The 57,671-nt window shown below is 70.9% G+C and carries 45 protein-coding genes (1 of these 45 only partly in view); 16 read left to right on the top strand and 29 right to left on the bottom strand.

Features of this window, described 5'->3' with window-relative positions; translation table 11 throughout:
• From ABZ532_RS14680 to ABZ532_RS14625, 12 genes are all read right to left on the bottom strand, one after another.
• A protein-coding gene (locus tag ABZ532_RS14680; protein ID WP_361282525.1) for an FAD-dependent oxidoreductase crosses the window boundary here: on the bottom strand, window positions 1-189 show its start. The gene continues 915 nt to the left of window position 1, outside the view; the window shows 189 of its 1,104 coding nt (coding positions 1-189); the start codon lies at window positions 187-189; the stop codon falls past the left edge of the window.
• Window positions 161-1,246: a hypothetical protein gene (locus tag ABZ532_RS14675; RefSeq protein WP_361282523.1), complete on the bottom strand. Its 1,086-nt coding sequence runs from the start codon at window positions 1,244-1,246 to the stop codon at window positions 161-163. The genes ABZ532_RS14680 and ABZ532_RS14675 overlap by 29 nt, the downstream gene beginning before the upstream one ends.
• Window positions 1,239-2,504, bottom strand: a complete 1,266-nt coding sequence (locus tag ABZ532_RS14670; RefSeq protein WP_361282521.1) for a metallopeptidase TldD-related protein — start codon at window positions 2,502-2,504, stop codon at window positions 1,239-1,241. Before ABZ532_RS14670 ends, ABZ532_RS14675 begins: the two co-directional genes overlap by 8 nt.
• The gene (locus ABZ532_RS14665) at window positions 2,501-4,768 is read right to left on the bottom strand and encodes a lantibiotic dehydratase (RefSeq protein WP_361282519.1); all 2,268 of its coding nucleotides are present in this window, start codon (window positions 4,766-4,768) and stop codon (window positions 2,501-2,503) included. The genes ABZ532_RS14670 and ABZ532_RS14665 overlap by 4 nt, the downstream gene beginning before the upstream one ends.
• Window positions 4,765-6,258, bottom strand: coding sequence for a hypothetical protein (locus tag ABZ532_RS14660; RefSeq protein WP_361282517.1), 1,494 nt, complete (start codon window positions 6,256-6,258; stop codon window positions 4,765-4,767). The genes ABZ532_RS14665 and ABZ532_RS14660 overlap by 4 nt, the downstream gene beginning before the upstream one ends.
• A complete protein-coding gene (locus tag ABZ532_RS14655) occupies window positions 6,258-8,582 on the bottom strand; it encodes a lantibiotic dehydratase (RefSeq protein WP_361282515.1) in 2,325 nt (774 codons plus the stop codon). Before ABZ532_RS14655 ends, ABZ532_RS14660 begins: the two co-directional genes overlap by 1 nt.
• Window positions 8,579-11,044 (bottom strand): lantibiotic dehydratase, encoded by a 2,466-nt coding sequence (locus ABZ532_RS14650; protein ID WP_361282513.1) that lies wholly within the window; start codon window positions 11,042-11,044, stop codon window positions 8,579-8,581. The genes ABZ532_RS14655 and ABZ532_RS14650 overlap by 4 nt, the downstream gene beginning before the upstream one ends.
• Before the next feature lie 4 nt (window positions 11,045-11,048).
• Window positions 11,049-12,857, bottom strand: coding sequence for a hypothetical protein (locus ABZ532_RS14645; RefSeq protein ID WP_361282511.1), 1,809 nt, complete (start codon window positions 12,855-12,857; stop codon window positions 11,049-11,051).
• Window positions 12,851-13,048 (bottom strand): ammosamide/lymphostin RiPP family protein, encoded by a 198-nt coding sequence (locus ABZ532_RS14640; protein WP_361282509.1) that lies wholly within the window; start codon window positions 13,046-13,048, stop codon window positions 12,851-12,853. The genes ABZ532_RS14645 and ABZ532_RS14640 overlap by 7 nt, the downstream gene beginning before the upstream one ends.
• Before the next feature lie 166 nt (window positions 13,049-13,214).
• Entirely contained in the window at window positions 13,215-13,850 is a 636-nt protein-coding gene (locus ABZ532_RS14635; RefSeq protein ID WP_361282507.1) for an NAD(P)H-dependent oxidoreductase, read from the bottom strand.
• A 49-nt stretch (window positions 13,851-13,899) separates the two neighbouring features.
• Window positions 13,900-14,742: a BTAD domain-containing putative transcriptional regulator gene (locus ABZ532_RS14630; RefSeq protein WP_361282505.1), complete on the bottom strand. Its 843-nt coding sequence runs from the start codon at window positions 14,740-14,742 to the stop codon at window positions 13,900-13,902.
• 1,107 nt (window positions 14,743-15,849) lie between these two features.
• The gene (locus ABZ532_RS14625; protein WP_361282503.1) at window positions 15,850-16,254 is read right to left on the bottom strand and encodes a nuclear transport factor 2 family protein; all 405 of its coding nucleotides are present in this window, start codon (window positions 16,252-16,254) and stop codon (window positions 15,850-15,852) included.
• 107 nt (window positions 16,255-16,361) lie between these two features.
• Between ABZ532_RS14625 and ABZ532_RS14620 the strand changes: the two genes are divergently transcribed.
• Entirely contained in the window at window positions 16,362-18,725 is a 2,364-nt protein-coding gene (locus ABZ532_RS14620; RefSeq protein WP_361282501.1) for a hypothetical protein, read from the top strand.
• Window positions 18,726-18,770: 45 nt separating this feature from the next.
• A complete protein-coding gene (locus tag ABZ532_RS14615) occupies window positions 18,771-19,202 on the top strand; it encodes a hypothetical protein (RefSeq protein ID WP_361282499.1) in 432 nt (143 codons plus the stop codon).
• Window positions 19,203-19,234: 32 nt separating this feature from the next.
• Here ABZ532_RS14615 and ABZ532_RS14610 read toward each other — a convergent pair whose 3' ends face one another.
• Entirely contained in the window at window positions 19,235-19,627 is a 393-nt protein-coding gene (locus tag ABZ532_RS14610) for a DUF5997 family protein (RefSeq protein WP_361282497.1), read from the bottom strand.
• A gap of 58 nt (window positions 19,628-19,685) precedes the next feature.
• Between ABZ532_RS14610 and ABZ532_RS14605 the strand changes: the two genes are divergently transcribed.
• From ABZ532_RS14605 to ABZ532_RS14590, 4 genes are all read left to right on the top strand, one after another.
• Window positions 19,686-20,459: a LysR substrate-binding domain-containing protein gene (locus tag ABZ532_RS14605; protein WP_361282495.1), complete on the top strand. Its 774-nt coding sequence runs from the start codon at window positions 19,686-19,688 to the stop codon at window positions 20,457-20,459.
• Window positions 20,460-20,652: 193 nt separating this feature from the next.
• A complete protein-coding gene (locus ABZ532_RS14600; RefSeq protein WP_361282493.1) occupies window positions 20,653-21,015 on the top strand; it encodes a hypothetical protein in 363 nt (120 codons plus the stop codon).
• A 140-nt stretch (window positions 21,016-21,155) separates the two neighbouring features.
• Entirely contained in the window at window positions 21,156-25,127 is a 3,972-nt protein-coding gene (locus ABZ532_RS14595; protein WP_361282491.1) for a helix-turn-helix domain-containing protein, read from the top strand.
• Window positions 25,128-25,438: 311 nt separating this feature from the next.
• Window positions 25,439-26,323, top strand: a complete 885-nt coding sequence (locus ABZ532_RS14590) for an NlpC/P60 family protein (RefSeq protein ID WP_361282489.1) — start codon at window positions 25,439-25,441, stop codon at window positions 26,321-26,323.
• A 43-nt stretch (window positions 26,324-26,366) separates the two neighbouring features.
• Here the strand turns inward: ABZ532_RS14590 and ABZ532_RS14585 are convergent, their stop codons facing one another.
• The 3 genes from ABZ532_RS14585 to ABZ532_RS14575 all read right to left on the bottom strand — a co-directional run bounded on the left by ABZ532_RS14585 (window position 26,367) and on the right by ABZ532_RS14575 (window position 29,564).
• The gene (locus ABZ532_RS14585; protein ID WP_361282563.1) at window positions 26,367-27,512 is read right to left on the bottom strand and encodes a sugar ABC transporter permease; all 1,146 of its coding nucleotides are present in this window, start codon (window positions 27,510-27,512) and stop codon (window positions 26,367-26,369) included.
• A gap of 119 nt (window positions 27,513-27,631) precedes the next feature.
• Window positions 27,632-28,417, bottom strand: coding sequence for an ATP-binding cassette domain-containing protein (locus ABZ532_RS14580; RefSeq protein WP_361282487.1), 786 nt, complete (start codon window positions 28,415-28,417; stop codon window positions 27,632-27,634).
• Between the two features lie 37 nt (window positions 28,418-28,454).
• A complete protein-coding gene (locus tag ABZ532_RS14575; RefSeq protein ID WP_361282485.1) occupies window positions 28,455-29,564 on the bottom strand; it encodes a substrate-binding domain-containing protein in 1,110 nt (369 codons plus the stop codon).
• 185 nt (window positions 29,565-29,749) lie between these two features.
• On the opposite strand from ABZ532_RS14575, the gene ABZ532_RS14570 reads away from it, so the two are divergent.
• Window positions 29,750-29,920, top strand: a complete 171-nt coding sequence (locus ABZ532_RS14570) for a hydrophobic protein (protein WP_361282561.1) — start codon at window positions 29,750-29,752, stop codon at window positions 29,918-29,920.
• A gap of 88 nt (window positions 29,921-30,008) precedes the next feature.
• Here the strand turns inward: ABZ532_RS14570 and ABZ532_RS14565 are convergent, their stop codons facing one another.
• Window positions 30,009-30,446 (bottom strand): hypothetical protein, encoded by a 438-nt coding sequence (locus ABZ532_RS14565; RefSeq protein WP_361282483.1) that lies wholly within the window; start codon window positions 30,444-30,446, stop codon window positions 30,009-30,011.
• A gap of 441 nt (window positions 30,447-30,887) precedes the next feature.
• Here ABZ532_RS14565 and ABZ532_RS14560 point away from each other — a divergent pair, with 441 nt between their 5' ends.
• From ABZ532_RS14560 to ABZ532_RS14550, 3 genes are all read left to right on the top strand, one after another.
• Window positions 30,888-33,683, top strand: coding sequence for a hypothetical protein (locus tag ABZ532_RS14560; RefSeq protein WP_361282481.1), 2,796 nt, complete (start codon window positions 30,888-30,890; stop codon window positions 33,681-33,683).
• Between the two features lie 347 nt (window positions 33,684-34,030).
• Window positions 34,031-35,302, top strand: a complete 1,272-nt coding sequence (locus tag ABZ532_RS14555) for a hypothetical protein (RefSeq protein ID WP_361282479.1) — start codon at window positions 34,031-34,033, stop codon at window positions 35,300-35,302.
• Between the two features lie 38 nt (window positions 35,303-35,340).
• Window positions 35,341-37,467, top strand: a complete 2,127-nt coding sequence (locus tag ABZ532_RS14550; RefSeq protein ID WP_361282477.1) for a tetratricopeptide repeat protein — start codon at window positions 35,341-35,343, stop codon at window positions 37,465-37,467.
• 50 nt (window positions 37,468-37,517) lie between these two features.
• Here the strand turns inward: ABZ532_RS14550 and ABZ532_RS14545 are convergent, their stop codons facing one another.
• Together ABZ532_RS14545 and ABZ532_RS14540 are read right to left on the bottom strand one after the other, a co-directional pair.
• The gene (locus ABZ532_RS14545) at window positions 37,518-38,396 is read right to left on the bottom strand and encodes a BTAD domain-containing putative transcriptional regulator (protein ID WP_361282475.1); all 879 of its coding nucleotides are present in this window, start codon (window positions 38,394-38,396) and stop codon (window positions 37,518-37,520) included.
• Window positions 38,397-38,679: 283 nt separating this feature from the next.
• Window positions 38,680-40,734, bottom strand: a complete 2,055-nt coding sequence (locus ABZ532_RS14540) for a phosphocholine-specific phospholipase C (RefSeq protein ID WP_361282473.1) — start codon at window positions 40,732-40,734, stop codon at window positions 38,680-38,682.
• Between the two features lie 198 nt (window positions 40,735-40,932).
• Between ABZ532_RS14540 and ABZ532_RS14535 the strand changes: the two genes are divergently transcribed.
• Window positions 40,933-42,072, top strand: a complete 1,140-nt coding sequence (locus ABZ532_RS14535; protein ID WP_361282471.1) for a PP2C family protein-serine/threonine phosphatase — start codon at window positions 40,933-40,935, stop codon at window positions 42,070-42,072.
• Between the two features lie 41 nt (window positions 42,073-42,113).
• Here the strand turns inward: ABZ532_RS14535 and ABZ532_RS14530 are convergent, their stop codons facing one another.
• The 4 genes from ABZ532_RS14530 to ABZ532_RS14515 form a co-directional block, all read right to left on the bottom strand.
• A complete protein-coding gene (locus tag ABZ532_RS14530; RefSeq protein WP_361282469.1) occupies window positions 42,114-42,842 on the bottom strand; it encodes a class I SAM-dependent methyltransferase in 729 nt (242 codons plus the stop codon).
• Window positions 42,843-42,976: 134 nt separating this feature from the next.
• On the bottom strand, window positions 42,977-43,435 hold the full coding sequence (locus ABZ532_RS14525; RefSeq protein ID WP_361282467.1) for an STAS domain-containing protein: 459 nt from the start codon (window positions 43,433-43,435) through the stop codon (window positions 42,977-42,979).
• Between the two features lie 157 nt (window positions 43,436-43,592).
• Window positions 43,593-44,030: an ATP-binding protein gene (locus ABZ532_RS14520; protein ID WP_361282465.1), complete on the bottom strand. Its 438-nt coding sequence runs from the start codon at window positions 44,028-44,030 to the stop codon at window positions 43,593-43,595.
• Window positions 44,031-44,239: 209 nt separating this feature from the next.
• Window positions 44,240-44,779, bottom strand: a complete 540-nt coding sequence (locus tag ABZ532_RS14515; protein ID WP_361282463.1) for a hypothetical protein — start codon at window positions 44,777-44,779, stop codon at window positions 44,240-44,242.
• A gap of 315 nt (window positions 44,780-45,094) precedes the next feature.
• Here ABZ532_RS14515 and ABZ532_RS14510 point away from each other — a divergent pair, with 315 nt between their 5' ends.
• From ABZ532_RS14510 to ABZ532_RS14500, 3 genes are read left to right on the top strand one after another with little or no spacing between them, the layout of a single operon-like run.
• Window positions 45,095-46,372, top strand: coding sequence for a fused response regulator/phosphatase (locus ABZ532_RS14510; RefSeq protein WP_361282461.1), 1,278 nt, complete (start codon window positions 45,095-45,097; stop codon window positions 46,370-46,372).
• Window positions 46,369-48,072: an ATP-binding protein gene (locus tag ABZ532_RS14505; protein ID WP_361282459.1), complete on the top strand. Its 1,704-nt coding sequence runs from the start codon at window positions 46,369-46,371 to the stop codon at window positions 48,070-48,072. The genes ABZ532_RS14510 and ABZ532_RS14505 overlap by 4 nt, the downstream gene beginning before the upstream one ends.
• Window positions 48,069-48,509, top strand: a complete 441-nt coding sequence (locus ABZ532_RS14500; RefSeq protein WP_361282457.1) for a response regulator — start codon at window positions 48,069-48,071, stop codon at window positions 48,507-48,509. The genes ABZ532_RS14505 and ABZ532_RS14500 overlap by 4 nt, the downstream gene beginning before the upstream one ends.
• On the opposite strand, the gene ABZ532_RS14495 is transcribed toward ABZ532_RS14500, so the two are convergent.
• The 4 genes from ABZ532_RS14495 to ABZ532_RS14480 form a co-directional block, all read right to left on the bottom strand.
• The gene (locus ABZ532_RS14495) at window positions 48,481-49,005 is read right to left on the bottom strand and encodes a MarR family transcriptional regulator (protein ID WP_361282455.1); all 525 of its coding nucleotides are present in this window, start codon (window positions 49,003-49,005) and stop codon (window positions 48,481-48,483) included. The genes ABZ532_RS14500 and ABZ532_RS14495 overlap by 29 nt on opposite strands.
• Before the next feature lie 117 nt (window positions 49,006-49,122).
• Window positions 49,123-50,013 (bottom strand): RNA polymerase sigma factor SigF, encoded by an 891-nt coding sequence (locus ABZ532_RS14490; RefSeq protein WP_361282453.1) that lies wholly within the window; start codon window positions 50,011-50,013, stop codon window positions 49,123-49,125.
• A gap of 43 nt (window positions 50,014-50,056) precedes the next feature.
• Window positions 50,057-50,740 (bottom strand): TetR/AcrR family transcriptional regulator, encoded by a 684-nt coding sequence (locus ABZ532_RS14485; protein WP_361282452.1) that lies wholly within the window; start codon window positions 50,738-50,740, stop codon window positions 50,057-50,059.
• A gap of 57 nt (window positions 50,741-50,797) precedes the next feature.
• Window positions 50,798-52,855 (bottom strand): discoidin domain-containing protein, encoded by a 2,058-nt coding sequence (locus ABZ532_RS14480; RefSeq protein ID WP_361282451.1) that lies wholly within the window; start codon window positions 52,853-52,855, stop codon window positions 50,798-50,800.
• A 366-nt stretch (window positions 52,856-53,221) separates the two neighbouring features.
• Here ABZ532_RS14480 and ABZ532_RS14475 point away from each other — a divergent pair, with 366 nt between their 5' ends.
• A complete protein-coding gene (locus ABZ532_RS14475; protein ID WP_361282450.1) occupies window positions 53,222-55,294 on the top strand; it encodes a SpoIIE family protein phosphatase in 2,073 nt (690 codons plus the stop codon).
• 39 nt (window positions 55,295-55,333) lie between these two features.
• On the opposite strand, the gene ABZ532_RS14470 is transcribed toward ABZ532_RS14475, so the two are convergent.
• Together ABZ532_RS14470 and ABZ532_RS14465 are read right to left on the bottom strand one after the other, a co-directional pair.
• On the bottom strand, window positions 55,334-56,551 hold the full coding sequence (locus ABZ532_RS14470) for a globin domain-containing protein (protein ID WP_361282449.1): 1,218 nt from the start codon (window positions 56,549-56,551) through the stop codon (window positions 55,334-55,336).
• Between the two features lie 79 nt (window positions 56,552-56,630).
• Complete coding sequence (locus tag ABZ532_RS14465; RefSeq protein WP_361282447.1) at window positions 56,631-57,074, bottom strand: Rrf2 family transcriptional regulator; 444 nt, start codon at window positions 57,072-57,074, stop codon at window positions 56,631-56,633.
• 134 nt (window positions 57,075-57,208) lie between these two features.
• On the opposite strand from ABZ532_RS14465, the gene ABZ532_RS14460 reads away from it, so the two are divergent.
• Entirely contained in the window at window positions 57,209-57,451 is a 243-nt protein-coding gene (locus ABZ532_RS14460; RefSeq protein WP_361282445.1) for a DUF6158 family protein, read from the top strand.
• Window positions 57,452-57,671 lie beyond the last annotated feature (220 nt).

Genomic DNA, 57,671 nt, shown 5'->3' with positions numbered 1-57,671 from the left:
GTCCACGAGATAGCGCAGCGAGGGAACGGCCACTCCCGCCGCGCGGTTGGTCGCGTGCCCGGGTTCGTCGCCGGAGTCGAGTACGACGACGGAGGCCCCGCTGCGGCTCAACTCCTCGGCGAGGCAGGCGCCGACGATTCCGCCGCCGATGAGCGTGAAGTCAGGGGGTGATGACGGTGACGACGGCATGTCCTGCACCTTCCATGTCGGCCGCGCCGGCGAGTACCAGCGAGCGGGTGGTCACTTCGCTGTCGCTGTGGACAGCCGTGGGCGGGCCGGCCAGGCCGCGAGCCTGGCGCAGCAGATGTACGGGTTTGCCCCGCAGGACGAGGCGGAACCAGGCGCCCGGCCGGTCCGCGGTCCTCGCCAGGCACTGGAGGCGGACGGTGCCGTCACCGTGGTAGCGCTGGAGGCCCTCGACACACCACACGAGTTCCACCGCGTCCGGGGGCGTTCCGGCCTCCGGCCCGGTGAGTTCGAGCCGGGCGAGAGACGGCGGTCCGAAGGTGCCGGTGTCGTGGTCCCATACGGCACGCCCGAGCGGGATGCCCTCGGTCAGCGGGGACGGCGGGCAGATCCGGCCGGCGTCCACGAGGGCGGTGCGGAGCGCCGGATCACCCCGGTCGTCCCATCCTGATTCGGCCGGCGCCGACGGCAGTTCGCACAGCGTCAGCGGCGGCAGCACACGCCGCCCCGCCAGCCGCCGCGCGGTCGCCCGCCCGCCGCGCGAGGTCAGTGAGAACGCGGCACCGGCGACGAGCACCGCCGCGGGGGACGGCCGGAGCACCAGTGGCCGCTCGCGCCAGTCGTCCGGCGGGGCAGTGGAACCGGACGGCTCGGAGAGCGCCCCGAGCTCGCCCCAGGGCAGCGCCTCCACCAGGCTTCCCGGGTCCCCGCAACCGCTCGTCCCGAGGAGCACCGGGCCGCCCGGTGTCTCCACACGGGCCAGCAACTCGGCCCGCCTCGACACCAGCAGACCATCGGCGTCACGCCACTCGTGGACCTGGGCCACCGCGCTCTGGAGCCCCGCGACGGCCGTCGCCGCACGCCCGGCCGCCTCGGTGAGCAGCAGTCCGGTCTCCTTGCCCGCTCCCTGGTCCATGGGCCCGGTCAGCCGTCGTGAGCCGGTGACCCCGCCCGTGGCGGCGTCACGTTCGAGCCGCAGGGCGTCGAGCGAGACGGTGAGCCGGGGCGCACCCTGGGTGGGGGTCAGGATTCCCGAGGCACGTATCCGCGTCTCAGCCATGGGACACCGCCCGCAGCCCGACCAGTCCGGCCGGGAGCCGGAAGCCGGCGTTGGCGAACGACACCAGCACCGGGTACTGCCCCAGCTTTCCGCAGCCTCCGGTGGCCCGCAGATAGGCGGCCACCCGGTGCTCGTACGGCCGTAGTCCGGCGAGCACACGCGCTCCGTCGCCGGTCACCGTCAGCGGGCCGAGCCGGGCGGTGCTGCCGTCGGCGCGGTGCAGCAGGGAGAAGGGCGCGTGGAACACGAACGCGCCCGACGCGATGTTCATCATGTCCAGCCGCAGCCCGTAGGGGGCGACCCAGTCGCCCGTGGGCGGCTCCAGCGGGGTACCCGGCTCGATCAGGGCCACGGTGTGGGTCATCCGGGGGATCGCCGGGTGCCGGTAGTCCTGCTTGCGCCCGTGCCCCGAACCGGGGCGGCCACCGAGCCGGGCCGCGAGCGCCCGGTCGGTCATCGGCTGCCCCACGCTGCCCCGGTCGATCAGCGGGAGCGTGCGGCAGGGGGTGCCCTCGTCGTCGAACGGGCTGCGGTAGCCCGGTCCGTCGTGTGCGCCGCCGTCGAGCACGGACAACCATTCGGGCGCGACCCGCTGTCCGGCGCGCGCCCCGAGATAGCTGGTTCCGGAGGCGACCACGTCGGCCTCCATCGGATGGCCGGCGATCTCGTGGAAGAACGCCCCGGCGAGACCGGGAAGCAGCACGAGGTCGGCTCCGTCCGGCAGTTCGGTGCTGAGAGGCAGCGCGAGGCGTGTGCGTATCGCACCGGCGGTGCGTACGGCCGCTTCCCGCAGTCCGTCCGGATCGGATCCGGGGCGGGCGCACAGCAGTGACCGGGAGTGGACGGTGCCGTCGGCACCGGTCACCCGGGTCTCCAGGGTCGTGACGATCCGCTCCGTGGTGGCGACGCGCTCCGCGTCGCCCGCGGCGATGTGCTGCTGGGCCACACCGAGGGTCAGCTCGGCGCCGGTGTCGGCGGCGATCCCGGCCAGTTCGGTGCGCAACTCGGCGGTGAGCTCGAACAGGGGCCGTTCCTGGACCTCGCACAGTGCGTCCGCGGCCTCGGCGCCGGCCCCCGCCGCGCCGGAGGTCAGCAGATCGTCGCCGTCCGCGAAGCGGTGCTCGGTGAACCCCCGGCCGAGATGCCGCTCGATGCTCATCCCGCGCACAGAGGACTGCTCGGTGGTGATGCCGCCGTCCGGCAGCACATCGGCGCGCAGCCGCAGTGACCGCTCGGCGAAGAGCGTGGTGTCCGTCATTCCGGGCCGCTCCTGCCGCTGTCCCTGCCGATGATCTGCATTCGCAACTCGCTGGTGTAGCGCCGGCCTTCGGCGTCCCGCAGCCACAGTTCACCGGGACCGGGCGCCATGCGTTCCACACCCAGCTGCTCCGCGCCGCGCGCCACATGGCTGACCAGGTCCGCCGCGAGCGGCGACGCCAGATCGATCAGATACGGCTTGCGCTCGTGGGCGCTGCGGCAGAAGACGAACCGGTTCCCGGTGTCGCGCGCCAGCCTGCGCAGAGCCAGGAACCGCGCGTACGGCTCCGGCGCCGCGAGCGCCGCTGCGGGCACCTGCCAGCGGGACCGCTGCAGGACGACGGATCCCAGGGCGACTTCGGGTTGAGCACCCTCGGTGCAGAAGGTGGGATGGAGTACCTGCGGATGGGAGAGCGCCGCGATCGGGGCGTACTTGACGAAGTCGCTGAGGGGGACGTACGCGCTGACCGGACGGCCTTCCGGATCGTGCAGCGCGACCTCGTCAGGCCCGATGCGGACCGTGAGGTCCTCCGGCTTCAGCAGGTCCGGCTCCCCGTGGTCGGTCCACGTCAGCGGACGCATCGCCACTTCACGGCCGGGGAAGCGGTAGTAGCCCTTGTTGCGGCGCCCGAAGTCGAGGCCGACGACCGTGCCGTCCTGCTCCGATGTCCAGGCGGCGGCATCCGCGCCGAGCCGGGCCGGATCCGGGTGCATCGTGCCCAGCCAGCTGCGGACGAGCAGATGGTGATGGGCGCGGGAGAGCACGAGCGGGGCGCCGTCGAGGCCCGAGGCGTCCGGTGTGGCGGGGCACAGGTCGATGACCGCGTACCGGTCGCCGTCCAGCGCCTTGGCCTCTCCCGCGAGCCGCTCGACCTCGGCACGCCAGTCGGCGCCGGGGTAGCTGGGTGCGTACGCCGCCTGGAAGGTGCTGGTGGAGTCCGACCTGCTGACGGCCGCCCGGGTCGCATAGGTGAGCAGGTCCAGCTCGACAGACGGCCCGTCAGGACCGTCCGCGAACGCATCACGCACCGCGTCCGCCGCTGCGGACCGGGCGGCCCAGCCGTGCGCCGCGCACACCTCCATCACCGGGGCGAGCTGCTCCTCCCAGCGGCGGACCAGCCCGGAGCCGAGGGTGAGGGCGAAGGGTGAGGCGCACTCCTCGAAGAACACGGCGCGGTCCGCGTAAGCGGCGCCGGCGCCCCGGCGGGCGGGCTTACCGGTGAACTCCGTGAACCGGTGCTCCAGGGCCGCGACTGTCGTCGCCTTTCCGTCGAGCGGCTGCTGTGCCAGGTCCGCGATGAGTGAGGTCAGTTCGCCGATCCGGTCCAGCCACAGCTCGCGTGCCGACGAGGGCGGCAGCGCGGAGACCTGCTCCCCCAGGGTGGTGAGCGGCTCCAGATCGTAGTCACCACCGCCGAGCCCGATGGTGACGGCCTCATCGGCCACCAGCCGCATCAGGGTCCGGGCGATCTCGCGCGCCGGTCGCCCAGCCGTGCGCACCAGGTCGCGGAAAGAGGCCCCGCCCGCGGGCACCAGGGACAGCAGCGGCTCGTCCGCGGCCCCGGCCCGGCCGGTGGAGTGGAACGTCAGATGGGGAAGGACTCCGGGGTCCCTGGCGATGGCTGTGGCCAGCGCACGAGCCGCCCAGTGCGAGAAGAAGACCCTGCGGGCACGGGGTACGTCGTCGCGCAGCTCCGCTCCGTCGCCGTCCGCGTCATCGACCGTGCCGTAGGCCATGGGCCCGAAGAAGCTCACGGTCTCGTTCTTCGCGCAGAAGCGCTGCACATACGTGTACATCTGCCGGCGCACCCTGCGCCAGCGGGAGGTCAGCGGACCGTCGTGTGCCAGCAGCGGGAGCAGCATGTTGCGGTACGCGTCCGGGTTGGACAGGAACACCGCCTCGGCGACCCCCGGATCCGTCAACCGGTCCCGGAGCCGTCTGCCCACCTCGTCGTCGGCCTGCTGATAGGCGAGCACATAGCGCTCCGACGCCTCGGCCCAGGCGGATACCGCCCGGTTCCAGTCAGCGCCGCCCGCCCTGGGCAACTGCCGTACCCTTCCCCGTAGTACGTCGGACCGAACGGCTTCGGCACGGGACCCGGCGAACTGGGTCTCCACGAGCTCCAGCACGGTCCGTTCGCGGTCGAGCAGCTCGTCCGAGAGCTCCAGGAGGGAGCTGGGCGCGCCCAGCTCCTCCAGCCAGTCGAACGGCATTCCCGCATGGCGCAGGATGAACTCCCGCCCGATGCGCCATTGTCGGCTCACTGGCTCCTCCGCATCACTCCGGCCTGGAGCAGCCGGCCGGTCAGTTTCGTGCGGACCGCATCGCTGATCCGGTCCAGGACGGCGGTGTCGCCGGACGAGAGCCGCTCCACGACCGGAGTCAGCTTCGGGTGCAGCCGGAACGCGCTGCCGGTCCGCAGATTCACCACGAACGAACCCGGTCCCCGGTCGTCCGGGCCCGGACCCGACTCGGCCACGACAGCGGCCGACGGCTCCCATACGGGAGGCACGGGGCGGGACCCGGCCCCGGAGTCCAGGACGCAGCAGGCGAACCGCCCCGGGTACAGATCGGCCACGGCACCGAATTCGGTGTTGAGGCCCGCGATCACAGCCGTGCGTTCCGCCTCGTCGAGGGTTCCGGGAGCGCCGAACCGGTCCCAGCGGGGCAGATCGTGGCCCGGCGACGTGTGCCGGGTCAGCGGCACGCCGTCCCAGGTCGCCGTTGCCCGGCCACCGTGGTCAGCGGGCAGCCGGAACGGGCTCAGCCCCGCGAGCCGGGGCCCGGGCCCGCGCAGAAGGCTCCGGGCGGTGGCGCCGGTCTCCTCGGCGCTCACCCCGGGTGCCCCGACCAGCAGCTCAACGGCGAGCAGCGACTCGCCCACCAGCTCCAGGACAGGCCGCAGATCGGTGCGGCTGCCGTCCGTCCCCGTGACCTCGGCCCAGGACGTCAGCCGTGCCACGGTCAGCGCCGCGCCACGGCACTCGCGCCACGCCTCGCCGGGCAGCGCCACCGCTTCCTCGGGGGCCAGCCAGCCCGCCCAGGCGATGCCCGCCTTCCAGTCGGCGGCGCGGCGGACCCAGTGGATCCGTGTGCCGTCCCCCGACCACTCCTTGCGCAGCCGCCATGTGGGCGACCAGTCATCGAAGCCGACCGCAGCCGAGAACGGAGCCAGCTCCCGCAGTGCCTTCCGGTGCGCGCCGGCGAAACGCCCGCAGAGCACGACACGTTCTGGGCCGACGGCCTCCAGCAGTACCGCGGCGGCGGGGAGTTGCTGATCGGTCTCGATCACCAGATGCACTACCCGGTCCCCGGCAATCTCACGCGCCCACCGGGCCTCGGGCCCCAGCAGCCCGGTGCGCTGAGCGGCCAGGACCACATCGGCCCCCGACTCGGTGGTGCCGTCGACGAGTTCCACGTCGTCCGCCGCCAGCCTCAGGGCCGGGTCGTTCTCGCCCGCCAGCCGCAGCGCCACGCCCATGGCGCGCAGCCGGCCCGCGTCATGGCTGCCGCGCGCGGTGATCCGTGCCGCGGCCCGCGCGAACAGCGCCCTGGTGCGGGCCGCGGCGGTATCGGTCCCGCTGCCCCCGCCGAGCGCGTAGCCGCCGGCCGGCTCACCGAGAGCTCCGGTGCTCGTGAGCCGTGCGATGAAGTGCGCGTTCACATCGAGCAGTTCGACGTTTCGATCCGGCCCGGGCCCGAGGTCCGGTTCCAGACTCGGATCGAACAGCGGGGGGATCACCACACGGCGCATCACCGCTCACCCCCTCCCCGCAGATACACACAGCGCAGCTCGGAGGCGAAGCGCAGCTCCCCGTCCCGCAGCCAGGCGTCCTCCGGCGCGGGCAGCGCCTCGGAGACCACCAGTTGCTCCGCCGTGGCCGCCAGCCGGGCGAGGCCCTTGAGCAGCTCGGGACTCGCGGTGTCCACGTACACGGGTTTGCGCTCGGCCGGCGACTTCACGAAGAAGCGGCGGGGCAGTCCCCGCTCCCGTACCAGCCGGGCCGACGCGAGCAGCCGGTCGGCCTCCCGCTGGCTGCTGTGCGCCTCCAGCACCGCGGCGCTCGGCAGCGACCAACGGCGCCGGGAGAACACCACATTGCCCCAGCGCAGCCGTGGCACGTGTGGCAGCTCCGGGAGCGCCGGGCGGCGGATCCGGGGCAGCGCGAGCGCGGTGTGCACGGCGGTGTCGAGCTCGCCGTTGTGGAAGAGGAGGCTCTGCCCGGGATGGGCGTCGCTGCGCAGCACGACCTGTTCGCCGTCGCTGTCCAGCCACAGCTGGTCCAGGCCGATCCGCTCCCGGCCGGAGGACGCCGTACCACCCAGTTCGAGCACCACACCGGGGAACTCGAGCGGCGGCAGTCCGGTCGTACGGCGTGAGATCACATTGACGGCGAGCTGCTCGCCCAGTGCCCCGCGCACCGCGGCGTCCCGCTCGGCCAGCAGCCCGGCGGAATCCGGATGGAACTGCAGAGCCCAGGGGGTGAGCAGCGCCGCGTCGTGGATGTCACCGAGCACGAGCGGAGTCGTCCCCGGCTCGTATCCGGCCAGATCGGGTGCGGCGATCAGCACGTCGATGCTGCACAGCACCGGGGCTGCGGGCGGCGGAGGTACGGCCAGCAGCCCCGCCACGTCGAGTTCGGCACGGTCCTCGCCCTCGGGCCCGAGCTGGGCGATGACCCTGCCCAGCTCGGCGCCGAGTGCTCCGCCCGACTCCATGCCGAGGTCCGCGCAGTCGCGCAGGGCCCGCAGCAACGGGATCCTGCCCTGGCCCAGCCGGGCCGCGACCGCCCGGTTGGTGCGTACGCGGGTCATCTCGGCCTCGTGGGCCAGCAGTTCAAGCACGGGTGCGACGGAGTCGCACATATCCCGGGCGAGCGGCCCGCGGACATCCAGCCCTGCGGTGCCCACCGCGGCCTCGTGGATGATGACGCGGTCGTTGTAGAAGCGGCCGCGGTCCGCCGATCGGTCGGCGACGGGGAGCAGCGACTCCAGCTCGGCCTGGATGGTCAGCTTCCGCTCGGGCGGCGCCCACGGGTAGCCGTCGAGCAGTTCCAGCATCTTCACCAGCAGCGCCCGCACCCCTGCCGCGTGGCCGGCCTTCCCGGGGTCCGAGCCCTCGATCCGTTCCAGGGTCCAGCGCAGTGGGTCGACCACCGTGGCCGGCGGGCACAGCGTGTGGGTCAGCGTCCCCTTCGCCACGGCCTTGGTGAACGCCTCCACCGTCTCCCGCGCATCGGCACCCGACCCGGCAGCGATCTCGGCCACCGTGCGTACACCGTCGGCCTCCCGGAGCAGCAGGGCATCGATGCCCGCGCCGCCCGGGGGCGTCCGCGGGGTCCGCACGATGGTCTTGCGCACCGGTACGAGTCGTCCGGCCAGCGCCTCGTCGCCCAGCAGCAGCGCCTGTACCGCGTCGTTGACCCGGGCGGCGGTGTGGGCCTGACGGACCCTGATCGCGGTGTGGCCGTCCCAGTCCAGGGCCGTCGGAGCGTCGGAACCGGGGTTGAGCCGACCGTAGTTGATCGGTCCGAAGAAGCTCATCGTCTCGCTCTTGGACGCGAGCCGCTGTGCGTAGGAGGCGAGTTGGCGCCTGATGCGCCCGCCTGTCGCACCTCGCGCGAGATCGCGGTGGACCGCGGGGGACGAGCAGACGATGGCGTCGTTGACGCGCGGATCGGTGCGGATGGCGGCGAGCGCCTCGTCCGCCACGGCCGCGTCGGCCTCGACGGTGGCGGTGAGCCGCTCGCGCGCCGCGGTGACCTTCTCCGCCGTGGCGTTCCACTCGGCCAGCCAGCCGGCGGGGAAGGTACCGGAGGGCGGCAGCGGCCGCAGACCGCGCAACTTGCTCTGCTGGCCCCGGGAGAGGCGCCCGGACGGATGGAGCCGCGCTGCCACTTCGGCTGCCTGGGCCTCCAGGGCGAACAGCTCATCGAGGAGCAGACGGGTCTGCCCGTACGCCAGTCGTTCGACCATCTGCCAGGGGAACCCGGCGCTGCGCAGGACGACCGTGGGCAGCAGAGTCCAGGCGTGCCGCGGCGGAACGGGGGAGGCGGGCTGGGCGGGTGGGGCGGTCATGACGACGCTCTCTTCATGGCGATCCGGAACTCCGAGGTCACAGGGGCCCCGCCGTGGCGCAGCCACAGCGCGTCCGGCGCCGGTCTCATCTCGGCCAGCGACACGGTCGGACTGTCGCCGGCCAGCACCATCGCCACCAGCGCGTCCACGGCCAGCGGGTTGTCCAGATCGATTCCGACCGGTTTCGGCTCGTGCGCCAGGGAGGCGAAGCAGAACCGTGGCAGGCCGAGCCGGGCCCGCAGGGACTGCACGGCGAGGAAGGCGGCACGCGGGTCGCGCACCGCGTCGACACCGAGGTCGGCCCGGTCGAACCACCAGCGTGCCCGCTGCACGATCAGATCGCCCACCACGATCCTCGGCGCGAAGTCCCCGAACCGCACCAGCGGCAGTCCCACACCGGGAGCGGCGAAGGCCCGCAGATGGACATGGTCGTCCTCGCCCGCGTACAGGGTCAGTTCGCCGTCGGGCGTACGCAGCCGGGGTGTGCCGTCCACGAGGGCGACCGTCAGGTCGGTGAGCGGCACGGTGCGCTCCCGGTCGTCGCTGGCCACTGAGGTGATCTCGACAAAACGTCCCGGGAACCAGTCGGCCACCAGGCCTTTGTGACGCCTGCGCCGGATCACCGTGGCCAGTCGCTCGGCGCCGCCCCACGGTTCGAGACCCGACGCGAAGTCGCCCAGCATCCGGTCCTGTTCCTCGCTGAACAGGCCCTGTGAGCCCCAGGCGAAGACATACGGGTGCAGCTCGCCGAGCACCAGCAGCTCGCTGCCGCCGTCCCTGCTCTCCAGCATCAGATCCGGGCTGACGAAACGGTGCCTGCCGGGCTCGGGCGCGAACGCCGCCAGTTCGGCGGGCGTGAGCCTGGCCTCCTGCCCCTGTACGGCGGACTCCACCAGCTCCGCGTAGTCCCGCTTGAACACGATCAGGGGGCCCGCCAGGGCGTCAAGACCACCCGCGTCGACGGATGCGTGCACGCGGCGGATCAGCTCGTCGTACGGCATGGCGCGGGTGCCCGCCGCACGCATGATCTCCGTGCACAGCTCGGCCGCGGCGCGCTGCTGGAGCTCGCCGTAGCGGGCGGCGACGTCCAGCACCGGGCTCAGCTGGGACTCCCAACGCCGGGCCACGTCTCCGCCGACCACCACCGGGCTCTGGTCGCCCTTGGCGTCCAGGGACACCACCAGCCGGTCGGCGTACATCCGGCCACCGGCACGACGCGCGTCGACCTCGGTGAGCCTGGTGAAGCAGTCCTCCACCCGTTCCAGCGCGGTTGCCCTGGCGCGGTTGCCTTCGGCGGCCGCGTAGGCATGGGCCAGATCGCGCAGCTCGCGCAGCCGCGCGGGCCAGGGGGTGCCCTCCGCGTAACGGTCGGCCCAGGAGACCAGCCAGTCCAGGGGGCGGGCCGCGGTGGACGGCGGTTCAGGCCAGAGCCGTACCGCCCCCGCCTGCCGCAGCCGGTCGAGCACGCGACGCGCCTCGGCGGGCTCAAGGCCCGCCAGCGTGGCGAGTTCACCGGTGGAGCGCCGGCCGTCCACGGCCTCGGCGAGCTGCCACTGGACGCCCGACAGTGCGATCCGGCGGCCGTCGGCGGACTGGATCGTCCCCGATCCCGGTGCCCCGCCCGGCGTCCTGCGGCAGGACGGCAGCCAGGTCACGGGCGGCCGGTCCCGTACGTCAGGGTCCGTACCGACGAGCCTGGCCAGCTCACACACGGCCCAGAACGCGGTCTGCGCCTCCAGGACGTGGTAGCCGGAGTCCGTCTCGGGCCCCAGGGCGGTTCCCTCGGCCGTACGGTCGACCCTGCCGTGCACCAGCGGACCGAAGTAGCTGGTCGTCTCGTTCTTCGCGCCGAGACGCTGACCGTAGAGATAGACACGGCGGTAGAAGGAGCGGTCCTTGGCGCGGTTGCGGCCCGCAGCGGTGTCCCGCTGTTCCCAGCCGTCGATCCAGCGCAGCACCTCGGTGTGGAAGGACGGCGACAGCTGGAGCAGGGCGTCGCACACCCGCTCGTCGCCGAGCAGATCGCGGACCCGCTCCGGCCGCCGCAGCACCTCCTCCCCGAGAGCCCCGGTCAGCCGGCCGGCCGCCTCGTGCCGGGTGGAGTGCGCCGCGCGATAACCGTCGACCGCCGAGGCGACGGCGCCGCCGTATGGACTCCGCTCCACGAGCAGCCTGCGGCCCACCCGGCTGCGCAGCTTCGACAGCTCACGCAGCTCCGCGCGGTCCGTTTCACGGTCGGCCCGTGCGACGGACTTGGCGATCTCCTCCTGCAGCCGGGCGCGGCTCCGCTCGAACCCGGCCACCGCCTCCCGGTAGTCCGCCGCCGCGGTACTCGTCGGCCCGTCACCGAGGGCGGTCAGCAGGCCGACGCCGAACCCCGCCCGCCTCAGCAGCAGCCGGGGATACAGCTGCCATTGCGCCCGCTGTCCCGTCTGCCGTTCCGTCGCTTCGTCGTCCGCCATGGCCTCAGTCCTGAAAGTTGATGAGGTCGAACGGACGGTTGAGCTTGGTACGCGGCTTGGGCAGCAGCCCTTGCAGGTCACCGCCCTCGGCGACGGCCTTGGCGAGCGCGTCGGCATCGCCGGGACGTGTGAGGCTCAGCGCCGCCGTCACACCCACCGAATCGGCGGCGGTCGAGGAGCCGGTCGTCATCACCTGACCCGCCTGCGCCAGTGCGATGCGGTACGGATCGCCCAGCTGCCGTGCGGCCGACTCTGCGCGCTCGTACTGCTCGGCACCGGCCTTCGTGTCACCGCCCGTGGTGTGCAGCATGCCCAGTTCGAGACGCACCTCGGTCTCATGGAAGACGTCGCCCAGCTCGGCCGCGTTCGCGAGCGTGGTGTCCAGGTCCTCCAGAGCGGCGTCCCGCTCGCCCACGAGCAGCCGCAGCCCGGCGCTCCGGTAGGCGTGGTGCTTGCGGAAGCCCGCGTTCGACGAACCGGCGGCCTGCTTGAACTTCTCCCAGGTCGCGAGCGCCGAGCCGTGCTTGCCCGCCTTCTCCTGGAGCACGCTGATGTTGGAGTACAGATTGATCCGCAGATGCGCGGCACTGGCGTCGGTGAGCCCGGCCATGCAGGCCAGCGCCTGCTTCTCGTGCTCGAAGGCCGCTCCGAGACGCCGTTCGGAGAACAGGGTCAGCCCGCGCAGGTTGTGCAGCCAGCCACGCTCGCGGCGCACGCTCTCTGCCTCGTCCGGCCGCTCCCTGACCGCCTCGAAACCCTGCTCGACCTCGGCGACGGCCTCCCCGAGCCGGTTCTTGCGCTTGGAGAGGGTGAGGGCGGAGTACAGGTGCGACTGGGCCCGCAGCTCCGGGGAGAGACCGGCCGCGTCCTCCCTGATGGAGCGGAAGCAGGCGACGGCCGTGTCCTGGTCGCCGCGGAAACCGGCCTGGATGCCGAGCACCTTCAGCAGGAAGCCGCGCACATCGGCGGTGCCGCGCAGGATCGCCGTCTCGAACTCGATGGCGTGGACGAGCTCTTCGTCGCGCTCCGCCCTGGCGAGCAGCCCGGGAATGTCCGTCTCGGGGATACCGGACAGCAGCCCGATCGCCTCGTCGGCGACGGTGGCCATGCCCTCCCAGTTCGCGGAGAAGAACGCCCTGCGGCAGTAGGCCAGTGCGGAGGACACCCGGTCCACGGCGGAACTCTCGGTGTCCCGCGCCCGCAGGTAGAGCTCGCCCTCCTCGGACACCGGCACGAAGCCGGTGTCGGCAGCCGATCCCAGGTCCGTGACCAGGTCGTCCTCGGTGACCGGCAGCCCCATACGGCGCAGGCACCGCACCCGCTCACGGCGGTAGTCGGCGTACCGGCCGACCGGCTCGCGCACCGATGTGGGCGCGTCCAGCAGCAGTTCGGCGCCCTCGACCACCTGTGCGTGCTCGAAGGCCCGCATGAACCCGCGCAACGAGGACAGATCGGTGCCGCCCACTCCGCTCAGCAGCAGCGGTCTGCCCAGCTGCGCGGTTCCCGTGCAGAGGGCGGCCGCGGCCACCGTCAGCACCCGGTACACCTGCTCGCTCTCCCGGTGGAGCCGCCGCTCGGAGGGCGCGAGCGCGATCTCCTCCAGCGGGTCGGTGCCGGGGGCGGTCTCGGCGGGGAACAGCTCCGCCCACTCCGACGGATGGCGGCCGGCGAGACCGGTGAAGTCGGCGCCATCGGCGCGCAGTGCGTCGATGCCCGCCCGCAGCCCCGTGTACGAGGCGGCGGGCCCCGAGTTCACATCGACCCGGACGGCGCTGCCGGAGGAGCGGCCCGCTTCGGCCGCACGCGTCACCATCGCGGGAGCTCGTTGGCAGCGAGGGCGAGCGGGGCGATCTTGTTCTCGACCTCGTCGAGGTCGAAGTCGACGTCGTCCAGGTCGTCGAGCGCCTCCAGCTCGGTGTCCTCGGCCTCGGCCTGCGGGGCCTGCACCTCGGGGGTCTCCTCCGGGTCGGTGGACTTCGTGGTGTCTTCCATGGCGCGCTCCATTCGGGATCACGGTCGGACATGGGCATGCGGACGCGAAGGGTCCGGCGGCAGGGCGGCCGGAACCAGGGGGTCTGCGGGATCGTGGGGGAAGGGGGTGTACGGGACAGGCGGCGGTCGGCAGGAAGGGATCAGGCCGGATCAGGCGGGATCAGACCGGGTTGAGTGCTCAGCCGACCGGTGCCCGCATCCGGGCGAACTCGACCACTTGCCGACCCACTGCGGCCAGTTGTGCCGCGATGTGCGGATCGCTGCTGCTGCCGTCGGACGCCAGGGTGACGTTCTCGGTGTCGACCGTCACTCCGAGAGGGGTGGGCCAGCCTCTCAGTGCGTGGACCACCGAGCGGAGACCCGCCAGCGCCGAAGCGGCCTGCGGACCGGATGCGGTGACGACACAGCCGACGGCACGGCCGTGGAGATAGGGCCGCGAGTCCTCGCGGAGGTCCTCCAGATAGTCGAGGGCGTTCTTCACCAGCCCGGAGACGCCACCGTGGTAGGCGGGCGTGCCGATCACCAGGCCGTCGGCGAGGGTGACGGCTTCGGTGAGCCTTCTGGCCGCCTGGGTCCGCAGCTCCTCCCCGGGGGCGTACAGCGGCAGTTGCAGGTCCTCGGCACCCAGCAGCAGGGTCCGGGCCCCCGCCGACGCGGAGGCTGCGAGAATCGCCCGGACCGCCCGTTCCGTCGAGGAACCAGGGCGGACGGTGCCACCGATGCCGACGATCAGGGGTCCGGCATCAGCTGAGGCGCCAACGTCGGGATTCTCCACCGAGGGACCGGAACCCGGTTCCGTCTCCAGCACGGTCACACCAAACCTCCTTGGCCGGTCGCGGGAATCCCGAGTGTAGGAAGGCCGGTTACGGAGTGGTTACGCGTTGGCCAGAGGATCGTCCGGGAGGCAGGACGGCGGCCTGCGCGGGCGCGTCGTGCACGCGCAGGACCCGCTCGAACAGTCGCTGGGTATCAGGGCTGACATCGATGTCCAGGCCATTCGACATGCGAGCGCTGCACAGCTTGTACCAGGACCTCGCCTGGCCCAACTGGCCGAGGTCGCCATGCACTTGGATCAGGGTCCGGTAGACGTCCTCCTGATACGGGTCGATGTCCAGCGTGCGCCGGCACACATCGATCACCTCCGGCAGCTCACCCCGGTCCAGGGCTTCCTGGAGGAGGAAGTCCGCCGCTCCGAGAGCCAGTGACCGCACCCAGTCCTGCTGCTCCCTGGCCCAGTCGGCACTCTCGCCGGGCAGGAAGTCCCCGACATGGAGCTCCAGTGCGCGGCGGTAGTACGCCGCCGCCGTGATCCGGTCGCTGCGGGCCGCCGCCCTGTGCCCCTCGTTGCACAGCCGCTCGAACTCCTCGAAGTCCAGCCAGGCGTCATGGACCTTGAGGGTGTACCCGTACTCGTTGAAGACGATCTCCGCGGCGGGCTGTTCTTCGGCCGCCTGCTGGCCGCTGAGGATCTGGTGCACCGCGTGCTTGGCGACCTTGACGGAACTCGACCCCGCCGACCGGTTCCGGTCGGGCCACAGGGCGGCGTGCAGCTCCTCGCGGTCGACCGTACGGCCCCGGTTGATGAGCAGGTAGAGGAACAGTTCACGTGCTTTGCCGGCCCGCCATCGATTGACCGGGTGTCCCCTTAATTCCAGTGAAAAGCCACCGAGGCAGCGCACGACGGCATGCGTGGATATGTTGGACATGCTGGAGACCCTCTTCCTTCGTGGGGGTAAACCAAACCCGTGAGCGGTCAAGACGTTCCTCTGGCGGAAGGCCGCACACCCGCACTGCCAGTAGTGGTGGTGAGAGCCTGCTCTCAGTCGTTGCGTACTCAGTTTCTTCACAACACGACGCTGCTGCAATGGGCGCCATCGATGACTGGAAAGATGGCCGGTAAGCGCCGCGGAAGTAGCGGTTCCGAGCAAAACGCAGTGGTGAGAGCCCGGAGAACACAATGAACGCAAGGTTGAGCATCTGCGGCTGACGGCGCACAATCACTCGGTTCGCGCTCCCTTGGGTCCGCGTCAGGAATCTTCTTGTGTGGGACCTGTGTGCCTTCGTCGGGCGGAATGCTTCTCAGGAGGCGTTATGGTCCGCACGGCATGGTCGGTGGTCCTTTCGATTGCTTCGGGTCCGGCAGGTTCGTGAATGCCGCGCAATGCCAACGTTGTCATGTTGGCTGGTGATTGAGGATTGGCGGTCGCGGATAAGGCACCTGGCCGGTGCGCGGGGTTTTCGCGGTCGAACCCCGCGAAAACCCAATTCCCCCGTGGCGCCGCCCGTAGAGCGTGTACGTCGGGAGCGCGCCGTGGGCCCCAGTACAGCCGGTGGCCGATCGGCAAAGCAAGGCGGACACGCCGTCCTGAGAACATGTCCACAGAAGGCGTCCGCGGGGCAACCCGAGACGGTGACCCGTCGTCTCAGGAGGGTAGGCGCGCCACTTGCGGACGCTCGTGCGCGAAGGGCCGTTTCGCGTGCCCCAGTTGATCAGCGTGCGGCGTCTGAGGCGTGGGGCCGGCCTTTTGGGGTCGAGGCGTGGGGCCCGGCCCTCTGGGGTGTCGAGGCGTGGGGCCCGGCCCTCTGGGGTGTCGAGGCGTGGGGCCCGGCCCTCTGGGGTGTCGAGGGGGTGGGGTTTCCCCCGGCCCTCTGGGGCCGAGGGGACCATCGCAAGCAGTAAGCCCCCCACCGAAGGCCGGGGAAAGTCGTCCTCGCACCGGGCGGATTCGGATGGCTCGACAACGCAGCGTGGGCGTACCGCCCGGCGAAGCCAGGGGAGTGCCGTGCCGACGTCGTGCGCCCGTGGACGGCCCCTAGGTTGCGTCGCCCGCGGAGACCGGCTCACAGGGGACCGGTGTGGCCTGGTGGTAGTACATCCGCCATGCCATGTCCGCCCCCTGTCTGCGCCACAGCGAACTCCGCCGTGCCCGGCGGCCGTCGAGGACCGTCTCATAGGTGAGATGCACCAAGCCCGGCGCCAGCGGCACGCCCTTGACAGCGGAAGGCTCATAGCGGGGGCCGTCTTCCGCCGCGCCTTCCATCGTGGGCAGCGCGGCGAGCATCTCCTCGTAGGTCCAATGCCGGCCTGATGCGCCCACCTCGGTGAACTCCGGGTCGAGCAACTCCCGGGCGAGGACGGCCGACGTACGGACAACCGGGTCCATCAAGCGGAGTTCGGCCGCGATCGCCTCGGCCACATCGTCTGTCTGCTGGTTCATACGACGTATTGTCGCGGCTCCGCGGCATCCTAGGGGCACCGCTCTGCCGAGGTCACGGTCCGGGGAATTCCCCCACGCCGCCTTCGCGAACGAGCACCATGGCATGCATGGTGCAGGGGGGAAGCAGGAGAACCACCGCGGGCGTGCTTGTCAGCGTGGTCGTGATCGTCGCGAGCATCGCCCTGACGTGGTGGATGTTGCCGCAGGTGAAGGTGAGCGACGCCGATCCGGCAGGCGTGCTGTCGCTCGCCGTCGGGGTGATCGGCACCGTGGCCGGAGTCGGTGGGCTCGCGGTCGCCGTGCGGTCCGCACAGCAGCAGCGCACCGGTGAGATCGCAGCCCAGCTGCTGGCGCGTTCGGTGGTGAGACTGGAAGGCGCCGAGTACCGGCAGCTGCTCGGTGGCGGGACCTCCGCCCTCAACGGCCGTATCGACCTTCCATTCACCGTGGTCGAGGCGACCGGCGTCACCGGCACGGCGGGATCCGCGGGCGCGCCGGGAATTCCAGCCGGGGGGACCCTGGAGACGGTGGCCGACTTCTTCCAGGGCCTGAGCCCGGGGCGTCTGGTGATCACCGGTACGCCCTCCCCGGTCAACGATCCCTCCGGAGCCCCGCCGGGCAGCGATGCCGGAACGGGCAAGACCGTGCTGGCTTCGGCCCTGGTGCTGCAACTCGCCGAGCGCCGCGAGCCGGGCGCACGTGTTCCCGTGCGCCTCACCGCGGCCGCCTGGCCGGGAAGCGAGATCAGGGCCTGGGTCATGTCCCATCTGATCGACGTCTACCGGCTCACCGGGCGCGACGCCGAACTGGTCGTGACGGAAGACCTGGTGCTCCCGGTCATCGACGGACTGGACGAACTGGACTCGGTCGCGCTTCCCGGGCCACCGGGCCGGGCGGCCCTGCTGCTGAGCGCCGTCGAGCGCTACGAGCGCGGAGCGGTCAAGGCTCCCGTCGTCATGACCTGCCGTGACCAGGTGTACCGGTCGCTCCAGCTCGCCGACTCACAACCGCAGGTGGTCGTGCACATCGCGCTCACCCGCGTCACCGGCGAACAGGCCCGGCACTACCTCGAGACCCGCGTCGGCTACTCCGCCCGCAACCGGGCGCGCTGGCAGCAGGTGCTCGACGCACTGGCTCCGCCACCCGGCGCGGCGGGAGTCCCCGACGCCGCCGTCGTCCAGGCGCTGAGCACCCCGTGGCGCCTGACCCTGGCCGCGGTCGTCTTCGAGGAACGGGACGAGCACAGACGGCAGTTCCGCCGCTCGCCCCACGACGTCCTCGCCCTCGCCCAGAGCGGGCAGCTCTACGGCCTGCTCCTCGACCAGTACGTGGCAGCGGCCGTCAAGAGCACACTCGCCCACCCCGCCGAGACGGAGGACGAGTCCCGGCTGCGCGGCGAGGAGGACGGCCGCGCGCCACTGCCCCGGCTGAAGGCCGCCACAACCTGGCGGCACCTGGCCGTACTCGCCGGGTACCTGCACTCCAACTCGCTCACCAGCGCCCGCCGCGCCGGACGGAACCTGTCCAGTACCGACCTGGTGCTGCACGAACTGTGGCCCCTGTCCCCCCGGTCGCGCGCCGTGGGGACCGCGCTGATCGCAGCGGTGCTCCTGCTGAGCATGCTTACCGGCGTGCACCTGCTGCGCCGCACCCACGGCGGCCAGGCGGCAGGAGAGGAGTTCCTCGTCCTGGTGTTTACCGTGCTCATCCTGGTGGCGACCTTCCTGGGAGCCTGGCCGGTGCCGCTGCAGCTCCGGCTGCGCCCCATGACGACCTGGCCGCAGCGCCGCCGCGCACTGGGATGGGTCGTCGGCGGGACCTTCGTCGGACTGACGCTCGGCGGCGGGCTCGGTACCGCCGCCACCCTGCTGCTCACCGCGGTGTTCGGCTTCTTCATCGGCCTGATCGTGTTCTTCAGGGCGCTGCTCGGCCTGCCCTCCGTCGACATGGGGATCGGCAACCTGCTGAAGAACGTCTACCTCGTCATGATCTCGATTTCCGTCACGGTCGGTGCCATGGCCGGAGTGGCCAGGGCGCTGTGGCGGCCCGTGACCGAGCCGACCGGCGATCCCCGTTCCTTCGTCCGCAGGGACGCCCTCAGCGCCGTCGCCGTCGCCGCGGCCGTGGTCACCGCCATCGCCCTCGCCTTCGGGCTCTCGGCCCATGTGGCGGCTGTGGTCACCCGCACCCCGGGCCGCGGAGCCGCCCCTGCCGCTGCCCTCGGCTTCACCCTGGCTCTGGCGGCCGGTCCCTGTCTGGCACTGGCGAGAGGGCGTGCGGGCGCGGCGAGCCTGCGCTACCTCGCCCTGCTGCTCTGTACACGCCGGAGGCTTCCCTGGCGCCTGGGCCGCTTCCTCCACACCTGCCACCAGCTGGGCCTGCTGCGGACGGCCGGGGCCGGGTACCAGTTCCGGCACCGGGAACTCCAGGACCATCTCGCGGCAGCGCCCACGCCCCCCGCCGGCTACTGAGGCGACCCAGCTTTGACGGCCGTCCGCCAAGGGTATGGCCCGGGCATGAGCATGCCGGGCAGAGATGACGGGATCTGGTTCTTCCCCTGCGGAATGGACCGCGAGACGTACGAGACACTGCGCAGACTGGACACCCGGCGGCCCTCCCGCGACCGGGAGCAGTGGCTGAGCGACCGGTCCGCCCTGGAGCGGGCCGGCGTCGCCAGCACCTCAGGAGCCCTGACGCCGTCGACCAGACAGCTCGCCGAGGCCGTGGTCGAGGCCGGCCGGGCCGCCGTCGCGGCAGCCCGGCTGAGGGATGTGCCCCGGGAGGAAAGGTGGGAGGCCCAGGCCCACATAGCGGGCCGGGTCTGGCTCGGCGTTCATGTGCTCGACGGCATCAGCAGCCTGCCCGACGAGGACCGCACCGCGCGCCACGCCTATGCGCGCCGCATCCACGACGAGCTGCGTGCCCTCGCGGAGGCTCCCGCCACCTGACGGCCCTGCCGGGGCCCGGACAGGGCCGGAGGTCAGTCCTCCTGCTCGGTGCGCGCCGTGTCCCTGGCCTTGAGGCGCGCGGTCTCCTTGCGGACCTCGGCCTGGGTGGCCCGCTCCTTGCGCAGCCACTCGGGCTCGTCCTGCTTGAGCGCGTCGATCTGCTCCGTCGTGAGCGGCTCCGTGATGCCGCCGCGGGCGAGCCCGGAGATCGAGATGCCGAGCTTCGCCGCCACGACGGGGCGTGGATGCGGACCGCTGCGCCGCAGCTCCTGCAGCCACTCGGGCGGATCGGCCTGGAGGGCGTTCAGCTCGGTACGCGAGACCGTGCCGTCACGGAACTCCGCGGGGGTGGCCTCGAGGTACACGCCCAGCTTCTTCGCCGCGGTGGCGGGCTTCATTGTCTGGGCGCTCTGGTGCGATGTCATACCGTCCAGGGTATTCGAGCGTGTGCACGACCTCTGACCAGGCCGGTAGCCTGGCTGGGTGACTGGCTCGGAAGTACCTCCCTCGTTCCGGCTTGCCTACGTCCCCGGAGTGACGCCCGCGAAGTGGGTGCGGATCTGGAACGAGCGCCTGCCCGACGTCCCTCTGCACCTCGTCTCGACAACCGCTGCCGAGGCCGGCGACGTGCTGCGGGAGCGCGGCGTGGACGCGGGTCTCGTACGTCTGCCGGTCGACCGGACTGAGCTCAGCGCGATCCCTCTCTACACCGAGAAGACCGTGGTGGTGGTCCCCAAGGACCACATCGTGGCGGCGGTCGACGAGGTCACGGTCGCCGATCTCGCCGAGGAGATCGTCCTGCATCCCCTTGACGACGTGCTCGACTGGGAGCGTCTGCCGGGGCTGCCCGCCGTCGAGCGTCCCGCGACGACCGCGGACGCCATCGAGCTCGTGGCGGCCGGAGTGGGCGTGCTCGTGGTGCCGCAGTCACTCGCCCGGCTGCACCACCGCAGGGACCTCACCTACCGCCCGCTCGCGGACGCCCCGGAATCCGGCATCGTGCTGTCCTGGCCACTGGACGACACCACGGATCTGGTGGAGCAGTTCATCGGCATCGTCCGCGGACGGACCGTCAACAGCACCCGGGGACGCCCCCAGACCGAGGCGCAGCCCAAGTCGAAGGCCGCAAGGAAGCCGACGGGTACGTCCACGGGCAAGCCGTCCGGCCGCTCCGGCACCCCGGGGAAGTCCGGGAAGGGCTCGCGGGGCGGCGGCCACAAGAGCGCAGGACGAGGCAAGCCGCGCCGCCGGTCGTAGTCCCTTGTCGGTCGCGGTCGCGGTCGCGGTCGCGGTGCCCGGGGCCCGTTGCCTCTCATCCTGTCTCCTGCCTGCTCGCAGCGGGTTTCCCACCGGCCCGCCAGAGGGGCAACGGGAAACCCGTCGACGCCCCGGAGCCACCCGGGCAAGGCTGAGGACGTCAGCACACGGCAAGACCCGCAAGGGGGACATCATGCGCAAGACCTTCCACGCCTTCGCAGCACTCGCGACCGCCGCCGCGGCCGTGATGGCGCTCACCGGCCCGGCCGAGGCCAAGCCCGCCGACTGGGCCGGCTGCCCGGACGGCGCGGTCTGCATCTACCCGCAGAACCAGAATCCGGCGGTCAAGCCGACCCATGTCTTCTGGAGCTACGGGGCCCACAACCTCAGCAACCAGTTCGGCAACCACTGGGTCCTCAACAACCAGACCGGTGGCGCGACCGCCGCCCTGTGCACCGGTTCCAACGGTGCGGGCTGCGGCGGTCGGATCGCCGCCGGGCACGGTGTCTACGCCGACCTCACACCGATCAACTCGGTCACGCTGTACCGGCCGTAGCAGGAGCGCCGCGTCGGGGCCGTCCATCCGCGGCCCCGACGCGGTTTCCGGGTTTCACCTTCGAGTCGTTTCGCCACACCGTTCGTCATACCAATGGAAAGGTTTGCTTTTCCCCACCGCCCCCGCACTAACGTGGGCATTTGCCGCCTCTGACCAGGGCGCAGATCGCCATGGGGGATCCATTGGGGGAGCAGCAGCACGGACACGGGGCCGGCGAGCCGTCCGAGCAGCCGGAAGGGATCGGGCCGACCGGCCCGGTCGGGCCGCACTTCCCCGCCCAGCTGAGGCGGCTGCGGCAGGAACGGGGCCTGTCGCTGTCCGATCTGTCACGTCTGACGCACTACAGCAAGGGCTATCTCAGCAAGATCGAGACCGGTGCGAAGCGTGCGACGATCGATGTCGCGCGCCGCTGTGACCAGGTACTCCTGGCGGACGGTGAGCTGTTGGCGCTGCTGCCGGAACAGTCCTCGCACGCCGGCAGCCCCGCAGGCGGCTCCGCCGCGCCCGGACCGCAGTCCGAGGGCGCATGCCCCTACCGCGGTCTGCCCGCCTTCACCCCTCGCGAGTCCGAGTGGTTCTTCGGCCGTGAGCGCGCGACCTCCGCGCTGGTCGACCGGGTCTTCGAGCGGATCGGGCAGGGACCGCTGATGCTCGTCGCCCCCTCGGGCGCGGGCAAGTCATCCCTGCTCAACGCCGGTCTCGTACCGGCCCTCCGGCGCCCGGGGGGATTCCCCATGCCCGGCGCCGAGACCTGGCCGGTGGTCCGGTTCACCCCGACAGCGCGTCCACTGGACGAGTTGCTCACCCGCACCGCCAAGGCGCTGGGCAGCGACCCCGGCCTCACCGTGAAGGAGCTGAGGGAGCGTCCGGAGCGGCTGCTGGAGGCCGTACGGGCGCTGTCGGCCGGCACGGCGACTCGCTCCGAGCAGCACCGGCCGTCTCCACCGGTCCGGCCGGTGCTGCTCGTCGACCAGTTCGAGGAGCTGTTCACGCTCTGCTCCGACGCGGAGGAGCGGCACGCCTTCGTCCGGGTACTCTGCGCCGTGTCCGGATCCCGGCCGGACGCGGCGGGTCTCGACCCGGCAGTGGTGGTGCTCGGAGTGCGCGCCGACTTCTCCGGTGACTGCCTGGAGCTTCCCGAACTGGCCCGCGCCTTCACCGACGGACTGTTCGTGCTGCGCCCCATGTCCTTGACGGAACTGCGGGAGTCGATCACGCGTCCCGCGGAGCTCGCGGGTGTCACTCTCGAACCGGGACTGGCCCAGCTGCTGCTGCGGGACGCCGGACTACGCGACGGCCCGGGACCATCCGCCGCGGGGGCGGCGTCCGAGGTCACGCCCTCCGGGGCGCTGCCTCTGGTGTCCCACGCGCTGATGGCCACGTGGCAGCAGCGCGAAGGCGCCATGCTGAGCGTCGCCGGTTACGAGCGCACCGGGGGGATCCGGGGCGCCATCGCGCGCACCGCGGAAGACGCCTTCGCCCAGCTCTATCCGGCCGAACAGAAGACGATCCGCCGCCTCCTGGCACGGCTGGTCCATGTCGCGGACGGTACCGCGGCGACCCGGCGCCGGATGAGCAGAACGGTCCTGATGGAGCAGCTCGCCGACGCGGACGGCGCGGCGGCGGCGCTCGACACCTTCGTACGCGCCCGGCTGATCACGATGGGCAGCGACACCGTCGAGATCACCCACGAGGCCCTGCTGCACGCCTGGCCGCGGCTGCGCGGCTGGATCCACGCCGACCGTGCGGGACTGCTGATCCACCAGCAACTGGCCCTTGCCGCCGACGAATGGGAGCGCGAGGGCCGCGACCCGTCCGTGCTCTACCGCGGCACCCGGCTGGACTCCGTGCGCTCCTGGGCCGAGGAGCTGGACGGCAGAAGCCGGCTCAGCCCCCGGGAGGAGGCGTTCCTGCTCGCCGGCCAGGCCGAGGAGGACGCGAGAGGGGAGCAGGCCCGGCGCCAGGTGCGGCGGCGGCAGCGGATGTCGGTCACCCTCGTGGTGCTGCTGATCCTGGCCCTGACCGCCGGAGGCCTCGCGTACCAGCAGCGCGAAGCCGCACTCGACCAGGAACGCGTCGCGCGCTCACGGGCCCTCGCCGTGCAGTCCACCTTCCTCGCCTCCGGCCGGCCGGAGGCTTCGATGCTGCTCGCCGGCGAGGCCTATCGGGCAGCGGCGACCACGGAGGCCAGAGGAGCCCTGCTGAGCACCCAGTCCCAGCCCTTCGCCGCCAGACTCGGGGGCCACGGGGGACCGGTGAACGCCGTCGCCTTCGCGCCCGGCGACGGGACCCTGGCGACCGCCAGTTCAGATGGCTCAGTGACCCTGCGGCGGCCGTCCGACCACCGTAGGATCGCGGCCTTCACCATGCCCGGACGGGTGCGGTCGGTCGCCTTCAGCCGCGACGGCCGTACGCTCGCGGCGACTTCCACCGACGGACCGGTGCAGTTGTGGGGTACCACCGGCCACCATGCGCAGGAGCGCCTCGACATCCGCACCAAGGGCGCCCGCGCCGTGGCTTTCGACCCCCGGGGCCGTACGATCGCCACCGCGGATGAGGACGGCACGATCCGGCTGTGGGACAGCGCCCCGGGCCACCGGCGCGTCGCGGCGCTCACCGGACACTCCGGGACGGTCAACGCGCTGGCGTACGCGCCCGACGGCCGGACGCTGGTCTCGGCGGGCTCCGACCGGACCGTACGTCTCTGGGATCTGGCTGGGGCGCGTTCCCTCGCCGTGCTCAAGGGACATACGGGCGAGTTGCTGGGCGCGGCGTTCGCGCCCGACGGGCGGACGGTGGCCACCGGAGGTGTCGACCGGACCGTGCGGCTGTGGGACGTGTCCCGGCGCCGTCCGGTGGCCACCCTCACCGGGCACAGCGACGACGTCAACGCGGTGGCCTACACGCCCGACGGCACCACGGTCGTCAGCGCCGGAGGCGACGGCACGACCAGACTCTGGGACGTACGCGGCGGCAGGCTCACCGCGACCCTCGCCGGTCACACCGACTATGTGATGGGTGTGGCCGTCGACTCCCGTGGCACGACCCTCGCCACCGCGGGCTTCGACCAGTCCGTGGTGCTCTGGGACCTGCGGACCTCGGCTCTGACGGCACGTCCGTTCACCGAGATCTGGCAGGCCGCGTACAGCCCGGACGGGAGGATGCTGGCCACGGCCGACGCGGACCACACCGTACGCCTGTGGGACGTGAGGGCCGGCCGTGTCCTGGCTACGTTCAACGGGCACCGCGAGACGGTGCTCGCGGTGGCGTTCTCGCCGGACGGCCACACGCTCGCCTCCGCGGGTTCCGACGGCACGATCCGGCTGTGGGACATCGGGAGACGCAGCGCCCTCGCCACACTGGACGCGGGCTCCGACGGCCTGGAAGGCGACGTGTTCGCGGTGGCGTTCTCGCCGGACGGCCGCATCCTCGCCTCCGCGGGCTCCGACCGCATGATCCGGCTGTGGGACGTGGCAGGACGCCGTCTGCTCGCCTGCCTCACCGGTCACACCGACTTCGCCAACGACGTGGCGTTCAGCCCCGATGGCCGCACTCTGGCAAGCGCGGGTGACGACCTGACCGTACGTCTGTGGGACGTCCCGGCACGCAGACCACTCGCCACCCTCACCGGCCACACCGGCGCGGTGCGGGGCGTGGCCTTCAGCCCGGACGGGCGGACCGTGGCGAGCAGTGGCAACGACGGCACCGTGCGCCTGTGGGACACCCGCGGGCAGCGCTTCCTCGCGGCGCTCACCGGCCACACGGGTTCCGTTCGGGGCATCGCGTTCTCTCCCGACGGCCGCACTCTGGCGAGCAGCGGCAACGACCGCACGGTCCGGTTGTGGGACGTGGCCGGACGCCGGCTCCGGGCGGCCCTGACGGGCCATACGAACGCGGTGTGGGACGTCGACTTCGCGCCCGACGGGCGGACGGTCGCCAGCAGCAGCAACGACGGCACCGTACGGCTCTGGAACCTGGACGTCGGGGCCCGGCTGGCGGAGATCCGCCGGCTGCGCGAAAGGCTCGCCCCGAAGGAACGGGAGGTCCTGCTGAGCGGCAGTCCGGTGTCCCTCGCGTCCGGCGGCGAGCGGAGTCCGTCACCGCGTGGCTGACCGGACGGCGGCAGACACCCGGCATGGCCGCGATGAGTGCCGGGCGGCGCGGCTGCCGGCCCGGTGGTCCGCTCGTTCACCGATCCTTCGGGGCCACCGGAAGCGCCGTGCCCGGTGGGGGTTTCCCGGAGGTTTCCCGTTGCCCGATCGCGTAGGGCGGCGCGGCGCTCTCGACCCGGTGTCGTCGCGGTCCGCAGGCTGTTGGCTGCGCAGGGAACCGGTCCTGACCCTCCGAACCGGTCCGGGCCGGTCCCTGCGCTGACATCGCACGACACAAGGGCACACGGGCACAACAGAACGGGGCATGTTCCATGGATCGTCGTACCAGTCTCACCAGCGCACTCATCGGACTACTGGCCTCCGTCCTCTGCTGGGCGTCGTCACCCGCGACTGCCGCAGCCGCTCATCCGCCGAAAGCCGTTCAGTCCGGGGCACAGGACGGCGACTGCCGCGCCCTGGCTCCCGGCGCCTCCGACGCCGCCGAACGGGCGATCTCCACCGCCTGCCGGCAGGTGGCCGCGGGCGTCTGGTACACGTGGGGCGGGGGTCACGGTGCGCGTCCCGGACCCACCTACGGGCAGGTGGACCCCACCGACCCGGCGAGCGAACACGACCCTGAGCGGCTCGGGTTCGACTGCTCGGGTCTGGTCCGCTACGCCTATGCCGAGGCCACCGGCGAGGACCTGCTCGACGGGGTGGCCAGCGCGCAGTACTACACACACCGCGCGGCCGGCCGTTTCAGCGCCGCTGATGGTCTCGCCCCGCTGCTTCCCGGCGACCTGCTGGTCTGGGGCACCTCACAGCACCTGAATCACATCGCCATCTACCTCGGCGCGGGCCGGATGGTGGAGGCCAGGCAGTCCGGCACCAAACTCACGGTCAGCGATGTCCGGCTCACCGGTGCGTACTACGGGGCGGTCCGCATCGACCCCGGCCCGGTGACCGGCCAAGTCTTCCAGACCTGGGGCACCGGTGTGTGGACCAAGGCCGCCCCGTCGACCAGGGCTGCGCGTGTCTACGCCTTCCCCGGCCCGACCACGATCCGCGTCGAGTGCCAGAAGCACGCGGAGCTGGTCACCGCCGACGGCTACACCAACGACGCATGGTCCTACCTGCCCGACTACGCGGCCTGGGTCAGCAACATCTACATCAGTGGCCCCGCATGGCTGGAGGGGGTGCCCACCTGCGCCTTCTGAGGCCAGGAGCCCACGGCCGGAGCCTGACCGCGCCGCCGCACGGTCAGCCCCTGCCGTGGGCCTTCTGCGAGTGCCGCGACAGCGAGTCGAGGGTCACGGCGGCGAGCAGCACACCGCCCGTGATCACGTACTGCATCGGTGTCGGGATACCGGCGAGGACCATGCCCGACGCGATCGACTGGATGACGAGCATGCCCAGCAGCACGGACCAGGTGGTGCCGCGGCCGCCGAACAGGCTGACGCCACCGATCACAGCCGCGGCGATGGCGTTGATCAGCAGGATGCTGGAGCCCGAGGTCTGGCCCACCGCGGCGACCCGGGAGGCAAGGAACAGCCCGCCGACGGCGGCCAGCGTGCCGGACACCATGAAGGCCGAGATCCGCAGCCACACCACATTCAGCCCGGCGCGGCGGGCCGCCTCGGCTCCGCCGCCGATCGACACGATCCGCCGCCCGTAGAACGTACGGCGGAGCACGAAGTCGAGGCCGACGACGAAGACGAGGAACACCAGCAGGGCGAGCGGCAGGCCCTCGAAGCGGTTCAGCACGTAGGCAGCGCCGAACGCCACCAGGGCCACGGCCGTGGTCCGCACGACGATCACGATGACCGGCCGGGACAGCACGCCCACGGCCCTGCGGCGGCGTGCGCCCCGGTAGGACGCGAGGAGGAACGCCGCCACGGTGAGTGCCGCGAGCCCGTAGGCGACCGCCGGATCGTGGAAGTAGTAGCTGGTCAGCGCGTGGACCAGGCCCTCATCCGGGAGGTTGATGGTGCCGCTCGCGCCGAGGGTGTACAGCATCAGCCCGTTCCAGGCCAGCAGCCCCGCCAAGGTGACGACGAACGCCGGCACGCCGATCCTGGCCGCGAAGAACCCCTGGAACGCGCCGATCGCCGCCCCGACCACCAGGGCCGCGAGAATCGCCAGCCACTCCGGAAGGCCCTGGTGGACGTTCAGGACGGCGAACACGGCCGCGGTGAGCCCGCTGACCGAGCCGACCGACAGGTCCACCTCACCGAGCAGCAGCACGAAGACGATGCCCAGCGCGATCATGCCCGTGCCGACGATGTCCACGCTGAGATTGGACAGGTTGCGCGGCGACAGGAACTGCGGCTGAAGGCTCTGGAAGATGATCCAGAGCAGGATCACACCGGCGATACCGGGGAGCGCTCCCAGTTCTCCGCTGCGCAGCTTGCGGGCGAAGTGTGCGAGGTAGCTCCGGAAGTCTCCGTCGTCCGCTGTACGGCGCGTGTCGGCGGGTGCGGAGCCGGGCCTGGCGGAGCCGGTGCGCCCGGTGGGTTCTGACCTCTTCACCGGCCTCCTTCCCACGCCCGGGCATCGCGGTGAGTGACGGCGTTGTTGGTGGCGCCGGTGATGCAGGAGACGATCTGTTCCTGGGACGTGGTCGGCACGCTCAGAAATCCATTGTTGCGACCGAGGTGGAGCACCGCGACCTGATCGGCGACGGCCTTGACATCGCCCAGGTTGTGGCTGACGAGCAGCACGCCGATCCCGCGCTCCCGCAGCCGGTCGATGAGATCGAGGAAGTGGGCGGACTGCTGGACGCCCAGCGAGGCCGTGGGCTCGTCCAGGACGAGCAGCCTGGGTTCACTGATGAGGGCGCGTGCGATGGCGACGGTCTTGCGCTGTCCGGCGGACAGGGAGGCCACCGGTACGCGCACGCTGGGGATCCCGATGGACAGGGTGTCCAGCAGCTCGAGCTCGCAGGCCCGGCGCTCCATGGACACCTCGTCGAGGATGCCGGTCCCGCCGATCTCATGGCCGAGGAAGAGGTTGCCGACGACATCCAGGGTTTCGCACAGGGCGAGGTCCTGGTAGACGCTGGCGATGCCCAGGCTCTGGGCGTCGCGGGGCCTGGCGATCCTTACGGGGCGGCCGTCCCACTCGATCGTTCCCTCGTCGGCGGGCTCGGCGCCGGTGATCACCTTGACGAGGGTGGACTTTCCCGCGCCGTTGTCGCCGACCAGCGCGACGACCTCGCCGGCGTGGATCTCCAGCTCGACGTCCGTGAGCGCCGAGACGGCGCCGTACCGCTTGCAGATCCCGCGCAGCGCCAGCAGGGGAGTGCTCCACATGTCGCACACCTCCTTCGCCCCGGCCCGCGCGGGGTCGTCACCCGGTGAGCCCGGCCTCGCGGCAGGCGGCACGGATCGCGGCAGTGCAGATCTGGTCGACCGTGTACAGACCGTTCTTGACGACCGTGTCCTTGACCGTCTCGGCCGTCACGGGGGTGAGCGGGCCCAGCACGGCCGGGATGTCCTCGTCGGTGTCATTGCTGACGCGGTCCTTGGCGACGTCGTCGAGCTTGTCTCCGCGGCCCAGTGCGATGGCCATCCTGGCTGCGGCGTCGGCCTCAGCCTCGAAGGACTTGTACACGGTGACGTACTGCTCGCCCTTGACGACCCGCCGGACGGCCGCGAGGTCCGCGTCCTGGCCGGTGACGGGCGGCAGCGGCGATACGTCGGCGGCCTTGAGCGCGGCGATGCTGCTTCCCGCGATCCCGTCGTTGGCCGACAGCACTCCGTCGATGTTGCCGGGGCCGAGCTCGGAGATGGCGGCCGACATGTTCTTGTACGCGTTCTCCGGGATCCAGCCGGCGGTGTAGTACGACCTGCCGATCTCGACCTTGCCCTTGAGGACGGAGAGGGACCCGTCCATCAGGTCCCTGGTGTTGGGGTCGGTCGGATCGCCGTTCATCATCACGATCTGGCCGCCGTCGGCTTTCGGCCCCATCGCCTTCAGCAGCTGCTGGGCCTGGATCCGGCCGATCTCCTTCGAGTCGTAGCTGGAGTAGGCCGCGATGGGGCCCTCGGCGAGGCGGTCGTAGGAGACCACGGGCACATGCGCGTCACGGGCTCTGGCGATCGAGGAGCGCAGGGCCTTGTCGTCCACCGGGTCGAGGATCAGGACCTTGGCGCCGTTCGCGATCATGGATTCCATCTGCTGCTGCTGGGTGGCCACGTCCGCGGAGGCTTGGGCGCTGATCACCCGGCAGTCGGGGCACAGATCCTTGACCCTGCGCTCGATCAGGGGCTTGTCCTTGGTCGCCCAGCGGGCTGTGTGGGTGTCCGGGAAGAGCGCCCCGATCGTGAAGCCGCCCTTGCCGGTCGTGTCAGCGGGTGTGCCGGTGCTGTCGTCGCGGCTTGACCCGCAGGCGGCGAGCGCGGGGAGTACGGACAGGGCCACCGCTGCGGCGACAGCGCGACCCGGACTGACCTTCATCCGAGGACCCTTCTGCCGCATATGGAATGTCTGTGCACAGTCTGGAGTGTAATTCAGTATATTTCCAATATAGGAGAAATCTTCATGCGGGGTGTCCGGCCCCGCTCATGGCGCGACGAGACCCATGGCTGATGGAGTGTGAGACTCCGGGTCGGGGGCAAGCGGAGGTCCGGAGGTGCATGAATATGGTTCCCCTGCTGCTCGTTCTGATCCTGGCCGTGCTGCTCTTCGGTGCGGGCTTCGCCGTCCAGGCTCTGTGGTGGATAGCCGCCATAGTCCTTGTGCTGTGGCTGCTGGGTTTCGTGGTGCGTCCGGCGGGCTCCGGTGGCGCACGAGGGCGCTGGTACCGCTGGTAACCGCGTCACCGGGGGCCTCGCGCACATGTCACGGCCCGTCACTTCGTCTGCGAGTGACGGGCCGTGGCGCGGTGTGCGCGGTCTTCGTTCAGTCCCAGAGGGTGTAGGTCATTTCCTGCTGTGTGTGCGCGGGGCGGTCACCGGTGTAGGTGAGCTGCATCCGGGTGAAGTGCTTCAGCTCGGGATGCTTCTGCCAGGTCTCCGGCCGGTCGAGTTTCACGGTCACGGGATAGGCGCGGAATTTGCCCGCCGCGCAATAGGGCTGACAGTCGTTCACCATGTCGATCCCGCTGCCGACGGCGGAGTCCGGTCCCCAGGTGGCCCACTTCAGATCGACGAGCCGGTTGTTGCCGTCCCCGCAGGCGAGCAGGAAGTCGCCGGGACGGGTCTGCGGGTTGGAGGAGCAGTCGACGGCCACCAGGGGCGAGGCCGTTGGCGCAGTCGTGGAAGCCGATGCCGGTACCACTGCCGTGAGTACCGCGGCGGCACACAGCATGAGTGATGTCGCGAGCTTGTGATTCACCATTGCGGCTCCCGATGGGCGGCGGACTCCAGCGCTTGTTCCAGGATCGCGCTTGCTCCTGACTCGACGGTACGACCGCGCCCAGGGATGCACCACCCAAACGGGTGATAACCCCACGAAACGCCTGCGGCGAGTCGTCCGTACGGGCGCCGGCCGCCAGCGATGACACGGCAACCGTCTCTCTGTGATTATGCACGGTCACGGTCGGTGCCGACTGAGGTGCTCGCGGTGTGTACCGGTGTCTGCGGGACGCGGAGCCGGTGCAGGGGGATGGCCGTGACGGGCTGCGTCGTCTGCCGGGTCCGGACGGACCGAAGTCGCTTTTGCGACAACATGCCCCTCAACAGGCAACCCGTATCGAACAGTTGTCGTCCTCCGGGAACGAAGGAGGCCCCAGGAACCCCCTGAGGTGCCCCGACGAAACCGATGATGAGGAAGACCACTGTGATACGTGTCGTACGCGTGGTGGCCGCGGCGGGCGCGATACTCGCGCTCACCGCTGGGGTGCCGGCGCAGGCGCAGACGCTCGCCGGCTCCCGGGCGGAGGCGCCACCGGGGTGGGCCGACGAGAACCTGCCCAAGGGATGGCGGTTCACCGGCACGGGTACGGACAGGCAGCTGGTCTGGCACTCGCCCGACCGGGTCCCCATGGGCGACGCGCGGATCGAGTTCTACGCCGGGGACCGGCTGCTCGGCGCACCGGTGCCGGCACGGGACGGGCGCTCGTTCCGGCTGAGGCTCGACGGCGCCCGGATCGGTCCGGACGCCGAGCTGCGCGTGCTGGCGGGCGGGCGCCGGCTGGACGCCGCGGGCACCGCCGCCGGCGCGCCCTCCAGACGGCTTCCCGCGCCGGCCGCGCCCGCGCCGCGGGAGTCCGAGCCCGCCGCGAACGCCGTGGATCCCGGAGTGCCGGGACCCTACCGCGCCGCACGTGGCGAATACGCGCTGAAGTCCGTGCGGCTGCCCGGCTTCCCCGAACCGGTGGAGATGCGCGCCACGGTGGTAGGACCAGCCGACGCCCCCGGAAAGCGCCCCGTGGCGCTGTTCCTGCACGGTCGCCACGCCACCTGCTACACCACCAGGGGTGAGGCGACCGGCGGCTGGCCCTGCACGGACGGCACCAAGCCGATACCCAGCCACCAGGGCTATCTGCGGGCCCAGAAACTGCTGGCCTCCCAGGGGTATGTGACGCTCTCCATCTCCGCCAACGGCATCAACGGGCAGGACCACCTCGCCGAAGACGGAGGGGCGCAGGCCCGTTCCTCCCTGGTACGACTGCACCTGGCCCGCTGGGCCGACTGGGCTGCCAACCGGTCAGGCGCGCCGGCCGCCGCCCGCGCCGTGGCACCTCCCGACCTGTCCCGCGTGCTGCTGGTCGGCCACTCCCGGGGCGGCGAAGGCGTCAACCGCGCCGCGCTCGACAGCCTTTCCCGGCCGCCCGCGGACCAGGACGGGCACAAGGGCCCGGTGCGCTGGAAGATCAGGGGCAACGTGCTGATAGGCCCCACCGTCTTCGGGCAGAACCCGGCCGCCGACGTGCCCTCCACAACCATCCTGCCGGGCTGTGACGGCGATGTCTCGGACCTCCAGGGCGAGATCTACGTCGACGGCACCCGCGGCGTCAGCAACGGCAGCGCACTCCACAGCGCCGTGTACATGGTCGGCGCCAACCACAACTACTTCAACAGCGAGTGGACCCCCGGCCAGGCACAGGCACCGGCCGACGACGACTTCGGGTACGGCGGCGACACACCCGACCCGGTGTGTGCTCCGGGCACGAAGACCCGTCTGACAGCCACCCAGCAGCAGGCCGCGGGCGCCACCTACGTCGCCGCCGCGGCCCGGCTCTTCGTCGCGGGCGACGACAAGGTGCGTCCGCTCCTGGACGGCTCCGTCCGCCGCGCGCCGTCCGCCGGCTCCGCCCGGGTGCTCACCCACGCCGTCGGCGGCAATCGGACCACGGCCTTCCTGCCCGGCCCGACGACGACCGTCACCGGCTCCGGGCGGCTGTGCACACCGACCGGTTCTGCCGCCGCCAAGGGCTGCCTGCCGGCCACCGCGAGCGGCGGGTCGCCGCACTTCGCGTCCTGGGAGGTGCCGTCGGAGCCCGGCCGGGAGGCAGTCGCCATCCGCTGGTCCAACCCCGGTGCCACGGCGGCCGTGCGGCCCGCCCGCCCGGTCTCCCTGGTGGGCGCCGACGCACTTGCCCTGCGCGTGATGGTGCCGCCCAACAGCAGCGGCACCCAGCTGGACGTGGCCGTGGTCGACAGCGACGGCCGGCGCGCGAACCTCGGCCGGTCACGGATCGACGGTCTGCCGGGCAGCGAGCGGACGACCTCCTACTGGGGGCGCGAGATCCGCGTACCGCTGGCCGCCGCGTCGAAGGCCCGGCTGGACCTCAAGCACATCAAGGCACTCGAACTGAAGCCCCACAGCCGCTCCGGCCAGGCCTGGCTGATCGACGCCTGGGGGTGGCGACCCGGAACACCCGCGGTCCGCGCCACCGAGATGCCGCGCGTGGACATCGGCCGGCTCACCGTCAAGGAGGGCGACTCCGGAGAGCGCACCTACCGTGTCCCGGTCCGGGTCTCCGGGCAGGGCAGCGGCCGGATCCGGGTGTTCGTCCCCAAGCCGGACACCGGCGAGTTCACCTACCGCACGGTGACGGTGCGACCCGGTAGCCAGGACATCGGCGTGCCGTTCACGGTGCGCGGCAACACCCGCTACGGCTACGACCTCATGCAGGACATGCTGGTGAAGTCGGTGCACGGCGCGGTGGTCGGCTCGTACCGGGGCGGTGTCACCGCGCGGAACGACGATCCGATGCCCAAGATCACGGTGAAGCCGGTCGCGGCCGATGTCACCGAGGGCAGGACCCTGACCTGGCGGGTCTCGCTGTCGAAGGCGGCCGACGCCGACATCATGGGCGAGTTCTCCCTGCTCCCGGTGACCAGCGGTACGGAGCTGTCCACGACGGACGTCGACCCGCGCTGGCTCCAGGACACGCTCGGCATCAGCCCGCAGCCGTCCCGTCCCCTGTCCGCGATGTCGGATGCCACCGCGTCGCTGCCGGTGAGCGTGGACGCAGGCAGACTGAGCGCAGAGGTGAAGGTGCCGACCCTCGCGGACGGCGTGCGCGAGCCGGCGGAGTCCCTGCGGGCCCAGCTGGTCACCTGGGACCAGTCGTGGGAACCGGTGAAGGGACCGGTGATTGCCGGCACGGTCCGGGACGTTTCCTAGCGCGGACGCCACGCACTCACTGAGCACGCGGCACCGGCCCCGCACCGCGCGGGGACCGGTGCCGCGTGCTTTTCCGTGCGTGAAGGGGGTTTGGCGGAGTTATGGAGAAACTATGGCGGCGATCTCCAGGATGAGTGACGCCCGAAGTTCCCGCTGGAGTGAAGGAGGTGCCCTCATGAAGAAGATCCAGATTCGCAAGGCCGGTCCGGTCCGTCTGACGTCCTCGGCTTGCAGCGTGTACACGAACCCCAACTGATCACCGATCAGCTGGGTTGCGGGCACCGGTGCACCGGTGCACCGGGCCCCGGCGCCGTCGTGTCCGAACGCACCGCCCGCACGACTCGGGCATGCAGGACACGACGGCGCCGCCGTACCCGAAGCCTGAGGAGAACTCCATGGCGGAGCACGGCATCCGCGGCAGTGCCGACACCCCGCTGGCGCTCCATCCGCTGGTCTACCTGGATGACGGCGAGGAGGTCACCATCGGGCGTCCCGACACCGACTCCTACGCGATCTTCCCGCCCGACGGAGCACAGCTCGTACGCCGCCTGGCGCGGGGTGCCACCCCGGCGCAGGCCTCCGACTGGTACGCGGCGGAGTACGGCGAGCGGGCCGACGTGGAGGATGTCATCGACGCCCTGCGCGAGTTGGGTTTCATCAGGGGAGCGGACGAGAAGCCGGGCGCGGTGGAGCCGGTGCGCTGGCAGCGGCTGGGCCGGGCGCTGTTCTCGCCGTTCGCATGGATCTGCTACGCGGCGATCGTGCTCTGGGCCGTGCTGCGGATGGTCATGTCCCCCGATCTCGTCCCCACGCCCCAGGACCTGCTGTTCAGCGACTACTACGCGGTGATCAGCATCGTGCTGCTGGTCGCCGCCGTTCCGCTCATCGCGATCCACGAGGCCTTCCATGCTCTGGCCGCACGGCGCCTGGGCGTCCGCTCGCGCACCCGGATGTCGTACCGTTTCTACTTCCTGGTGGTGGAGACCGCGCTGGACGGCCTGGTCGCCGTCGAACGCAGGAAGCGCTATCTGCCGATCGTCGCCGGCATGGTCGCCGACTGCGTACTGCTCGGGCTGCTGATCGCCGTGGCGGACACGGCCCGTGCACCGGACGGTGCGCTGAGCCTCACCAGCCGGGTGTGCCTGGGCCTCGCCTTCGCGGCGCTGCTGCGCCTGCTCTGGCAGTTCTTCCTCTATCTGCGCACCGACGTCTATGTGCTGATCACCACGATGCTCGGCTGCGTGGACCTGCACACCACGTCCATCCGCCTGCTGCGCAACCGCCTCCTGCGCCTGCTCGGACGAACGGACAAGCTGGCGGACGAGTCCCCTTGGCATCCGGTGGACCGCCGGGCGGCACGGTGGTACTCGTGGCTGATCGTCGTCGGCTACACGGTCAGCCTGGGCACCTTCGTGCTGGCGCTCGCCCCCGTGCTGGTCCGCATGGTGTCGGGAGCGGTGGACCGCTACGGCTCAGGCGGCCACGCCGGATGGGTCGGACTCGTCGACTCCTCGGTCTTCCTGCTGCTGACCTTCGGACAGCTGGCCCTCACCATCTGGATCGCCGCCAGGGAACGCACGCGCTCCCGGCGCTCCCGCACCCACCACGTCATCGCCTGATACGGCTGCCCCGACAGCCCTCTGCGAAAGGCAGGTTCATGACCGGCCACTACTGGATCTCGGCGTCTCCGAGCCATCAGCGCGACCGGCTGCGGGCCGGACTCGAAACGCGCTCCCCGATCGTGGTGGTGGACGCGCACCGGCGGCTTCGCGGTCCCTATACGGCGGCAGGCGAGCTGCTGCGGCTCGTGGCCCCGCGGGCGCTGCGACGAAACCCTGAGCTCGCCGCCCGTCACTACATCGAGCTCCAGGAAAGCACACCGGAGCTGACGCCACTCGTGCCTCCGATCGTGAGAGTCCTGGAGCAGAACGCCAAGGCACCGGGGGAGGCCAGCCGCTACCCCGCCCGGCTGCACTCGCTGCGAGTCGCACACGGCCTGGTCGACTTCCTGCTGGCCGCTCTGCCCGACGGCGACGGGAACCCGCGTACCCTGGTCGTGGAGAACGTCCAGCACGCCGATGTCACGGACCGCGAGTTCCTGTCAGCGGCGCTGCGTCGGATCCCCGCCGAACTGCTCACGCTCGTCGTGTGCACGGACACCGACGCCCTGGTCGATCCGCCGGGGATGCTCTCGGTCTCGCTGCCCGCCGAACTGACCGCGCACACCACCCGGATCTTCCTGCCGGCACACGGCACGGGCCCGCAGAAGGAGAGTGCCGGACCGGAGGACACACTGAAGGCCGCCGCCCGCTATGTCGAGGGCGACTGTGTCGACGACGACCCCGTGCTGATCGCCGCGTACGGAGGTCTCGCCCCCGAGGAGCGCACCGCCCTGCACGACCGCAGGGCCGAGGACCTGGCCGCGCGGGCGGAAGCGGAACCGTCACTGGCGCTCGGCGCCCTGCCGTACCACCTGCTGCGCGGCAGCGACCCCGGCGGCGCGGGTCTCGACGCCCTGCGCCGGGCCCAGGCCCGCTGCAAGTACCTGGGCTTCTACCACATCGCGGCGGAGATGGGTGACGACGGCCGGCAGCGCGTGGACCCCGCCGAACGCCCCGACCTGTGGTGGACCTTCACCCGGGAGACGGGCGTGTGCCTGGCCGCTGCGGGCCGCCCCGAGGAGTCGGCCGCGGTGCAGGATCAGGCGCGCACCGAGACCACCACGCCGATGCACCACATGAGCCTGGCCTACGAGACCGGGATGCTCTACGCCCGCCACTTCCCACCGGAACTGCGCGACGAGCGCCGGGCCAGGGCCTGGGTCAACCAGGCCATCGCGATCTCGGACCTGCTGCCCGACCCGAAGGAGCGTGCCTTCTACTCGGTGTTCAACCGCAACGGCCTCGCTCTCGTGGAGGTCAGGGCCGGGCGGACCGACGAGGCACTGCGGCTGCTGGACGAGGGCATGGCACGGCTGGACCGCGAACTGGGCATCGGCGAGCGCACCTGGCACCGCGTCGGACTGCGCTACAACCGAGCACAGGTGAACGGGATGAGCGGTCGGCTGGAAGAGGCACTCGCGGACTACGCCGGGATCATCGACGTCGACAGCGACTTCGCCGACCACCACTTCAACCGTGGCAGCATCCTGCGGAAACTCGGCCGGATCGCGGAGTCCATCGCCGACTACGAGCGTGCGCTCGCCCTCGAACCGCCCTTCCCGGAGGCGTACTACAACCGTGGCGACGCCCGGCTCGAAATCGGCGACGCCGAAGGCGCGCTGGCGGACTTCGACCGCACCCTGGAACTGGAGCCGGACCATCTCGAGGCACTGCTCGCCCGCGCCGGTCTGCTGGCCGACCTCGGGGACGCCGAGGCGGCGCTGGAGAGCGCGGACGCCGGGCTGCGCCAGGATCCCGAACACGCCCATCTGCTCTGCCTGCGTGGCCGGCTCCTGAGCGAGGCGGGGCGCGCGGCCGAAGCACGCGAGGCGCTGACGGCAGCGCTCCGCAGCGACCCGGAGCTCGCGGAGGCCTGGGCGGTGCGCGCTGAACTCGCCTACACGGAAGGTGACCTGACGGCCGCGCTGGCCGGCTTCGACCGGGCGGTGGAACTGGGCGACCGACCGGAGTTCCGCTTCAACCGGGGGGTGGTCCGCGAAGCGGCTGGCAGATTCAGCGAGGCGGTGGCCGACTTCGACGCGGTGCTCGCCGTCACAGACGACGCCGACGCACGCGGCCACAGGGAGTCGTGCCTGCGCGCGGCCGCCCGCACACACGCGTAGTTCCGGGTCCGGAGGGGGTCACCGCCGCGCAGGGCGGTGGCTCCCTCCCTTCATGCCTGGACCGCCCCGGCGGGGCGGCATCGCTCGTGACCGGCGTTTCCCGGACGGTTGCCACTGAGTAGCGCCTGCTGGGTGCCACGCAGGCCGGGTCCGGGCTCGATGCCGGTGTTCTCCACCACGGTGCGCCGGGCCCGGGCATAGGTGTCCAGGGCCTCCGCCCGTCGGCCTGTCTCGGCCAGGGCCACCATGAGCTGCTCGTGGAAGCCCTCGCGCAGCGGATGGCGGGCGCACAGCTCCGCCAGCTCACCGACCACCTCGCGGGCCCGGCCACGGCAGATGTCCGCGGCGATCCTGTCGTGGACCAGGGCCAGCCGCTCCTCTTCGAGCCGCACCGCGTAGTGGTCGGGCAGACAGCTCTGCCCGAGGTCGCCCAGTGGGGTGCCCCGCCACAGCGACAGCGCCTGGCGGAACGCATCGGCGGCGGCAGCGCAGTCCCGCGCGGCCATCAGCTCGTGTCCAAGTGCGGCCGACCCGCGGAAGCGGTCCAGATCCAGTTCGCCTGGGCGCACCTGGAGCAGATAGCCGGAGCCGGAGGTACGTAACAGGGGATGCGTGCGGGCGTCGTGGCCCCCGCGGCTGTGGCCCGGTTCCAGCGTCCTGCGCAGTCCCGACACGTACATCTGCAGGGCCGACACCGCGGACCGGGGCGGACTTCCGCCCCAGAGCTCGTCGATCAGCGTGTACATCGGGAACGGCCGGTTGGCGTGCAGCAGGAGGAGGATGAGCAGAGCCCGCTGCTTGAGGGCGGAAGGCGTGCAGAGCCTCCCCGCACGCCGGACCTCCAGCGGCCCCAGCACCAGATACGTCGCCTCGCCCGGCGGTTGCGTGCCGCTGCCTTCCGCCGTGCTTCTCTCCCGCGTGACCCGCACTGTTCCGTCACCCCCCGGTACGGCGCCCGGGGGCGCGCTCTCTGATGGTCGGTGCGCGCCGGTGAGGTTCTGGTGATCCGCTGCGCGCACGCCTTAGATAAGCGGCTGGCCCAGCGGGTGTCACCGGTGCGAACAGGCCAACCGCAAGCGGAATGCCGTGGTCACGTCTTGCGCGCCGCTCCGGTGCATACGGCGATGCCGGAGCGGCGCTTGAGGTGCCGGCCGGTTGGCCGGATCAGGCGGTAGGCCGGGCACTGGTGCACCCACTGATTGAGGCAGTGGCTCAGACAGTGAGGATGCCGGGGTCCGAGAGCCCCGCCGAGCCGGTCTCGACATGGCCCGCGAGGCGGCGCAGGAAGTCGGCCTGACCCGCGGCGGTGACCGTCACGTCGTACCAGTTGCGGCAGCGGGTCAGATCGACACTGTGCCGCACGGTCGTGCCCGCGCGCACCGTGAGGGTGCGCGAGGCGCCGTCGTAGGCGTTGGTGATCGTCAGGCGGGCGTCCGAGGCAGCGGAGTTGGCGAGGGTCAGTTCGAGGTTGCCGGTGGTGTCGTGCCGGGCGGTCACCTCGGGCCCCGCGCTCCTGCCGGGGTTGCGGAAGCGGCGCAGGAAGCCGTTCGGGCCGTGCACGGTCAGGTCCGTGACGCCCTTCGAGTAGCGCGTGTTCCACCTGTCGGCGACCGACTTCCCGGCTTCGGCGGTGTACGTCCAGGGCGCGTCGGTGCGGTTGGCGGAGGTGACGTGGAACTGGGCGCCTGCGGCCGGCCCGCCGCTGAAGGTGAGCCGGTATGTGCCCGCGGCGGTGTCCGCGGCACCGTCCACGTACGGCGCGTACCTCAGCGGACGGGTGGGCTTGCTGCCCCGCTCCTGGCGGGGCATGGTGCCGACGGCCGGAGCGGTGGGGCGGTAGTCGGAGTGGCGCTCGCGGTCGGGTGGGAAGTAGGCGTCGGTCGGGGGTAGTTCGGCCGGGCCGGTTTCCGTACGAGCGAAGTCGAAGGCGGATGTCAGATCGCCGCAGACGGCACGCCGCCAGGGGGAGATGTTGGGCTCGCGCACCCCGAAGCGGCGCTCCATGAAGCGGATGACGGAGGTGTGGTCGAAGGTCTCGGAGCAGGTGAAGCCGCCGGTGCTCCAGGGGGAGACGACCATCATCGGCACCCGGGGGCCGAGCCCGTACGGTCCGGCGGTGAAACCGGAGCCGCCGGGGTAGTGGTCGAGCGCCGTCGGGGTGGTGGACAGTCCCTGGCCGGGACCGGCGGGCGCGTACGGCGGCACGACGTGGTCGAAGAAGCCGTCGTTCTCGTCGTAGGTGATGAACAGGGCGGTACGCGCCCATACGTCGGGGTTCGAGGTCAGCGCGTCCAGGACCTGCGAGATGTACCAGGCGCCGTAGTTGGACGGCCAGTTGGAGTGCTCGGAGAAGGCCTCGGGGGCCGCGATCCAGGAGACCTCGGGCAGTCGGCCCGCCTGGACGTCGGCGCGCAGGACGTCGAAGTACCCGTCGCCGTTCCTGGCGTCGGTGCCGGTGCGTGCCTTGTCGTACAGCGGGTCACCGGGCCGTGCGTTGCGGTACGTGTGGAAGTACAGCAGGGAGTTGTCGCCGTAGTTGCCGCGGTAGGCGTCCTCGATCCAGCCCCAGGACCCCGCGGCGTCCAGACCGTCACCGGTGTCCTGGTAGATCCTCCAGGAGATTCCGGCGTCCTCCAGGCGCTCGGGATACGTGGTCCAGCCGTATCCGGCCTCGGCGTTGTTGAGGACCGGGCCGCCTCCGGTGCCGTCGTTGCCGGTGTGGCCCGTCCACAGGTAGTAGCGGTTCGGGTCAGTGGAACCGATGACGGAGCAGTGGTACGCGTCGCAGAGGGTGAAGGCATCGGCGAGCGCGTAGTGGAAGGGGATGTCCTCACGGGTCAGATATGCCATGGTCGTGGCGGTCTTCGCCGGCACCCACTGGTCGTATCGGCCCCTGTTGAAGGCCTTCTGGCCGCCTTCCCAGTCGTGGTTGAGTCCCTGGAGGAACTCCATGCCGAGGTCGTCCGCGGGAGGACGGAACGGCAGGGTCTCCTTCTTGCCGTCCGACTGGTGCCAGACCGGCTTTCCGTTCGGCAGGGTGACCGGGCGGGGGTCGCCGAAGCCCCGGACGCCCCTCATCGCTCCGAAGTAGTGATCGAAGGAACGATTCTCCTGCATGAGCACCACGATGTGCTCGACATCCTGGATGGTGCCTGTGCCGCCCTGGGCGGGGATGGCGGCTGCCCGGGCGATGCTCTCGGAGAGCATCGTGACGGCGGCGGTGCCACCGGCGAGCTGGAGGAAGCGACGGCGGTTGAGATCGGCCATGGGTGAGTTGACCTCCGCTGGTGAGGGGCCCGGAATCCGCGCCCCCAGGACAGCGGCTGCGGGGCACCGGGCGGCGGACGCCGTATGGCCGACCGGGGTACGGCGGGCGAATCCTCGTGGGGGAGTGCTGAGCGCTCGGGTGATCCGCTGTGACCGCGAGGAGTGGAAGTGTGTGCCCGGAGCAGGCAGGCTGATGGCATGCGGTCGGTCTTCCGCTCATCCGTGCGACCAGATGCGGGCGGTCACCACCGGGTCCTCTGGGTGCTTGCGCAGTGTCTGCCCTTCGCGATCGCGGTCCTGGTGGTGGTCATCGAGCTCACGCCCCTGCATGTCGTGTACACGGGCCCCCTGCTCACCGCGACACCGGCACTGGCGGCGGTGACGATGGGGCCCGGGGGCACCATGGCGGCAGCGGGCTTCGCCCTGGTCGTCAGCGTGATCACTGCCACCTACAACCAGGCCTGGGGAACGCAGCAGGTCTACACCAACATCCTCGCCCTGCTGCTGGTGTCCGCGGCCGGCATCATGACCAGCAGAGCGGCGCGTACACGTAGCGAGATCGAGCTCAACCAGATCCGCAGGATCGCCGTCGCCGCACAGGAGGTGCTGCTGCGACCGGTTCCCGCCCGGATCGGTCCGCTGCGCGCGAGCAGCATGTACCTCGCCGCCGAGACCGGGGCGCAGATCGGCGGGGATCTCTACGAGGCCGTGGAGACCCGCTACGGGGTAAGGCTGATCGTCGGTGATGTCCGGGGCAAGGGGCTTCCCGCCGTGCGCGCCGCCGCGGCCGTGCTGGGTGCCTTCCGGGAGGCGGTCCACTACCAGGAGGATCTGGTGGACGTCTTGGACCACTGCGAGGCGGCCCTGGAACGGTCACGCCGCTCGCCGGGCGTGGACCCGGACGCCCGGGTGGAGGGGTTTGTCACGGCACTGGTGGTCCAGGTCCCGCGGGAGTCGGTGATCGAAGTCGTCAACCGAGGCCATCCGCCCCCGCTGGTGCTGCACCACGGCAGGGCCGAGGCCCTGATGCCGGCGTGCCCCCTCCCCCCACTCGGTCTTGAGGAGCTCATGACCCATCCCTCGAAGGGCAGGGCGGAGTCCTATCCGTTCAACCCCGGAGACCGCCTGCTGCTGCACACCGACGGAGTGATCGAGGCCCGCAACAGCGACAACGAATTCTTCGTGCTGCCCGATGCCATGGAAGCAGTGCGGGGCAGCACTCCCGAGGCGTTTCTGGAGGAGCTCCACCAGGCGCTGGTGCGGCACACCGGGGGCAGCCTCGCCGACGATGTCGCGATGGTGATCATCGAGAGGGCCGAGGAGAGGGCCGAGCGCTGAGAATGGCCGGCCCCGGCGGGGAGTCCGCCCTCACGGGCGTGTCAGTCCTTGCTGAACAGCGCGGTCCACAGGAAGTCCTCACCGAAGTACCGGGACCCGGCAGGCTCGTGACGCATGCGGCGCAGCTCCACCTCGGTGAACGCGGAGAAGATCTCGCGCAGTGACTCCGGTGTGTAGGCGAGCCCGCCGTGCAGTCGGGACTGCCGGTAGAAGTCCGCATCGGACAGCTCGGAGCCCATCGCTCCCGCGGCGAAGCAGGTCAGTGCGAAACGGCCGCCGGGCGCGAGCACGTCGTCCAGCAGGGACAGATAGCTGACGCGCCGATGGGGCGCGAGGTGGTGGAAGCAGCCCGAGTCGTAGACCAGGTCATACGGGCCGCCCCAGCCGGTCCCGGTCAGCTCGAAGGCACTGCCGCGGCGGAATCTGACGTCGGCTCCGGCTGCCCGGGCCCGTTCCCCGGCCCAGGCGATCGCGGTGGAGGAGAGGTCGATGGCGTCCACCTGGAAACCCAGCGAGGCCAGATGGATAGCATTGCGTCCCGGGCCGCAGCCCAGGTCGAGGGCGCGGCCCGGGACGATCAGACCCCTGTCGATGTACGAGGCCAGATTCTCGTCCGGCTCGGCGACGAAGAAGGGCACCGGCTTGGAACGGTCGGAGTAGAACTCGTCCCACCAGGTCGACGCCCGGTCCGTCCATCGGTCGGCGTCGGCCGCGAACAAGCCGTCCATCAGGTTGAGCACATCGTCGACCGTCCGTACGTACCTGTCCAAGAGGCTCCCCTTTCCCTGCCGGAAACCTACCGTCGGGCTAAGAGAAAGCCCAGCTCAGCCGGTATGTGAAAAGGCGCGGGACGGGCGCCGGCGGGGCTCTTGGGCCTCGGGCGGGCCAGGGGGCGCGATCATGCTCAAAGATCTGCTGGCGCCCGCTCCGAACGCCGCTGCAGCGGTGCTCCGGGCGACTCCCGGCCCGGCTTTCCGAGGAGATCCGGACGGTCCGTCTCGTGGGCCCGGACGGCTGCCAGGGCCGCGTCCGTATCCGCGTGGACGGCCGTGGTCAGGCTGAGGCCCGTGATGTCGAAGAGCTTGCGCACCAGGGGGGTCGGAGCCGAGATGTGGACATCACCACCGGCTGCCCGGGCCTCACGGGTGGTTCTGATCATGACGTTCAGCCCAGAGGAGTCCATGAAGTCCAGGGCGGACAGTTCCAGCACGAGATGCCGGCGACCGTGCAGGAACTGATTCGCGAGGTGGTGATGGAGCAAGGTCGCCGTGTCGACGTCCAGCTCGCCGCGGATCCGGGCGATCGCCGTGACGGCGTCGTGGATCTCGACCTCGACGTCCAGGTTCTGTTCTCGCTGGGACATGAGCCTCCGCTTTCGCATGATTCAGTTCCGGGGCCTGAACACGGGTGCCACCGGGGAGCGCCGGCGCCTCGACCGCCGCTGGTCGGCGTCTGCCCGCGATCCGCTCCGGTACACGTCGAAGGCGGCTTCGCACGACGTGTACCGGAGCGGATCGCGGTCATATCAGGCCCACGAGGACCTGGATGGTCTTGCCGCCCCGCAGCGGAGTGACGGTGATGTCCCGGCACAGCCGCTGGATCAGGGGCCAGCCATGGCCGCCGGGCAGCGTGCCGTAGGAGTCGTCCGCGTGGGACACGGTCGCGGGCCGCACCCGGCTGCGGTCGGTCACCTGGAGGCGCAAGCCCTCCCGGGTGATGCGCGCGGCGAAACGCGTCACACCGCCACCGTGCAGGATCGCGTTGGTCACCAGCTCGGAGGTGACCAGGAGCGCGTCCGCGAGGCGGCTCTCCTCGACGCGGCCGGCGGATCCGCCGGCCGCCGGGTCTCCGTCCCCGCTCAACAGCCCCCGTACGGTGGCCCGGGCTTCGGCCGCGCTCCCAGGGCGGGACCACTCAGGGTTCCCCGTGGCAGCTGCTGTGATCTCGGATGTGGTCATGTGCGTGATCTCCCCGTTCGGCCTTACGGAGCCCCCTTCGGTCTCTTGTGCCCCAAGCGGCTCCCGGCACACCGGCCTTGTGTACGCCGTAATGGAGCGGACCGTGAGGACGTCCGGTGCGGCCGGACGCGTCCCGGCCGTCCGGTGCGCCGGCCATGGAGCCCGCGCGGGACGCGAGAGCGAACGCCCCGTGCGGGGCCTATGGGAGGTCATGTCCGGCTGCCCTGGCCGGTGCCGCGCACGGACACCCGGCGCCGGGCCCGGCCGCGACGTGCCGCGGCGGCGAGCGCCCGGTCCTGTGCCGTCACCGCGACCAGCTCCTCGAAGAGCGCACGGCCCCCGACCAGTGCCTGCCGCAGCGATTCGGCATCCGCCTGCCCCGATGCCGCCTCTGCGCAGGCCTGGTGCAGCCGCAGTGCACCCTGTGCCCGTTCCGGGAAGACCGCGGCCACGGTGCGGAACCGCTCCTCACGCGGACCGGCGGGGAAGCCGCGTGCGACGGTCAGTTGGTCCAGCAGCTCGGCGGCCTTGGTCACCGCTGCTGCGGGGGAGTCCACGAACCGTTCCTGAAGTCCGGCCCACAGGGCCACGTACTGGTCCCGCTCGGCGTCACTCAGCGGTTTCATCCTCAGCCGGCCGAACCGGCGTTGCGGGCGGCTGGTGTCGTTCCACCTCACCGGCCGCGCCAGCACAAGGGCGACGGTGAGCACAACCGCCACCCCGAGGATGGCGAGCGCACTGACGGACATGGCTCACTCCTTTCACGGGGATCGTCACTCCCGTAGGGTCACTGTGACACCGGGTTACCGGATCGCCGTCCGGCAAACGCGTGGGTGACTGCATGGGCGGACAAGCGGAGGAGCAGGCCCGGAGTGGGGGCATGCGCCGCCGCATTGTCCTGGCCCCGCCGACAACCCGGGTCTCGTCAACCTTCATGCCCCTGGTGAGCCCCCATACGGGGGTGTGCTGATCGAGTGCAATTGTTGGCCTGCGGCAAGTATTCTTCTTGCCGCCCCGCCGCCCTTTGTTGCGGCCGGGGACCATCCGGGGAAGGGGACACGAGCGTGACCAGCGCTGTCGGGGCTCAGGGTTCGGGTGCGCGGTTGCCGCGCACCTCGACGGCCCCACTGCCATCGCCCATGCCCGCGCCCGACCTCCGTGTCGGGATGGACGCCTCCTCGACGATCCTTCTGGTGGAGGACGACGACGGTGACGCACTTCTCGTGGAGGAGATGCTGCGGGACGGTGATCTGACAGTACGTCTGAACCGGGCCCGTTCCCTCGCCGATGCGCTGGGCATGCTGGAGCGCACCACCGGGACGCGCACCCCGTGCGTGCTGCTCGACCTGCATCTGCCCGATGCCCAGGGCCTCGACGTCGTCCATCAGGTGCTCGCGACCGCTCCGGACGCCGCCGTCGTGGTGCTGACCGGCCTCGCGGAGGAGGGAGTGGGGCTGTCCGCGGTCGCGGCCGGGGCCCAGGACTACCTGATGAAGGGCTCCCTGGACCCCATGGTCCTCGCCCGGTCCATCCGCTACGCCGTCCAGCGCCGCCAGATCGAGCAGGCCGCGGTCGCCCTGGAGGCCAGCCGGATGCAGGCACGGGAGAACGCGCGTCTGGAGCGCGGGCTGCTGCCGTCCCCGCTACTGGAGGGCGGTTCGGTGAAGGTCTACTCCCGCTATGAACCGAGCCGGGCCAGCGGACTGCTCAGCGGCGACTTCTTCGACGTCGTCGAGAAGGCGGACGGGACGGTCCACGCCGTCATCGGTGATGTCTCTGGCCACGGACCCGACGAGGCGGCACTCGGTGTGTGCCTGCGCGTGGCCTGGCGGTCGTTCACTCTTGCCGGTGTTACGGGCACCACCGTGTGCCGACTCATGCAAAGGGTCCTGGTGGCCGAGCGTACGGGTACGGAGATCTTCGCCACGGTGACCACCGTCGAACTGCCGCCCGGGCTGACCAAGGCGAAGGTGGTGCGGGCCGGCCACCCCCCGCTCATGCTCCGGCAGAACGCCGAGGTCCGCATGGCCGAGACCACGGTGGGCCCCGCTCTGGGCATGCTGCCCGACGGGGCGTTCGACTGGCACGAGGACATGCTGGACCTTCCCCCGGTCGGTGCGCTGGCGCTCTTCACCGACGGCCTGTTCGAAGGCCGGATCAGCACGGACGGTCGACGACTGGGGGAGGAGGGACTGCTCGCCCTGGCGTCGGCCTGTGCGGACCGTGGGGCGGAGGAGTTCGTCTCCGCGGTGATGTCCGAAACGAGGGCGCTGTCGGCCGACCACGGAGGCCACGGTGACGATGTGGCGCTCCTGTACCTCGAATGGAGCAGGCAAAAGTGACCACAGGCCACAACGAGGCTCCACCGCACTGCGGCACAGGACCGTCCGGGCGCACCAAAGGCGCCTGGCTGACCGTGACGCAGTGGTTCTGGCTCGCGTTCACCGCCGTGCTGGTCGGCGTGTGCGGTTTCGCCGCCGGGGGAGCGCAACTGCTCTCCGAGAACGCCGCGAAGTCCGATGAACTCGTCGACCGCATCCAGCCCGCACGGGTCGACGCCTACCGGTTCCAGAAGGCCTTCATCGACCAGGAGACGGGCATACGGGGATACGCGCTCTCCCGTGACTCCCGCTGGCTTGACCCCTACACACAGGGACAGCGGGACGCCGCGTCCGCCGGTCGTGCCCTCCGCTCCGGGCTGGCGGACGACGACTCCCGGGTGCTCGCCTCGCTGAGCCGTGTGGAGCGTCTGGCGGATGCCTGGCGCAGCGGCTATGCGGTCCCCCTCGTCGCACGCGTCCGTGAGGGCGGCTCGGTGACCAGCGATTCCGAAGAGCTTCGGGCCAGCAAGGCCGCGTTCGACCGGCTGCGGGCCGGATTCGACACGCTCAACGCGGATCTGCTCGCCGACCGCAACGCGGCGCGGTCCGAGATGCACCGCACCCGCGCCGCCCACAACTGGCTCTTCGCCGGAATGCTGGGCGCGTTCGTGGTGATCGCCCTCGGTCTCGCCGTACTGCTGTACAAGGCGGTGGCCCGCCCCCTCACCTCGCTGCGCCTGGCGTCCCAGCGGGTCGCCGACGGTGACTTCGACCGGCCGATCGAACCCGCCGGACCCGCCGACATCCAGCACCTCGCCGACGTGGTGGAGTCCATGCGGCGCCGGGTGATCACCGCGCTCGGCGAGTCCCGGACCCGCGCCGACCTGCTGGCCCAGCGCACCGCTGAACTCGACGAGCAGACCGTGGAGCTGCGGCGCTCCAACGCGGAGCTGGAGCAGTTCGCCTATGTGGCCTCGCACGACCTCCAGGAGCCTCTCAGGAAGGTGGCTTCCTTCTGCCAGCTGCTGGAGAAGAGGTACGGCGACCAGCTGGACGACCGGGCCAAGCAGTACATCGACTTCGCCGTCGACGGCGCCAAGCGCATGCAGATTCTCATCAACGATCTGCTGACCTACTCCCGCGTGGGCCGGGTCAACGACGCCAGGGACGAGGTCGAGCTCGACAACGCCCTGGACAAGGCGCTCGCCAACCTCGGCGCGGCGGTGGAGGAGGCGGGCGCCGTGATCGAGCGCCCTGAGCACCTCGGGGCCACCACCGGCGATCCCACCCTGCTGACCATGCTGTGGCAGAACATCGTCGGCAATGCCGTGAAGTTCCGCGCCCCCGAACGCCCGCCCGTGGTCCGTATCACCGCGGAACGCGACGACAGTGGCGATCCCGCCGGCAGCGGCGAAGGCAGCGCCGACCGCGAGAGCGACGGGACCGGCGTCTGGCGCTACCGCGTCACCGACAACGGAATCGGGATCCCCGCGGAGTTCAGCGAGAAGGTCTTCGTGATCTTCCAGCGGCTCCATGGGCGTGACACCTACACCGGTACGGGCATAGGGCTCGCGCTCTGCAAGAAGATCGTCGAGTACCACGGCGGCCGCATCTGGATCGAAAGCGCCCACACCGGTGGCACCGAGATCCACTTCACCCTGCCCGCAGCCGGTCCCGCCACCACCCCCATCCTCAGCAGCGCCACAGGAGACCACGCATGAACGCCGCTTCCCAGCCGATCGAGGTCCTCCTGGTCGAGGACGACCCGGGCGATGAGCTGATGACCCGGGAGGCCTTCGAGGACAACAAGATCGGCAACACGCTCCATGTGGTCCGGGACGGCCAGGAGGCGCTCGACTTCCTCTACCGCAGGGGTGAGCACGGCGACGCGCCCCGTCCGGACCTCATCCTCCTCGACCTCAACCTCCCCAAGTACGACGGCCGGCAGGTCCTGGAACGCATCAAGGCGGACACCGACCTCACGCATATCCCGGTCGTCGTGCTGACCACGTCGTCGGCCGAGGAGGACATCCTGCGCAGCTACCGGCTCCACGCCAGCGCCTATGTGACCAAGCCGGTGGACCTGGAACAGTTCATCGCGGCCATCAGGAAGATCGACGACTTCTTCGTCACGGTCGTGCGTCTGCCACGTCCCTGATCCTGAGCGGCTGGCCATGCCCGCACTCCGCAGGCTGCTGCCGCCGGTCCAGCGCATCGCGGATGCCGGTGAGGCCTTCCAGCAGGGCGGCACGGGCAGCGGGGGCCATGGCGCCGATGGCGGTCAGCAGGACCTCCTCGCGCTGCGCGCGTACCTCGCGCAGATACGCCTCTGCCCTGGCGGTCAGATGCAGGGTGAGTTCTCTGCGGCTCACCCTGCTCCGGGTGCGTTCCACGAATCCCATGGCCTCGAGGCGGTGGCACAGGCGGCTCACGGATGACGGCGCCGCTCCGAGTAGCTCGCCCAGAGCGCGGAGACTGGTGCCTTCGGCCCGCTCGATGCCGTAGAGCACACGCCGCTGGGAGGCGGACACCGGAGTCGGTGCGACGGTCTCACGGCCCCGCTCCCAGAGGACTTCGAGCAGCTCGACGACGTCACCCGCGGCCTGGGGGGCCCCGGGTGACCGGTGTCGGGAGGGAGTGGGCTCCGTACGCATATTTTGGGACACTCCGAATCGGCCATGTCTTCCGCATGGCAACTGTATCCCCACCGCCGTGCCCGGTCCGTGGCATGTTCGCCACGGACCGGGCACGCGCTCCGGACTCTGCCCGGATCAGGCGGCGGTTTCGAGGAGGCCCTTGCGCAGCCGCTTGATGATGCGGTTGAGCAGACGGGAGACATGCATCTGGGAGATGTCCAGCTGTTCACCGATCTGGGCCTGGGTGAGCTCCATGACGAAGCGCATGTGCAGGATGCGGCGGTCACGGTCGTCCAGCTGGGCGATCAGCGGTGCGAGGGAGTGGAAGTCCTCGATGAGCTCCAGGGCCCGCTCTTCCTCGCCGATGAAGTCGGCCAGCGCGGCCTCGCTGTCCTGAGCGGCGTCGCCGGAGAGCGCGGCGTCGAGGGAAGCGGAGTTGTAGGCGTTGGACGCCTTGCGCGCCTCGATGACCTCTTCCTCCGTCAGGGACATGAGCTCGGACAGCTCACGCACGGTGGGAGTGCGGCCGAGGCGGCTGCGCAGTTCCTCGGTGGCCTTGGCCAGCTCGACCCTGGCTTCCTGGAGCCGCCGGGGGACATGCACGGCCCAGCTGGTGTCGCGGAAGAACCGCTTGATCTCGCCGACGATGCAGGGCACGGCGAAGGTGGTGAACTCCACCTCGCGGGACAGGTCGAACCGGTCGATGGCCTTGATCAGGCCGATCGTGCCGACCTGCACGATGTCCTCCATCTCGTCCGCGCCCCGGCTGCGGAACCGGCCCGCGGCGTAGCGGACCAGGGACAGGTTCATCTCGATCAGCGTGTTGCGCACGTACTGGAACTCGGGCGTGCCTTCCTCCAACACCGCCAGACGGGCGAAGAACTGACGGGAGAGCTCCCGTGCGTCCTGGGGAGACACCAGCAAGGGAGCCTCGGGCCGGTCGAGCGAGTCGAGAAGGTCGTGGGTGTCAGCCGCCACCGTCGTCGTGTCATGTGCCGTGGTGATCGCTGCGCTCACGATAGCCATACCCTTCACCTCTGTCTTCCGATCCGTCGGCCGTGGGGATCGCTTACCCCCGATCACGCATCGCATTCCCGGAAATTGCTCCGGTTGGCCCGGAAGCCGTCCGGTCCCGTTCCGGCTCCCCGTTCGCGAGGTGGACCACCTGGTCGGCGACCGTCTCCAGGATGTCCGCGGCGGTGCCGGCCGTGCCATCGGCCTGCTCGTCGCCGAGGACCAGGAAGTTGAGGGTCAGTCCGTCCGTCATGACGGCCAGATAGCGTGCCAGCACCGGCACCGGTACGCGGGGCTCGAACCCCATGCTCGCGCGGAGCTGCTGGATGAGTTCGGTGTATGTGGCGGAGTACATGGCGTACTGCCGCCGCGCGAGGTGCTCGAACCCCGGCTGGCGCAGGGCGTACTGCGTCAGCTCGTAGGTGAGCATGTGCTCGCCCGGGTTGGCGGACACATGGTCCCAGTAGGCCCGGAATCCGGAGAGTATGGTCTCGCGGAGGGTGGACCTGGGCCGGATGGCGTCCTTCACCACCGCCAGGTAGTGGTCGGTGATGGTCGTGATCACGGATTCGAGCAGGGCCTGCTTGGAGTCGAAGCAGTAGTGGAAGACGCTCAGGGAAACGCCTGCTTCGGCCGCTATGGAGCGGGTGGTGGTCCGGGCGACGCCGTCGCGCGTCATCGCCCGGATCGCCGCTTCTATCAGTTGTCGTCTGCGCTCGGCCGACGGCATCCGTGCCATGGGGTTCCGTTCCTTCCCGCCCGGGCTCCCGGTTCCCGGGAGCCCGGGCGGGTCCCCTCAGGCGCTGTAGATCCCCACCTCATGCAGGGAGTAGCCCCACTTGGTGCCTCGCTCCTGACCCAGGATCCGTACATAGCGGGCGGTCGTCCCCGCGAACTGCGCCGTGTCCAGACCCCCGTCCCCCGTGGCCGTGGACCAGACCGACCGCCAGTCGCTGCCGTCGCCGGACACCTCGATGCGGTAGGCCTTGCCGTACGCGCGTTCCCATTCGAGGGTGACCCGCTTGATCAGGCTCGGCGTGCCGAGGTCGATCCGGAGCCATTGGCCGTCACTCCAGTCGCTTGCCCAGCGGGTCTTCGCCTGGCCGTCCACGGCCCGGTCGGGGGCGTAGCTCGTGAACAGGTTCCACTCGGACGAACTGGCGGACGTCGACGAGCCCGCAGCGAGGTTGACCCCCGCCTTGTGGCTCTCGGACGCCCCCCAGGTGCGCAGATAGGACTCGGCGCCCTTGAACAGATCGTCCAGCACATCCTGGCCGCCGACCTGCCGGATGTCCTCCAGCCAGTCCGGGACCAGGCCGTAGTGCGAGGCACCGTCGGTGTTGATGTCCCAGGTGCGTTCGCCGGTGGTCTGCTTCTCGATGACGGATCCGCCGTCGACGCTGCGGAAGGGGTAGCGCACCGGGTTCGAGGTGTCCGCCCCGCGGGGCCCCGGCCAGCCGCCGACTCCGTTCATGTCGGTCCCGTAGCCGTAGCCGACCCCGTACTTGTCGCGCAGGTCCTTCGTGCGCCGGGCCTCCGCGACGAACCCCTCGGAGCCGTTCATGTACTGGGTGATGAATCCGCCGAGGCGGTAGACCCGTTCGGTCCACCCGGCGTCCATCCAGCCGTGGGAGGAGATCACACCCGGATACGAGCCGGATTCCGCGATGTCGAGGACCCGGCCTGCCGCCTTGACGCTCATATGGTCGATCTCGACCATCATCTTGCGCTGCATCATCCCTCGTACGGCGTACTCACCGAGATCCGTGAGGCCCCGGGTGTTGCACTGCGCGTCCGCGGCGTACGACGGCACCTTCACACCGGCCGGCAGCTGCTTCTCCGCCCCGGGTGCCGAGGCGAGGCCGATGGGGTTGTCATGCTGGGCGCCCGTGCACTTCTCCGTCTTCCAGAAGGTTCCGGTCGACAGGAACTGGCCCACGTTGATGGCGGTGCCGAGGGTGCCGGAGTCGAACCGCACACCGCACAGTGCGTTGTCGAACTTGTGGCACAGGAACATGCTGCGGACACCGAGGCTGTACAGCTCGTCCAGGCCGCGGTCGACGTCCTGCTTGCTGCACTGCGCGATGTCGAGGATCATCTTGCAGCCGAACGGCTCGGAGGTCTCGACCCCCAGCACCACGGCCAGCTTGCCCTGCTCGATGACCTCGCGGGCCTGTGCGGAGTCGGTGACGATCCTGAACCAGCCCTTGCCCGGGCCGCCGTACATGGTGTCGATGAACGACTGCATCTCGTACGTCTTCTGCGCCTGGAGCCGGATGGACGTCATCTCGTCGCAGCTGCGGTCCTTGAAGAAGTAGACCGAGCAGATCACGCCGTTGGTGACGAGGTCGTTGACGAGCACCCGCTGGCCGCCGCGCCAGGCGCGTTCGACCCAGGCGTAGTAGTTCTGCTGGTGGGTCAGCGAGTCATGGGCGGGCCAGTCCTTGAACGTGGGCCAGCCGTTGGGGTCGTGCTTGCCGTCGCCGCCCTTGGTGATGAAGTCGAAGATCGCGAGCGAGCCGTCGGGGTAGTGCTCGGGGCAGTCCTTGAGCGCGTCGGCTATGCCCTGCGTGGAGAAGGTCTCACCGCAGATGAGCCGGCCGCCGAAGGCCTCGTTGGACATCAGGTGGTCGTGGGCGTCGACGAAGCCACGCACCCGGCCCTGCGCGTCCGTCCCCTTGAAGGGTTCACCCGTGACATTGATCCGGGAGTCGGGCGCGGGCCGAGCGGTCGGATCCCACCACCCCGACTGCGCGGAGGAGGCCGGGGCCGTGCCGAAGACCATGGCCATCACGGTGAGGAGTAACGAGAGGATCGCCAGGGGGCTGCGCCGGCGCTGTGGGGGTCGCGTCATGGTCATCACCCATGCCTTTTGGTGTCAGCACGTGTCAGCACGTGTCAGCACGGTCCATGACCGGTCCCGGCCCCTGGCTCGGGGGCCGGATTGTCATGAACCATGCAAAGCGGTGACCAGAGGATCGCGACTCCCGTCAACGGAGTCAATAGTCCGGGACGGACGACCTGATGGCTCCAGCCCGACTCGACCCCGGGGTGGCGGTGAGTGGGCGGACGGTGACGTCTGGTGCAAAGAAATGTGCTGATTTAATCAAGACATACATATTTCGCAGGAAATCAGCACAATAGAGGGCGATGCGTTTCCCCGAGTGGGGGCGCGTCATCAGCGCTTCGCCGCCGGCGGGCAGCGGAAAGGAGTCGGCTGGTGCCATCGGTCCGGCCGGGGGGCGAACGGGCTCCCGGTGCGCTCCGGTCCGAGCCGGGGTCGCTGCTGGAGCATGTCTCGGTGGCCGTTCTCGGCATCGGTGAGGACGACGAGATCTGCTTCTGGGGGCCAGGCGCCCAGGACCTGTTCGGGTACGACACGCAGACGGTGCTGGCCGGGCCGGCCGGGATCCTCTTCACTGGCGAGCCCGACGGCGACGGTGACGGCCCCCAGGCCACGGCCGCACGGCTGGCCGCGCGCGGCCGCACGGGCTACTGGCGGGGACGGCTGCCGGTGCGCCACCGGGACGGGACCGAATTCAGCTGCGGATTCCGTGTCTTCCCGGTGGCCGGTTCATCGGGCCGCTCGGTCGTCCTCGGTCTGGCCAGCCCCAGCGCCGAGCTGGACCGGGTCAAGGACAACCTGGCCTTCCTCGACGCCCTCTTCGAGGCCTGTCCCATCGGCCTGGTCATGCTCGACGACGAGCTGCGCTACATCCACCTCAACCAGGCGCTCGCCGACATGGACGGCCTCTCCATCGAGGAGCACATCGGGCGCCGGGTGGACGAGGTCATGGTCACCTCGGACGGCGGTGCGTACGAGCGGACGCTCCGCACGGTCGCCAGTGAGCAGCGACCGGTCGTGGGCGCGCTGGTGGGACTGCGCACCGCCGGGTACCCGGACCGCGATCAGGTCAGATCCGTGAGCTTCTTCCCGCTCAGCGGGGCCGTCGGCACCCGCTCGGGTCTCGGTGGGCTGATGGTGGACGTGACCGACCGGGAACAGGCCATCAGGGAGGCGAGCGCCAGCCGCAGACGCCTCGGTCTCCTCGACCGCGCCGCGGCCCGCATCGGCACCACCCTGGATCTCGACGTCACCGCCCAGGAGCTGGTGGACGCCGCCGTCCCCGAATTCGCCGACGCCTCCGTGGTGGAGATCGTCGAGTGGATGGACGAGAGCCTGCCCTTCCTGCCCGAGTGGCCGCTGACCACCTGCCGGATCGCCTCCGGGACCGTGCTGCCTCCGCCCGCCACCGCGGTGGTGAGCGGACTGGACCGCATGACCTACCCGCCCGGTTCCGCCATCCACCGGATGATGTCCACCGGCCGCCCACTCTGCGTCACCATCAACGACGAGTTCATGACCCGGACCATCGTCGACGAGGAGCGCGCCCGGCTGCTGCGGCAGAGCGGTCTGGAATGCCTCCTCATCGCTCCGCTGGCCGCCCGCGGCACGGTCCAGGGCCTCACCATGTTCGGACGCTCCGCCGCCCGTCCCGCCTTCACCGACGACGATCTCAGCCTGGCCGCCGAACTGGCGTCCCGGGCCGCGATCTGCCTGGACAACGCACGCCTCTACCGCCAGGTGCAGGACATCGCGCTCACTCTCCAGCGGGCGCTGCTCCCCAGTGCCCTGGCCGTCAGCCCGCACGTCGAGGTCGCCCACCGCTATGTCCCGGGCAGCCGTATCACCGAGGTCGGCGGCGACTGGTACGACGTGATCGGTCTGCCCGGAGGGCGGGTCGCCCTGGTCGTCGGGGACGTGATGGGCCATGGGGTGCCCGCTGCCGCGGCCATGGGGCGGCTGCACATCAGCGCCAGGGCCCTGGCCAGACACAAGCAGGAACCGGACGAACTGCTCGCCGAGCTCGACATCTGCGCCCAGGACGCGGGCATCGAGCTGGCGACCTGCCTCTACATCGTGTACGACCCGGCGACCGGCCGCGCCAGGATCGCCAACGCGGGCCACCCCCCGCCGCTCGTCCTGCACCCCGACGGCACCGTCCATGCCATCGCCGAGGTACTGGGCGTGCCGCTCGGGGTCGGCGGCCACCTCTTCGCGACCACCGAGGTCGAGCTGCCGGACGACGCCGTCATCGCCCTGTACACGGACGGCCTCATCGAGACCCGCGGCCGGGACATCGAGGAGGGCATGGCCCTGGTGAGTGCCGAACTGCACGGGTCGTCGGGCGGGTTGGAGGACACGGTGGAGCGGATCCTCACCCGCCTGCTGCCGCACCCGCCGGGCGATGACACGGTGCTGGTGCTCGCCCGGGTGCGCAGGTCCCGCTGACCCTGACGCGGCCGTCGGCGACTCGCGGGTGCCGGGTCGTCATTCACGTCCGAGCCAAAGGTCGGGGCCGAACACCTCGTAGTGGACCGACCGGGCCGGCACGCCGCGCCGCAGCAGACCGCCGCGGAACGCGCGCATGAAGGGCAGTGGCCCGCACATGTAGACGGTCACCCCGTCGGGCAGGTCCAGGGCCGCGGCATCGGCCCGGCCGGGCAGGGTCCCGGGCGGAAGGCCGGTGGCGCCGGAGCCGTCCCCGGGGCTCTCGTACCAGAGCCGCAGCGTCGCCCCGGGAAGGCGGCCCACCAGTGCTTGCAGTTCGTCGCGGTGGGCGTGGTCGTCCGGGCTGCGGTCGGCGTGGACGACCGTCACCGTACGCGAGGAACCGGTACGTGCCAGCTCGTCCAGCATGGCCAGCATCGGCGTGCAGCCGATTCCGGCGGAGGCGAGGAGCAGAGGACCGTCACCCGGGGGCAGGACCAGGTCGCCGAAGGGGGCGGAGACGGTGAGCACATCACCCGGCCGTGTGTGTGCGTGCAGCCACGACGACACCTCGCCCTCCGGGGTGTGACCGTCTGCCACGCGCTTGACGGTGATCCGCCAGTGCGGCCGGCCGGGAGCCGACGAGAGGCTGTACTGGCGGATCTGCCGTGCGCCATCGGGGAGTTGGACCTGCACACTGACGTACTGGCCCGGCTGGAACGGTGCGACGGGGCCGCCGTCGGCGGGGCGCAGCGTCAGTGAGATGGCGTCGGATGCCTCTGTCCGGCGCTCGGCGACCACCATCTGCCGCCAGACCTCGCCCTCGGCCGTGGCGGCCTCACGGTAGAGACGGGCCTCGATGGCGATGAGGGCGTTGGCCATCAGCCAGTACACCTCGTCCCAGGCCTCGGCCACCTCCGGCGTGACGGTTTCCTCGCCGAGCACCTCGACTATCGCGGCGAAGAGATGGCGGTGGACGAGCTTGTACTGCTCGGAAGTGACGCCCAGCGAGGCGTGCTTGTGGGCGATCCTCAGCAGCATGGTGTCCGGCCGGTCATCGGGCCGTTCGAGCAGCATGCCGGCGAAACCGGCGATCGACCCGGCGAGCGCCTGCCGCTGCGCCCCGCTGGCCTGGTTTCCCCGGTTGAACAGATCGCGGAGCAGGGCCGGGTGCTCCTCGAAGAGCCTGCGGTAGAAGGCCTCGGTCACCTCGCCGATGGCAGCGCCGACGACCGGCAGGGTGGCGCGGATGACCGGGGCGGATCTCGCGGACAGCATGGCACTCCTAATTGGTAGATGATCTTCGCATTTGAAGGGGGATGGAAGGCGGATCGCCGGTGGCGAGGGGGGAGCGGGGTCAGGTCCGGGCGCGTCCCACCAGTGCGACCAGCACCGGCCCGGTGGGTGGGCTCACCAGGTCGGCGACGCTGAGGGGGTCGAGCGTGGCGTAGAAGGCCTCCTGGGCGTCCCGCAGTGCGTGGCGGAGCCGGCATGCTCCGCGGAGCGGGCAGGGGGGATCGCCCTCGCAGGCGACGACCTCGTCCTCGCCCTCCAGCTCACGCACCAGTCGCCCGACCGATATCTGCCGCCCCGCCTCGGTGAGTGCGAGCCCGCCGCCGCGGCCGCGTCGTGCCTCCACCACGCCGAGGTGCTGGAGTCGCGCGATGGCCTTGGCCATGTGGGTGTACGGCACGTCGACGGCGTCCGCCACCTCGCGGGTGGTGAGCGGCTCGCCGGTGTGACGCACCGCGAGGCGCATCACGGCGCGGAGCGCCAGGTCGGTGAACTTCGTGAGCCGCATGGTAGGACGGTAGCAAATGAGCATCTGATATTCCTATTAAAGGGTGATGGGGATGGTGTGAGCTCGGTCTCGCCCCTCTCGTGGGTCGCGGGGTCGGCGGGTCCGCCGTACACAGGAATCAGGAGGTGCGCGTCATGAACGAGCAGAGTCGCGGGGTGGCGCCCCGGCAGTTGGAGGAAGCCCAGCTGCTCAAGGAGCTGGAGGCGGTCCACCGCACGCGCCATGAAACCTTGCTGCATGGATCCGACGATGCCCTGGCGACCCACACGGTGCGGATGAAGGAGCTGGAGGGCGAGTATCTGCGCCGGCATCCCGACCGCGCCCCGGTGGCGGGGCGTACGCGCGCGGGCGCGCGGGCCCGCGACGACTGGAAGTGAGCTGTTCGGCCCGTGCCGGGGGCCGTGGCCGGTCATGACCGGGTGCACGGGCCGGGGTCCGGCTGCCGGGGTGAGTCGCGGGATGCCAGGGAATTGCGCCGGAGATCCTAAGAAATCGCACAGGAGCGGAGCCCTGGACTTCGGAAGCCCTGCGTGGTGACATGCATACGTCAAGCAGTGCTCGTCCCGCTCGTTGGGCTGCCCCCGGATGGACGCCTCA

Source organism: Streptomyces sp. NPDC019396, from assembly GCF_040632375.1.
Lineage (GTDB): Bacteria > Actinomycetota > Actinomycetes > Streptomycetales > Streptomycetaceae > Streptomyces.
Note: the sequence above shows the minus strand (reverse complement) of the source record. Positions and strands in the feature narration are given on the sequence as shown.

Excerpts from the sequence above, each read along its gene's own strand:
- ABZ532_RS14525 (WP_361282467.1), bottom strand. The coding sequence starts at position 43,435 with ATGTCCCAGCGAGAACAGAACCTGGACGTCGAGGTCGAGATCCACGAC.
- ABZ532_RS14580 (WP_361282487.1), bottom strand. The coding sequence starts at position 28,417 with ATGTGGAGCACTCCCCTGCTGGCGCTGCGCGGGATCTGCAAGCGGTAC.
- ABZ532_RS14535 (WP_361282471.1), top strand. The coding sequence starts at position 40,933 with ATGCGGTCGGTCTTCCGCTCATCCGTGCGACCAGATGCGGGCGGTCAC.
- ABZ532_RS14555 (WP_361282479.1), top strand. The coding sequence starts at position 34,031 with ATGCAGGACACGACGGCGCCGCCGTACCCGAAGCCTGAGGAGAACTCC.
- ABZ532_RS14660 (WP_361282517.1), bottom strand. The coding sequence starts at position 6,258 with ATGCGCCGTGTGGTGATCCCCCCGCTGTTCGATCCGAGTCTGGAACCG.
- ABZ532_RS14570 (WP_361282561.1), top strand. The coding sequence starts at position 29,750 with ATGGTTCCCCTGCTGCTCGTTCTGATCCTGGCCGTGCTGCTCTTCGGT.
- ABZ532_RS14610 (WP_361282497.1), bottom strand. The coding sequence starts at position 19,627 with ATGACATCGCACCAGAGCGCCCAGACAATGAAGCCCGCCACCGCGGCG.
- ABZ532_RS14675 (WP_361282523.1), bottom strand. The coding sequence starts at position 1,246 with ATGGCTGAGACGCGGATACGTGCCTCGGGAATCCTGACCCCCACCCAG.
- ABZ532_RS14460 (WP_361282445.1), top strand. The coding sequence starts at position 57,209 with ATGAACGAGCAGAGTCGCGGGGTGGCGCCCCGGCAGTTGGAGGAAGCC.
- ABZ532_RS14470 (WP_361282449.1), bottom strand. The coding sequence starts at position 56,551 with ATGCTGTCCGCGAGATCCGCCCCGGTCATCCGCGCCACCCTGCCGGTC.
- ABZ532_RS14515 (WP_361282463.1), bottom strand. The coding sequence starts at position 44,779 with ATGTCCGTCAGTGCGCTCGCCATCCTCGGGGTGGCGGTTGTGCTCACC.
- ABZ532_RS14655 (WP_361282515.1), bottom strand. The coding sequence starts at position 8,582 with ATGACCGCCCCACCCGCCCAGCCCGCCTCCCCCGTTCCGCCGCGGCAC.
- ABZ532_RS14485 (WP_361282452.1), bottom strand. The coding sequence starts at position 50,740 with ATGGCACGGATGCCGTCGGCCGAGCGCAGACGACAACTGATAGAAGCG.
- ABZ532_RS14550 (WP_361282477.1), top strand. The coding sequence starts at position 35,341 with ATGACCGGCCACTACTGGATCTCGGCGTCTCCGAGCCATCAGCGCGAC.
- ABZ532_RS14500 (WP_361282457.1), top strand. The coding sequence starts at position 48,069 with ATGAACGCCGCTTCCCAGCCGATCGAGGTCCTCCTGGTCGAGGACGAC.
- ABZ532_RS14615 (WP_361282499.1), top strand. The coding sequence starts at position 18,771 with ATGAGCATGCCGGGCAGAGATGACGGGATCTGGTTCTTCCCCTGCGGA.
- ABZ532_RS14620 (WP_361282501.1), top strand. The coding sequence starts at position 16,362 with ATGGTGCAGGGGGGAAGCAGGAGAACCACCGCGGGCGTGCTTGTCAGC.
- ABZ532_RS14650 (WP_361282513.1), bottom strand. The coding sequence starts at position 11,044 with ATGGCGGACGACGAAGCGACGGAACGGCAGACGGGACAGCGGGCGCAA.
- ABZ532_RS14565 (WP_361282483.1), bottom strand. The coding sequence starts at position 30,446 with ATGGTGAATCACAAGCTCGCGACATCACTCATGCTGTGTGCCGCCGCG.
- ABZ532_RS14575 (WP_361282485.1), bottom strand. The coding sequence starts at position 29,564 with ATGAAGGTCAGTCCGGGTCGCGCTGTCGCCGCAGCGGTGGCCCTGTCC.
- ABZ532_RS14480 (WP_361282451.1), bottom strand. The coding sequence starts at position 52,855 with ATGACGCGACCCCCACAGCGCCGGCGCAGCCCCCTGGCGATCCTCTCG.
- ABZ532_RS14640 (WP_361282509.1), bottom strand. The coding sequence starts at position 13,048 with ATGGAGCGCGCCATGGAAGACACCACGAAGTCCACCGACCCGGAGGAG.
- ABZ532_RS14600 (WP_361282493.1), top strand. The coding sequence starts at position 20,653 with ATGCGCAAGACCTTCCACGCCTTCGCAGCACTCGCGACCGCCGCCGCG.
- ABZ532_RS14645 (WP_361282511.1), bottom strand. The coding sequence starts at position 12,857 with ATGGTGACGCGTGCGGCCGAAGCGGGCCGCTCCTCCGGCAGCGCCGTC.
- ABZ532_RS14520 (WP_361282465.1), bottom strand. The coding sequence starts at position 44,030 with ATGACCACATCCGAGATCACAGCAGCTGCCACGGGGAACCCTGAGTGG.
- ABZ532_RS14540 (WP_361282473.1), bottom strand. The coding sequence starts at position 40,734 with ATGGCCGATCTCAACCGCCGTCGCTTCCTCCAGCTCGCCGGTGGCACC.
- ABZ532_RS14630 (WP_361282505.1), bottom strand. The coding sequence starts at position 14,742 with ATGTCCAACATATCCACGCATGCCGTCGTGCGCTGCCTCGGTGGCTTT.
- ABZ532_RS14490 (WP_361282453.1), bottom strand. The coding sequence starts at position 50,013 with ATGGCTATCGTGAGCGCAGCGATCACCACGGCACATGACACGACGACG.
- ABZ532_RS14670 (WP_361282521.1), bottom strand. The coding sequence starts at position 2,504 with ATGACGGACACCACGCTCTTCGCCGAGCGGTCACTGCGGCTGCGCGCC.
- ABZ532_RS14495 (WP_361282455.1), bottom strand. The coding sequence starts at position 49,005 with ATGCGTACGGAGCCCACTCCCTCCCGACACCGGTCACCCGGGGCCCCC.
- ABZ532_RS14590 (WP_361282489.1), top strand. The coding sequence starts at position 25,439 with ATGGATCGTCGTACCAGTCTCACCAGCGCACTCATCGGACTACTGGCC.
- ABZ532_RS14465 (WP_361282447.1), bottom strand. The coding sequence starts at position 57,074 with ATGCGGCTCACGAAGTTCACCGACCTGGCGCTCCGCGCCGTGATGCGC.
- ABZ532_RS14625 (WP_361282503.1), bottom strand. The coding sequence starts at position 16,254 with ATGAACCAGCAGACAGACGATGTGGCCGAGGCGATCGCGGCCGAACTC.